The organism is Catalinimonas locisalis (genome assembly GCF_038039535.1).
Taxonomy (GTDB): domain Bacteria; phylum Bacteroidota; class Bacteroidia; order Cytophagales; family Cyclobacteriaceae; genus Catalinimonas.
In genome coordinates this window covers 1-57,671 of record NZ_JBBPHP010000043.1, presented here as the reverse complement: position 1 = coordinate 57,671, position 57,671 = coordinate 1, and the positions used below count along the sequence as shown (strand labels likewise).

Here is a 57,671-nt window from a genome sequence, read left to right as displayed (position 1 = left end):
AGAAATCTTTGATGTTATGAGTGTTTTAGATAAGATTAAAACTAATTATAGTACTTCCTTTAACGAGATGAGCGTTTCGGAGTACTTGAAAGAATGCAAGAAAGATCCTCACCTGTATGCTAAGCCTTCAGAAAGGATACTACAGGCCATTGGTGAACCTGAATTAATTGATACTAAGAAAGATCCTAAACTTAGCCGTATCTTTTCTAATAAGGTGATCAAAGTATATCCTGCTTTCAAAGAGTTTTACGGAATGGAAGATACCATTGAGCAAATTGTATCATTTTTCCGTTATTCTGCTCAGGGTTTGGAAGAAAAGAAGCAAATTCTTTATCTAATGGGCCCCGTAGGTGGAGGTAAGAGCTCGCTTGCAGAGAAGCTCAAACAATTGATTCAGGTAATGCCAATATATGCTCTGAAAGCAGGGGATCAGATCAGTCCCGTATTTGAGAGCCCGCTGGGTCTATTTGCCGATTACAAAAAAGAACTTGAAGAAGAATACAAAATACCCAGCAGATATATTCCTGCCTGCATGAGCCCCTGGGCATCCAAAAGACTAAAAGAATTTGATGGAGATGTAAATCGCTTCAAGGTTGTGAAACTATACCCCTCTGTTCAAAATCAAATAGGAGTAGCGAAAACAGAACCTGGTGATGAAAATAATCAGGATATCTCAACATTGGTAGGCAAAGTTGATATCCGTAAGCTTGCAGATTTTCAGCAGAGTGATCCTGATGCTTACTCTTATACGGGAGGTCTTTGCCTTGCTAATCAGGGAGTACTAGAGTTTGTGGAAATGTTTAAAGCACCTATTAAAGTGCTTAATCCATTATTAACTGCTACGCAGGAAAACAACTATAAAGGTACTGAACCCATTGGAGCTATTCCTTTTGATGGTATTATTCTGGCACACTCAAACGAGTCAGAATGGGCTAAATTTGCTAACGATAAGAAAAATGAGGCCTTTCTGGATAGAATTTATAAAGTTCAGGTACCTTATTGTTTGCGGGTTGATGAAGAGATTAACATTTATAAAAAACTAATCAGAGAAAGTTCATTGGATGAAGCACCATGTGCCCCAATGACGCTCTCTTTGCTGGCTCACTTTTCGGTAATGACAAGGCTTAAAGTACCCGAAAACTCAAGTCTGTACTCTAAAATGAGAGTGTATAACGGAGAAACACTTAAAGAAACTGATCCCAACGCTAAATCAATTCAAGAGTATCGTGATGATGCAGGTATTAATGAGGGGATGAAAGGCGTATCTACCCGCTTCGCTTTTAAAGTCCTTTCAAAAGTATTCAACTTTGATAATGAAGAGTTAGCCGCCAATCCCGTCCACTTGCTTTACGTACTTGAACAAGAAGTGATCAAGCTGGAAATGGATAAAGAAACGGAGGAAAAATATCTAAACATTATCAAATCTATTTTGGCTAATAAATATGCTGAATTCATCGCCGACGAAATTCAAAAGGCATACATAGAATCTTATGGTACTTATGGCCAAAATATCTTTGAAAAATATGTTATCTATGCCGATTACTGGATTCAGAATAACGATTATCGTGATCCTGACTCAGGTGAAATCCTAGATAGAAGCATGCTCAATGAAGAACTTGAGAAAATAGAAAAGCCTGCTGGTATTGCTAATCCTAAGGACTTCAGAGCGGAAGTGACCAATTTCACATTAAGGTATAAAGCAAATAACGGAGGCAAAACACCCCGATGGGATGCCTATGAAAAAATAAAGAATGTAATAGAAAAGAAAATCTTCACCAATACTGAAGATTTGCTGCCGGTGATTTCTTTCAATGCCAAGAGTAATGATGAAGACGAGAAAAAACACCGTGATTTTACAAAAAGGATGGTAGAAAGAGGATATACAGCAAAGCAGATAAGAATACTGGTTGATTGGTTTTTGAGGGTTAGAAAGACAATGGCGTAATTGTATTATGTGGTCTATTGGTTATAAATATTCACATGTATGAGTAATATTATAGATAGAAGAAAGAACACAAAAGGTAAGTCTACCAACAATCGTCAGAAGTTCTTGAAGAGGGTGGAAGACCAGATTAAAGGAGCCATACCTGATATTATCAGCCAGGAAAGTATTAAGGACAGCAATGGTGGGGGTAAGGTAAAAGTGCCTATTAAAGGTATTAATGAGCCTAACTTCAGGCATGATCCTCGTTCGGGTAAAAAACAATATATCAGGCCAGGAAATGATAAGTTTTCTGAGGGAGACAAAATTCCTAAACCGGAAGGAGATGGCAAGGGTAATGGTAGCGGAAAGGGTTCCAATAGCCCTGAAGTTACGCAAGATGATTTTGTGGTTATTCTATCTAGAGAAGAGTTCTTGAAATATTTCTTTGAAGACCTGGAACTGCCCAATATGGTCAAAAAATATATGGAAAGTACCACTAATTTTAAGAACCAGAGAGCAGGTTATACCAAAAATAGTGTTCCCTCACGTCTCAATGTCAAAACGAGCTATCAACATTCTTTAGCCAGACAAATTTCTATAGGAGGAGTTTATGACCAAAAAATCAAAAAGCTAAAGGAGCAGCTTACTAATGAAAAAGATGAAAATGTTCGCCTTACCCTGGAAAAAGAGCTTGAAAAATTAACAAAGCTAAGGAATACCATACCTTTCTTTGAAGATGTAGACTTAAGATACAACAACTTTGAAAGAGTACCCCAACCTGCAACTTCTGCCGTGATGTTTTGTATCATGGACGTTTCAGCTTCCATGGGGTATCATGAAAAAGATATCGCAAAACGTTTTTTTACTCTACTTTATCTTTTTCTGACCAAGCAATATACTAATGTAGACATAGTTTACATCCGACATCATACCGAGTCTAAGGAAGTAGATGAAGAGGAATTTTTTAATTCCCGGGAGAGTGGAGGAACAGTTGTAGCCCCTTCACTAAAATTGATGCATAAAATAATGAAAGAGCGTTATGACCCTCAGGTATGGAATGTATACTGTTGTCAGGCTTCAGATGGAGATGTGTGGTCAAATGGTGATGCAGTGGAATGTAGCCAGATATTGAAGAATGATATTCTTACAGAGATACAGTATATGGCATACATAGAGATTAAAAACCGTGGACTTGAAGGTTACCTTTGGCATGCTTATAAGAAACTGAGGAAAGAAGAAAACTTTTCAATGAGAAATATCAACGATGTCAGTCAAATCTGGCCGGTATTTAAAGCTTTATTTAAAAAGAAAAGTCTGGTGAATGAAGAAGTCTAGGCTATGCATCAGCTAAAATAACATGTTTATTTACTATGATGGATAAGGAAAAATTAAAAGAAATGTTTAGTAGTCCCAATTGGGACTTTGAAACCATAAAAGCTGCTGACGAACTTACCAATTGGGTGGGTAAAGAGTTTTTCAAACTAGATACTTACGTCAATCAGATTGAAATTGTCACATCTGAGCAAATGCTGGATGCGTACTCCCTCATTGGATTACCTACTTCTTACCCTCACTGGAAATTTGGTAAAGATTTCGTAATCAACCAAAGCAGTTATAAGAAAGGACAGATGGGCCTCTCTTACGAAATGGTTATCAATTCTAATCCTTGTATCAGCTACAACATGGAGAATAACTCTACCTGTATGATGCTCTTGGTCATTGCTCATGCTTGTCAGGGACATAATGCCTTCTTTAAAAATAACTACATGTTTAAAGATTGGACATCCGCTGATTCCATTCTTGACTATATGGTGTTTGCTAGAGATTACATTATGAATTGTGAGGAGGAATATGGAGAAGAAGAAGTAGAAAAGGTACTAGATGCCTGCCATTCTTTAATGGATCACGGAGTAGATAAGTATAAAAAGCCTCCTAAATTATCAGCAGATAAAGAAAGAGAGCGATTGAAGCGCTTGACTAGAGTAAAAAAAGAGAACTTTAATGAGTTACTAAGAACTTTGCCTAATGAGGAATTATTACTGAAGAAAGACAAATACAAAAGGCAAAAAAAATATCCGTTAGAACCAGAAGAAAACCTTTTATACTTTATTGAAAAGAATGCACCTACATTGCCGATATGGAAAAGAGAGATTGTAAGGATTGTACGTAAAGTAGCCCAATATTACTATCCTCAGACCATGACCAAGGTTATGAATGAAGGCTTTGCTACATTTATGCACTATCACATAATAAATAAGCTATTCGACCTTGGCTATTTAAGTGATGGTTTTATGTTGGAGTTTATTAAAAGTCATAGCGGCGTGATATATCAGCCAGACTATAGTAGTAAGTATTTTTCTGGACTTAATCCTTATACGCTGGGCTTTAATATTTTTATGGATATCAAACGTATTTGTCAAGATCCTACTGAAGAGGATAAAGCTTGGTTTCCTGATTTGATTGGTAAGGACTGGCTGACGGAAGTGCATTATGCTATGGAAAACTTCAGGGATGATAGCTTCATTGCACAGTATCTTTCACCCAAAGTCATCCGGGATATGAAGCTTTTTGGGATCTTTGATGATGAGGATAATGATTTTTACGAAATTAAAGCGATACATAATGAAAGGGGGTATCGTAAAATTCGTGAGATGCTGAGTAATCAATATGATAGATCCAACCGGGTGCCGGACATACAGGTTGATCAAGTAGACCTTCATAAAACCAGTAAACTCACATTAATTCACAATATTCATGATGAAAAACTCCTTGATGAAGATGAAGCAGATAGTACAGTAAGGCATGTGAGATATCTTTGGGAGTTTCCTGTAGAGTTACATTCCAGAAATAAAGCTGGAATAGATGAAGATTTCTACGAATGTTAAAGCTGTGAATTACACAGCTTTTTTTCTTTGCAACTCCCTCAGAAAATCTATTAAGGGAGGACTACTTATAGGTGATAATTGAGGGTCAAAAGTAACTCTTTCCACATTATCAATAAAAACTTGTCTGCTTTTAGCATCAGTACTTTCTACAATCCTTGAGGCCATTTTTAAAAGCGATTCTAAAGCTTCATTTTGAAGTCTCATGTCCAGAAAAATCTGCTTTAGTTTTTCCTGAAAAACAAGAGAAGTACCATCCAGTTGCCTGAGTAATTCAAGCTTTATTTCAAAGTTAGTCCAATACGATTGGTTATTCATATCAAGCATAAAATTCGGCCTTGGTATTTCCTGCTTCTTTATATTCTCTGAAAAGTTCATGCACAGCTTCAGGACCGGATAATCCACTGCATAAGATACAGACAGTGCCTCCATTACCATTGGAAGTAACTCTTGCTCCGTGTAAACCCTTTTTATCTCCTTTATTTTTGACCATCTGAACAATGAGATCGGTACTATCATTGCCCAGTCCACAGTCAGAATAACTCTGATGGGATTGATACATAAGCTCACCCATCAGTTGGAGCCTGTTAGAATAGTTTTGAAATTCAGTAGTATAATTCCTCAAAATCTGAGCAAACAATTTGATCCTGAAGTTTTCATACACCGGATGTTTAGTAATATTTTTTAACAAGTAGTTTTGGTCTCTGTCTATGAAAGATATTGGGTCAATAATCTTTTTGTACTTTTCTAAAAACTCTTGTCCGCTGATAAAGTCTGGTAAGGAGGGCAAGTGGTTTTTTTCAAAATCAGAAGGTGAAATATTTGAGAGATAACCACCGTAGGGAAGTTTGCTGAAGTCCTGAGTCTCTTTTGCTACTTCAAGGTCTCTTAGGGTAGCTCCGCTGTTTAAAGCGATCATACTATAACCCATAAAAGAGGCAGTACGTGAGTTCGCCACATTGTTGGACCTTTGAGAATCATTAGCACCACTGTTGATGCCTACAAAATATACCTGATCAGGAATATCAATCGGATGATACACCTCGTGAGGCTGACAAATGAGAGGAATTAGCTTGTTTTGTTTGCTGTTATGGGCTACTAACTGATCCATTATACCACTGGCCTTGCCAGCTACCAGATTTTCAGCTTTTTGAGCAATAATAGGAATTTCATAAGTGCTCATTGTCAGGTTTAAGCAACTTACTATGGCCTTAAGCACCGATACCTGTAGAGATGCTGATGAACCTAAGCCTTTTCCGATAGGAACTTCAGTAGTAATTAAGATATCAATACCTTCAGGCTTTAAATTACGACTATTGTTAAGAATAAGAAGACATCCCACAATGTAGACGGCCCATTCTCCGCCTTCTTTATTTAAAATTTGTTCGCGAGCAAAATCATAATTGGGTACTTTAAATTCTCCAACAATTTCCTCATACCTGGTAGAAAACGTTTGAGTCTCGCCCTGAATAATCGTTTTAATATTGATTTCCGTATCGTCGCGATAGGAAATATAAGCGGAAGTCTCCTCCATCAAAGGTTTCTGAATCAGCAATGAACCAGAAAAATTTGCTATTCCACCCATCACATCAAGTCTTCCCGGGGCTGTTCCCTGAAATACTTTTTGTTGATGACTGGCATAAAATTCTTTTAAAATACCTGCTATTTTACTCATACTAATTGATCCAGTTAATTTCTCTTAAAATATTCTGTAGTACAGGCTCCACCTGTTTATGTATACGAGAGTTTGCATAAGCCAACCAGCAAACCGGTGTTGTTAAGTCTAAAGGCACATTTAGTTTATTACCTTCAATATCCGTAATAATTATACCAGCTTCTTCACCTATCAAGGTTGCACATACATCATAAGGATGGCAGGTTAATCCTCCCGGTGTACCTTTTTTTCTTAAATGCTTATAAAGTGGTGGACGAAGGTCTGCCACAAAGCGATCATGGCCCATAAGCAACTCATACAATTGACCTCCACTGGAAATATATTGATCTTCAAATATTAAAGCCTTACCCTCATGAATATCATCTAATTGTGCGATAAGTTCTTCTTCAATTTTGGCTAATATTTCTTTTCCGGGTGGAAAAAATCTGGCAATCTGGGCAAAACCTCCGATAATGCTCTCGGCAGATGAGGGCTTAAAATTTAATTTAGCCGTGGTATGATTGATCAAATCTCTTCGCAGCCCATGTGCACCATTTCCTTTGATGGCAAAAAAGGTATCGCTTAAATAGGCCTTAGAAGTTGGAATCTCAGTCATTATAGAAACTTCTATATCTTGCAAATACTTAATTGAGCTATTGTTGGGTGCTGCGGCAGCCAAGAAAAAAGCAGATCTTTTATTATACATAATTCCTCTGGTACCATCTATGGGATCCATAATGATAAGTACTGCTGGGTTTTCGCTATGGTTTGAAGGAAAGAGGTTTTTACCATTATCTGAATCCAATCCTTCAGCAATCAGCTTGATTCCTCCCAAGGATGCAGCTTCTTCTTCAATGAGTGGTAAGATGAGGTGTTCTACATCTTTATCAATAGCGTAAATAGTGTCTTCCTCAGTTTCTTCTGCTACTATCCTTAATGTTTCATGATTATGCTGCTGTAGAGAGTGGTAGACATGATCACAAACAACATTTCCTATTTTGAGCAATAATCTTTGTACACCTTTATGATCCATGCGTAAAAGAATAATTTAGCTGAATTTTAGTCTTGAAAAACAGATTGAAAATTGTCATTAAAGCTATCCTTTGAATTTGCTCAGAACCTGCACAAACTAACTATAATAAGCAACTATTAAAGCTTATAAAATTTAAAAACTCTTAGCTTGGTAATGATTTTTGATTTAATGCGCTATTGTTACATCTTTGATCCTTATGAATCTACATAACATTCAAAATATAATATTTGACCTGGGAGGTGTAATTATTGACATAGACCCTCAGCGTTCCTTTAAGGCTATAGCAGATTTCAACCTCCAAAAAAATGATGGACAACTTCTAAACCTGGAGGTTCAGTTATTTTTAGATTATGAAAAGGGACTGATTAGTGATCAGCAATTCAGAGAGGGCATTCGCGAACTCACGGAGAACCATAAGATTAAGGATGAGGAAATTGATGGAGCCTGGAATCTAATGCTCTTACATATTCCTCAGGAACGTTTGCAAATTCTACAGAAGCTTAGACATTCCTATAAAACCTATGTGTTGAGTAATACAAATGCTATTCATGTAAATGCCTTTAACCAGATTATTTCAAAGAATAGTGGAAAAGAGGATTTGAAACATTTTTTTGATAAGGTCTATTACTCACATGAGCTTAATCTTAGAAAGCCTGAACCTGAAATATACCAACATGTCATTAATGATAGTCAACTCAATGCTGGGGCTACACTTTTTATTGATGATAGACTTGAAAATATAGAAGCTGCTTCAGCATCAGGCTTACAAACTTTTCATGTTCAGCCGGGAAAAGGCATTGTTGAATTTTTTTCTGACTTATGAATCCCAGAATCAAGCGATTAAGTATTCACATTGGGCTTTTTGTTATTACACTGATCACCTCCACGCTGGCGGGAGCTGAATGGCAGTTTGGCAGGTACTTGTTTATTGAAGAAAACCAACTCACCTGGGATTATTTCCTTAAAGGTTTTTCATACTCAATACCCTTTTTAGCTTTCCTGACTGCTCATGAATTCGGGCACTATTTTACTGCCAAAAAGCACAAAGTAAATGTCACTTTACCTTATTATCTGCCGCAATGGTTTTGGGCTTTAGGTCCGTCTTTTGGCTCTTTTGGAGCAGTGATCAGGATCAAGGATTTTGTAGACAGCAGAAAGAAGTATTTTGATATAGGAATTGCCGGTCCCTTAGCAGGTTTTGTTGTAGCGATAGGCATTTTATTTTACGGTTTCACTCACTTGCCGCCTCCTGAATATATTTTTGAAATTCATCCTGAATATAAAGAATATGGGTTAGATTATGCTAATCATGTATATGAGGACGATAGTGATTCATTTACACTAGGAACAAACTTACTTTTTGAGTTTTTCAAAGTATATGTAGCTGATCCGGAAAGGTTACCGCACGCCAACGAAATTTTCCATTATCCCTGGTTACTTGCTGGTTTTCTGGCTTTATTCTTTACAGCCATAAACCTGATACCGATTGGGCAGTTAGATGGAGGCCATATATTGTATGGGCTGATAGGAAATCGGCTCCAACGCAAAGTGTCAGCCACATTATTCATCATCTTTGTTTTTTATGCAGGTTTAGGTACCATAAATCCCTATGAGCCAACCAATGATTTGCTCTTTAGCATCCCCCTTTATCTGGGATTTTTATATATCATATTTTCCAGATTCTCACCTTCTGCTCAAACTAACTTTATGGTAGTACTGTCAATTTTCAGTGCTCAGTTTCTGGTTTCCAGTATTAATCCATTGTTGATAGGTTATCCCGGCTGGCTCGTATTTGCTTTATTATTGGGAAGATTTTTAGGGATTTATCATCCTCCTGTTATGATCAATTATCCACTGAGTACTGGAAGAAAAATTTTAGGATGGTTAGCGTTAATCATATTTATTCTCTGTTTTAGTCCTGAGCCATTTGTAATAGAATATTAAATTTTATGAAATTTTGAAATTAACTTTGGCTTAGCGGTGTAAACTTGCTAAATTAATGCGGTGTTTTATTGAAAAGGCCGTATTAAAATCGGCTCCCTTACTTACTGTACTTATGAGAATTGAAATTCCCCGTGAAGTAGAAAGATTTGGTCCTATCATGTTCCATGATGTTCAAAAAGTATACGAGCTTGATGCCGGGTTACTGTTTACCAAAAATGAAGGAAAAGAAAATTCTACCATCGTAAGGCTCTCTTACGAATCTTTGCATGAGATAGAAGAGCAAATGGTAATTGTGGTGCCTGTGATGGAAGAGCGCATCAAACTTATTGAAGGAGTTTTGTCAGGAATACCCAATGGTTGTTTGGTTGTTATCGTCTCAAATAGCCCCCGTGAGCCAATAGATCGCTTTTATATTGAGAAAGATGCCATTGAGCATGCTGCCCGTTTCATGGGCAAACAGGTAATGGTAGTACATCAGAAAGATCCGGTGCTTGCTAAAGCATGTGAGGCCTCCGGTTATAAATATATTCTGGATGAAGAAGGTAATGTAAAAAGTGGTAAGGCAGAAGGGATGATTCTCAGCACCATTATTGGTTATCTTACTGGTAGAAAATACATTGGCTTCATTGATTCTGATAATTTCTTCCCTGGTGCGGTGCTGGAATATGTAAAGGAATATTGCGCAGGCTTTATTCTTACAAAATCCAAGTATGCCATGGTCAGAATATCATGGCATAGCAAGCCCAAAATTGTTGAGTCCAACCTTTTCTTTGCAAAACGAGGTCGTGCCTCCGAGCACACCAACAGGGTTTTAAATTCACTGGTAAGTAATTATACCGGCTATGGTACCGAGATCATTAAAACTGGCAATGCAGGTGAACATGCAATGACCATGGATCTGGCGGCTAAACTGGATTTCTCTTCAGGATATTCCATTGAACCTTATCATTATATCAATATGCTGGAGCGATTTGGAGGAATCATCGGTAATCCTGAAAAGGATGTTCTGAAGAATAGGATAGAGGTATTCCAGATTGAATCCAGAAACCCACATTTGCACGAGGTAAAAGGTGATGAACACGTAAAGGACATGAGTCGTGCCGCGATGGAAGTAATTTATCGTTCTCCTATTTGTCCTGAGCCGCTGAAGCAGGAGATTATGGATGATCTTTATAACCGGAAATTACTAAAAAGAGGGGACAAATTATCTGAGACTTTATCCTATTATCCTGCAATAGTAAATGCAGACTTAAAGAAATTTTTGAAGGCGGTAGAGAATCAGCCATATGCGAAATTCCTGAAAGCTGACCTAAGTAAAAAAATAAAAAATGCGCAGCCTGGATTAATCAGAGACAAGGCCAATCAGCAGGGAGATCATCTTCCTGATCAGGGAAAGGTATTAGAAATGAAGTAATGGGTATACTTATATAGACAATATTTCAATTTTCACCAATAGATCATTCCAGCAGTGAAGTGGATAGTATATACGGATTTGGATGGGACTCTTCTGGATTTTCGTAATTATTCCTATAAAACAACTCAAAATTCGGTTGAGCTACTTTTGAAAAAAGAGATTCCTGTGATTTTCTGTTCTTCCAAAACAAGAGTAGAACAGGAAGTTTATCGTAAAGCTTTACAGCTGGATTTTCCTTTTATCGTGGAAAATGGTAGTGCCATCATCATTCCCAAATACTTTTTTGATTTTGAGCTTGACAATCAGGATTTTCTTAAACCTTATAAAATCTCTCAATTAGGTGGGTACACCACTATTGTTTTGGGTGAGAGTTTTGAGAAGATCAGGTCAATTATTGCATTCTCAAGAGCTGAAACTGAAGCACAAGTGTGTGGTTATCAAGACCTTTCAATACAAGAAATTATGGATTTGACTGGTCTTGATGAGGCTTTTGCCAAACGAGCAGCCAGTCGCGATTTTTCTGAGACATTGTTGAAAGGCGTAAACGGCTCTTCAAGTTGTATTGCATTTCTACAAAAACTAGAAGATCATAATTTACAATGCGTTTCAGGAGGCAAGTTTCACACAGTCATGGGGAAGGGAAGTGATAAAGGTCTGGCAGTGAACATTTTAAATAAGCTACTTGAACTTAAATATGGTAAAATTACAACGGTGGGCTTGGGAGATTCTGCCAATGATTTACCATTGCTCAAAGCTGTTGATCATCCATTTTTAGTACAGAAACCTTCCGGAAAATGGCAGGAAATTGCTGATTTATACGTTCAAAAAGTAAATGCAATCGGACCTGAAGGGTGGAACCTTGCCATTCAGTCTATCTTTGCTTAATTATCCTCCGTATACATTAAGTAATGCTTTTAGCTCTTCCAGAGAGTTTGCATCTTCAGCTTTTTTGTCATGTCTCCATCTCAACATACGAGGAAACCTTAACGCTACACCGGATTTATGCCGGTTAGACTGCTGAATTCCCTCAAATGCAATTTCAAAAACGAGTTCAGGTTTTACAGAGCGCACAGGGCCAAACCTTTCCCGGGTATTTTTTTTAATGAAGTTGTCCACCTGACGAAATTCTGCATCTGTTAAACCAGAATAAGCTTTGGTAAAAGGGACAAGCTTAGCTTCATCCTCTGTAAAGTCCCAGACTGCAAAGGTATAATCTGTATATAAGCCTGCTCTGCGACCTGCGCCCCGTTGCGCATTGATCAGCACTCCATCTATGGTAAGAGGATCAACTTTCCATTTCCACCAATCCCCTTTTTTTCTCCCTACCTGGTAGGTTGAATGCCTATGTTTAAGCATAAAACCTTCGGCAAAATAATCGCGAGATTGCTCTCTCAGAGATTTAAGTTGAGCTTTATCATTGGTTTCTACAAGTGGGGAGAGTTGAAAAAACTTTAAGGTATCCCTGAGTTTATGGTGAAGATCTTCTAAAATGGCTCTTCTTTCAGCTAGAGGTTTTTCCCTTATGTCTTTCCCTTCCCATTCTAGCAGGTCATAGGATCTGATAATTACCGGTGCATTCTTTAAAATAGCTTTACTGAGGTTTTTTCTACTTATGCGGGTCTGTAAAGCAGCAAAATTTAAGAGTTCGCCATTTTTATACGGAAGTATTTCTCCATCAATGACAGTACCGTCAGGCAAGAAATCCTTAAAAGAGTGCAGTTCAGGAAATTTCTCGGTTAATAGTTCTTCACCTCTGGACCAGATGAACAGTTTGCCTTTTCTGACGATACATTGAGAACGGATGCCATCCCATTTCCATTCTATTTGCCAGTCATTGATATCTTTTATCTCTTCAAAATCTTTTGTTTCCAGCGCATGAGCCAAAAAAAAGGGATAGGGTCTGGAAAGGAAATCTTCTTTGTTTTCCTCAACGATCAAACTATTGTAGCTGGTAGTGTTTGGATTCCAGTTACCCATCAAACGATGGGCGACTACGGTTTTATCAATATCTTGAACTTCTGAGATTGCACGAATTACATTGTTTTGAGACACACCTATTCGGAATCCACTGGTCATAAGTTTGTTAAAAACAAATTTCTCAGCTTTGGTCATTTTTTTCCAGGCAGAAGTGATTAGTGCTTTCTTTTCTTCGTCGCTAGCGCTTTCCAGGTTTTGTAAGTATTCAATCCAGTAAGAAAGACCTTTATCCTGCTGCTGCTGAGCTTCGGGTAATAATAGAGACATAGTCTCTGCCAAATCACCTACATTGGAATAAGACTCCTCAAACAACCAGTATGGGATATTTGCCAGTTCGGTTGTCCATTCTTTTAAAAAGGAGGTTCTGACCTGTTTTTTTGGGCGTTTGTGAGTAAATAGGGCAATGGTCCAAAGTTTATCTTTATCAGGCGCTTGTTCAAAGTATTGCTTGAGCAGTGCTATCTTGTTATTGTTCTTATTTGTCTGGTCTAAGGCGGTGAATAGTTCAGCAAAATCTTTCAAGCTTATAAAATTTGGTTATTTCTACCTCAACCTTGAAACTACAATATGGTTATGTAATTGTGCATCAAGCATTCTTCAAACTTTGCATTCTCATCTTGATGGCAGAGATCATTAATACTTAAGCTAATATCATTTTGACTTGAAGTAAACTTCAAACTTTTAAAAATCTATCCTACATGGTCCTAGAAAACTCAACATTATTACAGATTAGCAAAATAATTATTTGGAATTGCTCAAAAGATGACTTTACGAACAAATTTACAAAATTGGAGTATAGTGATATTTTAGCCTGACAAAACGAAGTGCTAATCTCAATAAAATTGCTATGCTTAATATATTGTATATGAAGGGATTATATAAACTCTTTTAATTGTTCTCTTTAAGAAATAACCAGTAGGAAAGAAGCATATATCTTGGAATACTTATAAATTTGATAGAAATAAAAACTTATCACATTGTATCAAAATCAACTGTATGTAATAAAATTCATAAAATAAAAAGGTAATGTACAATTGATTTGCTGAATATTTGTGCTGTATGCATGGTATACATTCATAGCCATATAGGCCCAGGTACCTTTTAAAATTGCTGATGAAAATATTCGGCTCAACCATAAAGTACATTATTTTAATCAGTTTGATTTCATCTGCTTGCAATCGGGGGATGATCTGTCCTGCATTTCAGAGCAGCTTCATACTGAATGATAGTATTCGTGACATTACTTTCTCTGTATTGGGGCCTGATTCGCTTCCTAAAGAATATCTGACGGCAAAAAACCGCTTTGGCATGATTGAAAGTGTTTCTTATCGCCAAAAGAAAGGTGAACTGAAAACCATAGAGATGGTCACCATTTACGACCCCATGTTTCCGGTGGACAGTGCCCTCTCAATACCAAAATATCAAGAAGATTCTCTAAAATTCGCTGATCCTCAGCTCAGTAGTGCAGCTAGTAAATAGAATTTAGGTCAACGAAGTTTAATTCATTATTTTCACAGAGTGAATTGTGAAAAAAAAAGCCACTCAATTTGAGTGGCTTTGATTTTGATCCTAAATCCTTGCTTTTCAGTGCTTTAGGAGTGTGGGCCCTGCTGGGCTCGAACCAGCGGCCACCTGATTATGAGTCAGGTGCTCTAACCAACTGAGCTAAGGGCCCTACCGAGATTTATATGCCTCTCGGCGTATTGGAACGCAAAAATAGATATTCTCTTTAATAACACAAATTTTTGACTTCAAAGTTTATTCTCATCATACTGAGTAATCAAACTTTTAGTATTGATAGCACCCTTTCTCAATATTTACACTTCTTCCTTTTTTTATTAGCTTTAGCTTTTTCTACTATGTTCTCTACCTAATCTAAATTGTTAATGAAAAAGCATCCTGATAAAGCCTCTCGCAGAAAATTCATCAAAAAGCTGGGAAGCTCTGCGGCTCTTGTAGCAGGTGGATCGTCTGTATTTGCAGCTGATCATTCTTTTCAAATTCTAAAGCGAAGAAAGGCTACGCCCGCAAACGATCGTATTAATATTGCCTGCATAGGTATGGGCTTGATGGGTTTTGGAGATGTGAATACCGCTTTGACCCAAAACGGAGTAGAATTTATTGCGGCAGCCGATTGCTATCAGGGGCATATCACCAAAATTAAAGAAGTGTATGGTAATCAGGTGAAGACTACCATGAACTATCATGAAATTTTGGATAATCCTGATGTTGATGCAGTGATTATTGCCACTCCTGACCATTGGCATGACCGTATGTCTATTGAAGCAATGAAAAAAGGTAAAGCAGTATACTGTGAAAAACCCATGGTGCAGGAAATCAATGAAGGTCATGAAGTAATCAAAGTACATCAGCAAACTAAAGTGCCTTTTCAGGTAGGAAGTCAATGGGCCAATTCTATTGTGATGCAAAAAGCTAAAGAACTGTTTGAGGCAGGTGAAATTGGCGAACTTAATTTTGTGGAAGTATACACTGACAGGTTTGATGTCCGGGGTGCCTGGCAATACTCTATTCCTCCTGACGCTTCTACCCAAACCTGTGATTGGGATATGTTTGAAGGAGATGCTACCGACATACCATTTGATCCGGTGCGATTTTTCCGATGGAGAAATTATCAGGCGTATGGGACTGGTATGGCAGGAGATCTTTTTGTACACCTATTTACCCGCCTGCATACAATTACTGGTTCACATGGTCCGAACAGAATCTACGCTACTGGCGGGCTCAGGTACTGGGAAGATGGCAGAGACGTTGCTGACGTTATGCTGGGATTATTTGATTATCCGGAAACTAATAATCATCCTGCTTTTAATATGTCACTTCGGGTAAATTTCGTGGATGGCTCAGGAGGTGGAGATCAAACCCGATTGGTAGGGAATGAGGGTGAAATGGTCTTAGGGGGAAACAGCGTAACCATCAGAAGAAAGAAACTACCTAAAGCACCGGGATTTGGAGGCTGGGATACTTACGAAACTTTTCCTGAAGCCACCCAGGAAGCTTTCAAAAAGAAGTATTATGAGAAATATGGAAATGAAAAAGCGGAAATGATTCCTCCCGGAGAGATGACCTATCGTGCACCAGATGGTTATAATATGCGTGAAGATCATTTTGCAGACTGGTTCAATTCAATACGTAAAGGAGGTCAGCCGATTGAAGATCCGATATTCGGTTTGAGAGCTGCAGGTCCGGCACTTGCTTCAAATATCAGTTTGTATGAAAACAAGATCGTAAACTGGGACCCGGAGAAGATGCAAATTGTTTCAGCATAACATATAGTACCTCAATTAATCTCTTCAAAAAGTATAATCATAGATAATTATGAAATCAAAATATCTAGCAAGCATTGCGCTTTCATGTTCAATGCTATATGCATGCCAGCAATCAAGCCAGGAGAATGCTGAATCCAATGAGGTAAATTCTGAGCCTGTTGCGCAGGAAAGTACTGAACAATGGATCATGTTGTTTGATGGAAATGATGTTAGCCACTGGAGAAATTACAATGAAGATGGGTTTAACTGGGATGTGGTAAATGGTGAATTGACCACCGACGGTAGCAGTGGTGACATTATCACCAAAGATACTTATGAGAATTATATTCTGGAGTTTGACTGGAAAATAGAAAAAGGGGGAAACAGCGGGGTAATTTATAATGTGGTAGAAGATGAGAAGTACGGTAGCACATATGAAACCGGCCCTGAGTACCAGTTGATTGATGCAGAAAACTATAAAGAGGTGCATGATTATGAACTGGAAGATGCTCAGGTAACTGCCGCAAATTATGCACTCCATGTGCCTACCAGCCAGCCTACCAAGCCAGCCGGAGAGTACAATCATTCCAAAATTGTGGTCAATAATGGAAAAGTAGAGCACTGGCTTAATGGTGAGAAAGTTGTTGATTATGAGTTATGGACACCCGAGTGGGAAGAGAAGGTAGCGCAAACTAAGTTTAAGGATATGCCTGACTACGGAAAAGCTAAATCCGGACACATTGCATTGCAAGGTCATGGCGATGCAGTTTGGTTTAAAGAAATCAAGATTAAAAAGCTCTGATGACTAGAGTTATCTTATTACTCTTATGGGTAAGTGCGGGATTATTTTCCTGCACTTCCCAAAACGCTTCAGCTGATGAAGAGGCTATCCTTGCCATCATGGACAATCAGGTGAAATGCTGGAATGAAGGGGATCTTGACTGCTTTATGGAAGGTTACTTACAGTCTGATTCGCTGATGTTTATCGGTAAGAATGGTATCACCTATGGTTATCAAAATACCCTGGACCGTTACCACCATAGTTATCCCGACAGAGAGGCAATGGGAGAACTAAGTTTTCAGATTTTACATTTGAACCGCCTTTCCCCTGAATACTATGCTATGATCGGCCAATGGAACCTCAACCGAAGTACAGATAATCTTCAGGGATATTTCAGCTTACTTTTCCAAAAAATAAATGGCAAATGGGTAATCATCAAAGACCACTCCAGCTAATATGCCTGTCTCTGCTTTTCTTCTTCACTTATGCCTGCGCTGACTCAAGCACTAAGCGTGAAAGTAATGCTGAGCTGATAACTCAGGATTCGCTACCGGAATTGTTAAATGAAGTACTGGATGCGCACGGTGGACTTGAAAGGTGGCGTGAAATGCAGCTGCTAGAATTTGATCTGTATTCGGATACTACCTTTGTAGATCATCAGCTTGTTGATCTGGAAAACCGTAAAGTATTGATTAGTAATGATCTATACACTATTGGGTATAATGGAGATGAGGTTTGGTTTACTGGTAAGGAAAGCGAATTTCCAGGAGGATCTGCCCGTTTTTATCATAATCTCCAGTTTTATTTCTTCGCCCTGCCTTTCGTATTCGCTGATCCGGGAGTGGTACATGAAGTATTGGAACCCCGGACATTTCAGGGAAAGGCATATGAGGTTATGCGGTTTACCTATGAAAGTGAAGTTGGGGATTCTCCTGAAGATGAATATATCATTTATATAAATCCTGATAATAAACGGATGGAATTACTGCTTTATACGGTTACCTATTTTACTGGTGAAGATGCTGATGGTTATGGCGCAAGGTTATATTCACAATGGCAGCAGGTAAATGGTTTGCGGGTTCCCCTGACAAGCGAACGTTACAATTGGGAAAATGACTCACTGGGTGAATTTCGTTATGCTTCAGGTTACAAAAATGTAATATTGGAGGAAAGAGAACCTGATCAGGCAAAGTTTCTTGCTCCTACCAAAGCAAGTATCTCAGACTAAAGTTTCTGATAATCCAGTAGCCATGAGATTCCATCCAGTAACATAGGCGCTCCTGCACTGGTATGGGTTTCAGGTTCGGTAAGCTCAGTGAACTCGGGTTGCTGGCTTCCCATTCCTTCAATTGTCTCAAAAAAGCTTCTGCTATTTTCAATGGATATGACGGAATCTCGGGTAGCATGGTAAATATGCAATGGACTCTGCACTTCCCAGGGGATAATACTATTTTCGTTCAACGCTTCATTAAAATTTCCATTGGAAGATGTTCTAAGTTCTTCTAGAAAATCAGGCTGAAACAATTGTTCTAGATTACTGCTGAGCCTCCCTTTGATTTGTCCTAAAGTTAGATTGCCGTCAAAGGCTGTTGAGATAAATTCAGCATATTCCTCCTGAAAATACTGATCAAAACCTCCTTCAAAATCATAGTACTTGTGATAACTATAGACCAAAAAAGCTATGTTCTGCGGAGCATCGTACAATTGCTGTTGAAATATCTGTTCTCGCATGGCCTGTAAGTCAAAAGTAGCTCCACCTGCGGCAGTAGCTGCTACTTCCCAGCCTTCCAGAGCTTGCTCACTTTCAAAATATCTGAGCGTGGCCACTGCATTATAGCCTCCCTGTGAATAACCAATCAGGCTGATTTCTTTTCGGTAAGCCTGCTCTAGCTCAGCAAGAAGTTCCTCAACCGCTCTTACCATATCCACACTATTTTCACTTACTGCTTCGCGCACCAGAAAGGGGTGGGGAAGAGATGATGAGCTTCCGAAACCGATGTAATCAGGAATGACAGTGATATAACCTAATGCGCCAAAAAGCTCAACTCCACTTTGCAGATTACCATCAAAGCTGCTTGGCGCTTCATTCTGGCTACTGATAGAAGGGTGAAAGCCTAAGAGAAATGGAAAGTCAGTGGTTTTTGATCCCATTGGGATACAGACTATACCAGAAGTAGTCGTTGCATTATCTTTGTATTCCGACTGAAAGGTGATCTTATAAATTTCAGAATTATACGCAATGGCAGCGCGGTCAAAAGTAGGGCTGAACAGTTGAGCAAGTCCCCTTAGTGTATTAGCTTCAATGTTGCCTATCTTTTCAAAGTCAACAAGGTACTCCCTTTCATTAACTTCCGAAATAGGTTCATTCTCTTCACAGGCAAGGAGAAAGAAAACTAAGAGTAGCCAGGAAAACTGTATCCAAATTCTGTTATACGCTCTTTTTTGCCTCATTGATGATCTGAATTAAATGTTATGGGTGGACGATAAATGTACTAAAACTCAAAATAGAGAAAAAAGCTGAATAAAAGTGAAAGCTAACGGTAAGGCTAAGTAAAACAAAAAAAGAGGGTCTTATACCCTCTTAATATTCTTTATACAGCTTGCATTAATAAGCTCCGATTTCTCTGCGAAAGCCTTCCATCTCAATTTGCTGGTCTTTGATAAACGAACTTTGACGGGCAGCAACACCTGAAAAGATTCCATATTCAATAAAGTACAGGGCTTCTTTGAGTCTGGCTTCTTCAGGATCGCCCAAATCATGGGTAAGATCGTCAATCACATAAGCATCGGCCTGAATACCATCATAATATTCTCCTATGCCCTGGTCATTCAGTATTTTGAAAATGATAGGGTTGATTGCATAGCCTCCAAACTTAAAAGGAGCACTTCCAACCGGCTTACCATAAGTATCATCTCCAATTAATGTAACATCAATAAAAGGACGAAGACCGTTGATCAGCAATTCACTTGCCGAAGCAGAAGCACTGGAAGTTATAAAGATCACATGGTCAAGATCAAGGGGAATTTCAGGTGCTACAAATCCTTCCTGTTCATTATATTCATCTGCTTTGTCAGCGTTAAACTGATATTCCATAAAGTTGCGCCCAATAGCCTGACTTCCCAATATGTTGCTGGCCATCCAACTGGCAATGTTTACCCTTCCTCCGCCATTATAACGAAGGTCAATAATCATTTCATCAATATCAGCATCCTTAAACTTTTGAAAAGAGGCTCTCAACTCTTCTTCAGAGGTAGCCAGGAAGCTGTTGAAAGCCAGGTAGCCCACCTCTTTTTGGTTGAGTTGGATAATCTGGTCCTTGAGTACTGTATTGATGCCTATAGTGGTTTTGGTTACAGTCTCGGAAACTGTAGAACCATCGGTACGGATAATCTCAAAGTTATGCGAAGAGCCTTCCAAAGCCTGGTTCAGTGCACCGTCTTCCCGTAAGTCTCTTACGAGTTTTCCATTGATTTTATTGATGATCCAGGAACGTTGTACACCGGCTCTGCCAAAAGGCGAGTCATTGTACACGAATGCCACCCTCAGGTTACCGTCATCATCAAAAGCCATTCTGAAACCATAGCCTTCGTATTCACCCTGCTCAAAATAGGCATCATACTCTTCCTCTTTTTCTATGTAAGACCATTTGTCCAGGGGAGAATACTTCAAAGCATTCATCAGCTCGTTAGCTGATTCAAAATCTGCCAGATCTACGTCAGGAAGCTGATCGTTCCAGAGATACCATTCCTGCATGATATCATATACTTCCTGATTTAAAGCATTAATTTCTTCTAGTTCTTCTGCACTTTGTGCATTCTGTACTTCCCGTTCCTGCAAAGGTTCATCATCTTCACAGGCGGTGAAGAAGAGCACAGGAAAAGCAAGTAATATTAACCAATATCTATTCATACAACGATTGTTTTAAACTAACTTCTTGAACTACAATTTTTTACTCAACACAAACCTTTACATTTGGATTCACTCCTTGCATGTCAAAGAAAAAAAAATTGTTATATCCATAACGTTATTTTGACGACATATTGTTGATCATTTGCGTAACCAATGTTTAACCAATTAGGTTATCAAATTATTATATTAACCTTTTTTTTACATAGTTTATGCTCAGACTACCTTCTTACCTGAAATTTTTTGTTGTAATGCTCAGCCTGATCATGATTTTCTTTGTCTTGATCGTCGGACGAGCACTTTTTGTGCCCCTTTTGGTAGCACTGATTTTTGCTTTTATTCTCCAGCCCTTATGTGGTAAGCTGGAAAGCTGGAAGCTGCCCCGTGGGCTGAGTGCGATAGTCTCAATTATCGCAATCTTCGCAGTATTATTCTTTACTTTTTACTTCATTTCCTATCAGGTAAGGTCTATTACTGATGATTTGTCGGAAATAGGACAAAAGTTTGAAGGCTTTGTAGACCGTGGACACGACTGGCTGGAGGTTAATTTTGGCGTGGAAGAAAGTGAGCAGACCGCTTATCTGAAAGACTCTATCAATGATTTTGTGAAGAGCAGTACTTCTATCCTGAGTTCCACGCTTTCAGCTACCGCTGATTTTTTTACTTCTTTTGTACTCATCTTCATTGCTTTGTTTTTTCTCCTGTATTACCGGAGTTTCTTTGTAGAATTTTTGTACAAAGCCTTTTCCCAAAGGCATCATGAAAAGCTGAGAGTTACCATCTATAAAGTTTCTACAGTGGTACGTGCCTATGTACTTGGCTTATTTACCGTAATACTCATTCTGGCAGTGCTCAATACGACCGGCTTAATGCTCATCGGGATAGAACATGCCATGTTCTTTGGTTTACTGGCGGCTATGCTGACTATCATTCCCTACATCGGGGTATTTATTGGCTCTATACTGCCTATTCTCTTTGCCTTCCTTACCAAAGATTCTCTGATGTATCCATTGGGGGTAGCATTGATGTTCTGGGGTGTACAGTTTCTGGAAGGTAATTTTATCACGCCCAATATTGTCGGTAATAAAGTGTCTCTTAACCCTTTTGCGGTGATTGTTGCGCTATATATAGGAGGGATGGTTTGGGGGGCTATCGGTATGATCATGGCCATACCCGTTGTTGCAGCGCTTAAAGTGATTTTTGATGTGATAGATCCGCTGAAGCCCTACGGATTCCTGCTGGGTTATCCTAAAAACGAAGAAGAGGACTCGGACACTAACAAAGTAGAGGAGGTCATAGATAAGATCAAGGAGAAAGTATGAAGTAGAATGACTGTATGAGAGTAGAATAGGGGAAGAAGGTCATTAACAAAATACAATTCATGATACTGTATTTTAATCTTCTCAGACTTAGCTTCAAGCTTCTGCTAATAGGAAAAGTATGCGCTCATGCTAACGATCATCAATAACAATCAGTGTCCTCTGGCGACAGTTCCACCGCGGGTGACGTTGAAGGGGGGAGTAAGACTTGCAGAAGTAATACAGTAAATATGTATTTGGTTTTCATTATTGAAATTTTCAGGGAGTGATTTCAAATAATAAGAGGTAAGCATGCGGTGTATTGTGTTTGAAGCTTGTTCAATTAGCTTATTTGATATCGGTGATCTTCAGTACACCATTGATATCCTCAACTTTTACCTTAGGCTGATAAGAGCTTCCAAGATATTCCTTTCCGTCTCGGATGTTTAAGAACTTGAGACAAACGCTCCAATGATTATCTTTTTTCTCCACATTAAAAGCTTTGACTTTATCAGGCATCTCCTGACTTCTTAGCCAATAATAATGATAAAAGAATCCACATTTTTCATCGTATTCATAGCCTTCTGCTTTTTGAAAATCCTCCCAGTCTACTGTTGACAAAAACTGTGAACACTCTGCTACTCTTAGTCTTTCCTTTTCAATAAACTTTTGGGAAATAGTCCCTAAATCCTCCAGCTTATCTACATAGTTTTCTAGTGTAAGTCTGCTTTTCCCGTCTTTACCCTCAACCACCTGTACCAAACTTGAGGCATATGATTCTTTAGATCTGCTGTCAAAATCTTTCAGGTATTCTATGTACCAATCGTGGAAAGAGGTAGCTACTTCTTTGATTTCTTCTTCACTGAAATTTTTTTCCTGGGGATCACTGATATTGTAAATCCCTCCACAAAGTATGATAAAAGCTAAAATCATATTTCTCTAATTTAAACGCGCCCAACATTGTTACAGCAGATGGTAAGGACTTTACAAAGTATAACACCTACTGGCGGTTATGTTCAATTTTTAAGTTGTTTTTCCGGATAATTCAAGGTTAATAAATGGACTGCCATGAGAAACAATTCACTTTGTGATTCAATGTTGAACCAATCATGATATTTTAAAAGTATGCCATTCATTGCAGGGGTATATAGGCCAGTAATTTTAAAAGGCTCTCCATAATGATTTAGCTTTTCATGATGATCCTTCAGGTCAATCAGAAACTTTGCAAATCTTCCTTCAGGGTTGAGGCAAATGCTTTGAAGAAAAATAGAACTATCCTTTTTATAAAATCTTTCATATTCGCAGATTCTCCAAATGTCTTCAAAAATATCAGCATCTAAACTTTCCAACAACTGTAGTTCACCTGTTTGTGATAATGGTATTTGTGCATCTTCGTTTGCTTTTAGATCATTGAATTGGTTGAAAAACTTATTGTAACAAGCCAATTGGGTATCATCACAATTTTTGGTTATTCCCTCATTCACAAATTGAATAAGTTTATGTAATTCTAAGATCTCTTTAGGTGTGTAATAGTCTTCAAGTGCAACTGACCTGGGTTGAGCCATGCTATAAGAAAGAGCAATCCAGCATAATATCAACGTGTTAATTGTTTTTATCATGGGCAATCACCTTAAGGTTAGCGCAGACGCAGATGCTTATACAAGAGCATCAATCATCCAATTTAGGCACGTATCTGAGTTCTGTTAAGTCAATATTTCTTTTCAGATATAACGCTTCTTCACTCAATTCAAACGTAAAACCCATCCCTCCCCCAATTCCTATCCACATTTGATTGGTTGGGTCTAACGCCCTATCAATGAATTCATAATTACCTTTGAGTCCATCGGGTCCGTAAGGCTTATTGCATTCTATTTCATCATTGCAGGGAGACAAATCACTTTGATTAACCCATAAATGACCTCCATCATTGTAGAAAATTTGGGAATAAATACAGCCACAGGTATCAATCTCATAGCTTTGCTTTCTATCCTTATGGCTGATAAGGACCCACTCTTTTGATGAATCCCCTGATAACAATTTATGTACGCTGTCTTTCACATCAATCGTCAAAAAGCTTGTATCCTGATTCCCTTGGTTAGAAGCTATCAACTTAAGTACGTATACTCCTTTTTTAGCATAGGTATGCACAGATATTGAATCCGAACTCATGGTGCCATCTCCAAAATCCCATTGAATGTCAGTAGCATTGCTGGAGAGATTAACTACGGCAAAACCACCTCCAGCATAAATTCCCCCTTCGCTCTTTGAAATGTCAAAGGATGCTGAAACTTCAGGATACTCAATCGCTTCTTCACAAGCAATCAAAGCTAAGATTACTAATAACCAAACATGTTTCATTTTTATAAATAGAAGTGTATTTGTGGAACTTGAGCCAAGGATTCTACTAAATTAATTTGTTGTTTATGAGAATATGTTTTTGGTATACGGCGGAGGATTTATAGCTAATGATTGAATAGCATTGATATCCTTAAGCAGCCATGTCACTATCTGTTCATATGATTAGAAGTTAATCTTCCATTTAAGTTTTAGAAGCCAAGAGCGTGATCTCTTAAAGGAGTGCTTGCCTATAATAGAGACAAGTGTTTGCACACATAGTAAAGTAAATTATTATTTTACTATTTTTTATTCAGATGATCATTTTTATTTATTAAGTATCACCTAATACGTATTTCAGGTAATCTGAAGGGGGAATTGCAAATACCTCAAAAAGAAAAAAACTAATATGACTCATTTAACCATTCATAGACCGTCTAATAAGTGTATATACTGTTTAATGCCTGTTCTTTTTGCTTAGCCAAAAAAGAAAGCCTTGAATACCTGCTGAATAATCAATGTGTTAGATTATCCATGGCAGATACGCGTCATATAGCAAAGTCGGTATCTGCTTTTTGCGATTCCATAACACAAGGCTGAGTTGATAGAGCATTTTATCCAAGGAAAATGTACTTCAACCTCATGGTCACTACACTTTTTCATAGGGAGATGTCCCACATTCGGCTGTACACCACGCATATTCCAGAGAATATGTGCCAGCTTGTCAGTAAAATAACGTTTCTCCCTGGGTTGAAGGGCTTCAAACGCCATGATATAGCACTTCTCCCTGCGAATTAGTGAAGTGGACGTAAGGTTGTGTTATTTTTTCGTAGGGAGATGTGTAGTGTCCGGGTGAATGCATAACATCTCTCTGTTTTTTTTGCTACGTTTTCTGCCAAAGTGGCACAAAATCAGTCTTTTATGCATGCTATCGTCAAAACCTACATGCGCAAGGATAGCCGCATCTGACATTGTATTGCTCTGATGGCCTTCTCTTATCTTCGTCAGGCTTAAACCACACATAATATGAAATATAATTCCATCACAGACGTATTCGCCAAGGCGAAAACCTATCTGCAAAATGCCAATGCCCAGCCCGATATCCTTAAGTCTCTTGGTCAGCATGGGTTTACCCCCAAGCGCATGCAGGAAGGGGATACCTTACTGAACAATGCCGTACTGCTGCACACTCAGAAAATACAGAAGTATGGGGAGAAATCATCACTTGCGGCCCAACTAAAAGATAATGAGCAGCAGGCCCGGGAAATTTTTCTGGATCACGTAGCGATTGTGAAGTTTGTTTTTCGCAAAGACGCAATTACGCTGGCGCAATTCAATGTGGATAAGGTGTCTAACAGAATCAACAGCTGGCCGATGCAGGCAAACTATTTCTACACCAAAGCCGGAGAACACATAGCACAGCTGAGCCAGCACGGACTAACTGCCGAAGAGCTTGCCCAGGGGCAGGCTATGGTAGAGGCGGTGACCCATGCCCGTAACCAGCGCATACTCAGCAAGGGAGAAGCTGAAGAGACTACCCGCCTGAGAGATATGTCGGTAAAAGCACTCAAAGCCTGGATGAGTGAGTTCCGCACCATCGCCAAACTCGCCCTTAAAGACAGCCCTCAGCTACTGGAATCCCTCGGCATAGCCGTCAGGACACAGAAAGTTTGAGGAAGCAGGAAGACAGAAGCTGGAAGTCAGAAGTGGGAAGCAGGAAGTTGTCTTCGGTCTCCCGTCTCCCGACTCCGGTCTTTCATCTCCCATCATCCAACTTCCCTACTTCCCTCTTCTTCTCCCTCTAAAATTCCTCAGCACACGTGCTATTTAGGTCAAAGCTTGGTATGTTTGTTTTGCACCTAACGCTATGCACATGAATGAAGCTAAACCAGCCAAGCCAACTACTTCAGATGACAACAAGCCTTATATAGGAGCCGAGCAAAAACTTCCCGAATTAACCATCAAAGCCGTCTTACTCGGCGCGGGTCTATCAATAATCTTATCAGCAGCCAATGCTTATTTCGGTTTATTTGCCGGACTCACCGTTTCGGCCTCCATACCTGCCGCAGTGATCTCCATGGCAGTGCTGCGCCTGTTTAAGAACTCTAACATTCTGGAAAATAACCTGGTGCAAACCGCCGCTTCCGCTGGTGAATCCATCGCAGCTGGGGTTATTTTTACCATTCCTGCCCTCATCATCATGGGCTATTGGGAAGAATTTAACTATTGGGAGACTACCCTCATCGCCATGACCGGTGGTATACTGGGTGTCCTCTTTACCATCCCCCTCCGCCAGGCCTTGATTGTAAAAGAAGGCCTGAAATTTCCCGAAGGGGTGGCTACCTCTGAGGTATTGAAAACCGGTGAGACTGGTGGACAGTCAGTGAAGTACCTGGTTTGGGGAGCGCTGGTTGGAGGCATCTTCAAATTGAGCGAATCTGCCCTGAATCTGTGGAACGGCCTTTTTGAGCAGGCAGCACTGCTTAACAACCGCATTTATCTCTATATGGGAATTAATCTTTCTCCCGCATTGGTAGCCGTAGGCTATATTGTAGGGTTGAACATTGCCTTCCTGGTCTTCCTTGGCGGAGCCATAAGCTGGTACATTGCCATCCCTGCCTACATCGCTACCCTGGGACCGCCCGAAGGAGCCACTGATCCCGAGCAAATGGGCATCATGGTCTGGAGTAGCCAGATACGTTACCTCGGTGTAGGCGCGATGATCGTAGGAGGCTTATGGGCGTTGATCAGTCTTAAAGACTCACTGGGCACTGCTTTCAAGTCAGGCATTGAAGCCTTCAAGCAGGGGAGCAGTAATTTCAAGGATCAGTTGCGTACTGAGATGGACACGCCCATGTCGTGGGTGATTATTGCCATAGGAGTGATGATTGTTCCGGTTTTTGCCATCTACCTGCGTGAAATACATGACGTGGGCATCACCGGACTCATGGCCCTGATCATGGTGGTGGCTGGTTTTCTCTTCTCAGCGGTTGCCGGCTATATGGCGGGCTTGGTGGGTAGCTCCAATAATCCGATTTCAGGTGTTACCATTGCTACTATACTGGCTTCGGCTTTGCTCTTGCTCTTTTTGATGGGCGCCAGCGAACCTGCCCGGGGCGCTGCAGCGGCTATCCTGATAGGCGCAGTGGTCTGTTGTGCTGCCGCCATCGCAGGAGATAATATGCAGGACTTAAAAGCAGGCTATATCCTGGGAGCAACGCCCTATAAGCAGCAGATTATGCAGGTGGTGGGCGTAGTTGCAGGAGCATTGGTCATTGCACCGGTACTCAATTACCTTTTGATCGGCTATGGTATAGGAGCACCTACGCCCGAACAGCCGGAGGCGCTGGCAGCACCACAGGCGACCCTGATGCAGAGTGTGGCATCGGGTATTTTTGGAGGCGGATTGCCCTGGGATATGGTTTCTATAGGGGCTGTCATCGCCGTAGCCATCATCATCTTTGATCAGTACCTGAAAAGAAACAATTCAGAGTTCAGAATGCCGGTGCTGGCGGTGGCAGTAGGCTTATACCTTCCTTTGGAACTGGATACCTCCATCTTTATCGGCGGACTGATTGCCTGGGCGGTAAATCGCTATATGGCAAAGCAGGGTAATGCTGATACAAAACATGCTGAAGCCAGAGATAAAGCCTCCAATGCCGGTTTATTGCTGGCTTCCGGGCTCATTACCGGAGAAGCACTCATGGGAATTTTTATCGCCATTGGCATAGTGGCTATTGATCTTTCTTCACTCAGAGTATTTGAGAACCCTCCCGGAGGAAGTTATACCGGTCTGGCGATTTTTCTTATTGTGGTAGCTGGCTTATATTACCTGATCAGGAAAGTGTACCAGGAAAATATCAGAAAATAGAGGTCGTACATGTATGATCAGGGGTTTTAAATAATTTTGGATGCTGAAAAGAACCATTTTTGTTTGTTCATTTTTGTCTTGACACAAAAACGAACAGCGCGGCTGCCGCCAAAAAAGTCAATCTGGCTTTCAAAAAACTGGAAAATGCATATGAATATACTTTTATTAAAAAGTCTTGTATGGATGATATGCTGAAAGACTATGTAGAAGAGAAGCTCAGGGAAAAAATTGGGCAGGAGACAGAGATACAGGCGGTCAAAACCCTGGGGGGAGGCTGTATTAACCATGCCAGTCAGTTGCGAACCAATGAAGGTAACTTCTTTTTTAAGTGGAACGCACAGGGACCGGAGGATATGTTCCTGAGAGAAGCGGAATGTCTGGAGGCTTTGGCTGAAGCGAAGTCTGAACTGCGGATTCCTGAAGTATTTTTTGCCAGCGCACCCCAGGAAGGATTGCCCGCCATGCTGCTCACGGAATTTTTGGAGCCTTCCCAGAGTTCATCAACAGAGCAGGACGAGGTTTTGGGACGTGGTATCGCGCAGATTCATCAGTTTCAGCAGGATAAATATGGTTTTGCCCACGATAATTACTGTGGCGCTACTCCTCAGCATAATGACTGGCAGTCGGACTGGGTGATTTTCTTCCGTGACCAAAGGATAGGCGCATTACTGAAGATGATTGCGCGGAGCAGGGGACTTAGCGGTGAAGAAAACAAAGTGTATGATCAGCTTTTGCAAAACATGGAGCAGTGGATCAGCCATCAACCTGCGGCTTCCCTGAATCACGGGGATTTATGGTCGGGTAACTATATGTACTCCGCAGAGGGACCGGCACTGATTGATCCTGCCTGCTATTTTGCCGATCGTGAATTTGACCTTGCGATGATGGGCATGTTTGGTGGCTTTTCCTCTACCGTATGGGAGGCTTATCAGGAGGAATATCCGCTGCCTGCTGAATGGAAGGAAAGGTATGATCTATATATGCTGTATCATTATCTCAACCATTACCATCTCTTTGGCGGACATTACGGAAGTCAGGCGCTGGCGATAGCCCGAAGATATACCTAACAGACTATGAAAGCAGTAGCATTATTCATTATTATACTATTAATCAATATGGCTTGTCAACCTGCTAAAGACCGTGACAGCGCAAGTGTGGAGGATGTAAAAGAGATCGTCAACACTTTCGGTTACGATAAGGAGTTTCTGGAAAATAATCTGGATGATGTTATCATTCTCAAAGGAGAAAATGACAGTGCACAGATAATCATTGCCCCTCAATATCAGGGAAGGGTAATGAGCAGTACCTCAGGCGGTGAGGGTGGTCCAAGTTACGGCTGGATCAATTACGAGCTGATCTCCAGCGGAGAGTTGGTGGAACATATGAACCCCTTTGGTGGTGAAGATCGCTTCTGGATGGGCCCGGAAGGCGGACAGTACGCCATTTTCTTTCAGGAAGGGGATGATTTTGTCTTTGAAGACTGGCAAACGCCGGCCGCGATAGACACCGATGCTTTTGAAGTGTTGGAAAGCAGTCAGCGAAGGGCAGTTTTTAGCCATCAATTCGGCCTGAAGAACTACAGCGGGACAACTTTTAATGTCAAAGTGGATAGAGTCATCAGCTTACTCACAGCTAGTGAAGTGGAAAACGGTTTGGGAATCACTTTACCTTCCGGAGACCTGGAATATGTAGCCTTTTCCAGTGACAATAGTATCAGCAATCAGGGAGAAGAAGCCTGGACTAAGGAAGGAGGGCTGTTATCCATATGGATTTTGGGTATGTTCAAGCATTCCGCCACTACTACGATTGTGGTTCCCTACGATACAGCCAAGGGAGAAGAGGTACCCATCCTCAATGACAGCTATTTTGGTAAAGTACCCGAAGATAGGTTGAAGGTGGAAGATGGTTTTATCTTCTTCAAAGGTGATGGTGCCTATCGCAGTAAAATAGGCGTGTCGCCCCAGAGGGCAAAGCCCATAGTAGGCAGCTATGATGCTAAAAATAATGTGCTGACTATTGTAAAATTCAGTCTACCAGAAGGAGCAGAGGATTATGTGAACTCCATGTGGGAGGTACAAAACTTACCTTACGGAGGAGATGCGGTAAATGCTTACAACGATGGCCCGCTTCAAGGGGAAGAAGAGCAGCTGGGCCCCTTTTATGAGCTGGAAAGTTCCTCTCCGGCGGCGGCACTGGAGCCGGGAGCCTCCATGCAACATGTGCATTCAACCTTTCATTTCAGCGGTTCGGCTGCAACCTTAGAACAGGTGGCACGTGAAGTTTTAGGGATAAGCCTGGAAGAAATTAAAACAGCATTTTCTCGTCCCTGATGGATAATCTCAGAAAGAAGCATGAAGAAAATCTGGATTAGAATATACTCTACTTACGGATTGTTGATATTTGCAGGCGTTTTGATCTGCCTGTATCCGTTTTTTCTACTGATGATGATCAGAAAGTCCTGGCTGAAGTACGCTTTGTTCCTGAATCAGATCTGGGCAAGAGCATTTCTTACCCTTTCTTTCATTCCCCCTATACAGGAGTGGAGAACAAAGCTGAAACCGGGACAGAATTACCTGCTGGTGGGTAACCATAGCTCTTTTCTGGACATCGTGTTGATGGGCTATGTGCCCAAACCCTGTGTATTTGTAGGTAAGGTCTCGCTGGCAAAGGTGCCGATCTTCGGATATATGTTCAAAAAGCTACACATTACGGTGGATAGAAGAAATCCACGAAGCCGGTATCAGGTTTTGAAAAGAGGGGCGGAGGTATTGGAAAAAGGCTATAGCCTGGTGATGTTTCCCGAAGGAGGAATACGTTCTGATAATCCTCCCGAGCTGGCTACCTTTCGCAATGGGGCTTTTAAACTGGCGATTGAGAAAGGAGTACCGATCGTACCCGTAACCTATCCGCACAACTGGAAGATACAACCGGGCAATCATAAGATGCTGATGTATCCGCAGAGGCCAAGGATGATCATACACGAAGCCATTGAGACCAAGGATATGGACGTCAAAGACGCGAATGCCTTGAGAGATAGAGTTTTTCACACCATTCAGGAGGAACTTTCCAAATATTATCCGAATTTAGCACTTAAGCATGCCGAATCTTTTCATGAAAAGAATGCGGCTTCAAGAATATGATTTTTAGATTTGCGAAAACAAAAATAAAAAGTCTCCATGAAGATTGATCGTTCTACTGTACAGAAGATAGCCCACCTTGCCCGCCTGGAATTTGAACACGACGCCGAAGAAGAAATGATCAAGAGTATGAGCGAAATTCTGGACTGGGTAGACAAACTTAAAGAAGTGGATACCGAAGGGGTGGAGCCGCTTACCAGCATGTCGCACGAAGTGAATGTATGGCGGGAAGACGAAGTGAAAGACACCCTTTCACATGATAGAGGCTTGTCTCAGGCACCCAAACGTGATGAGGATTACATACGTGTCCCTAAGGTAATTGAGTAAATCATCACAATGTAATATTTTCTCCTTCTTTCCTTGTTTACTGAAGCAGCAATACTACAACTTAGCAGCCGGCGTTATTCCTATACTTTACCTTAAACAAATTTTCCTGACCATATGAACAGGTGGTATTTCTGGAAATCCTGGCATCCACATACTAAGTCTATTTACTGGGGCTTAATAGTAATTCTGGGCCTCTTTTTACTTTATTTTACTTACAATTTTTTCGTAAGTCCCGATCAGCTGATTGACTGGCAGAAAATTTCTAACATAGAGAAGGTGAAAGTCCCTACCGAATCATTCAGAGTAGGGCTCTTTGACTTATCCTATGAGTTTGACAATTATGTCATCACCGAAGTGTACCGGGGCAGTGACATACAGATCAGTCAGGCAACCTTTATCATACAGTTGCTTGCTGTCAGCCTGAGTCTAATTCTACTTTTAGTGGTCATCTCCGCGCTGGAAGGGTTCTGGTTCTATTTTGGCGCTTTGGTCTTTACCGGAATTCTGATCAGCTTCAAACTGGAACAGTTACTGCTCTTCGGGCAGGCCGATAAAACGGGGCTGATTATCAGTCTGGCGTTCTATTTACCTTCCTTATATTATTTCAATCAACTTAAGCCTGACTATGGTATCCTGAACAGGTTTCTGAGCTTCGCGCTAATTACATTATTATTTGGTTTGTTGATATTTCTTTTTGCTGAAGTCAGTTCTCCCTTGATGAATCTGGTTAACTATGGACTGGTAGCTCCCCTGATACTCAGCCTGGTTTTCATTCTGCTGCTGGGAAATGTAATGATCAGTTTCTTCCTAAAGATAGTTACACAGGGCAATGCGGTGGGCAACAAAAATTCTTTGTGGCACTTTCTCACCATTTCCATTATTTACCTGGTCAATGTAGGATTGCTTTACGCCAAAAATGCCGGTTATGTCAACTGGGATATATTATATCTCAATGCTTTCCTAATCCTTATCGTGGTAACAATCCTGGGCATCTGGGATTTTAAGGATAGAGAGGTGCAGTATCAGGGTATGATGAGCTTCGCTCCGGTGGGTGCATTGCTTTATATCACATTGGCGATCATTTGTTTCTCAACCCTGGCTTATATCTACGGCACAGCCAACGACCCCCTGCTTGAAACTTTTGAAGATGCGGTGGTCTTTAGCCAGTTGAGTTTTGGTACGCTTTTCATGCTGTATATCATTGCCAATTTCATCAATCCCATGATGCAAAACATGCAGGTATACAAGATCATGTACAAACCTCCTACTTTTCCCTATGGTACTGTCCAGATCGTTGGCCTGATTGGGGTAGTAGCCTTTTTCCTTAATGCCAATATGTTTCCACTTAATCAGGCGATAGCCGGTTATTATAATGGAATAGGGGATGTATATCAGGAACGAGATGATACTTTTGTAGCCGAGCAGTACTACAAACTGGGAGATCAGTATGGTTTCAATAATCACCGCTCAAATTACAGTCTGGGTACTTTGGCAAGGGCTCAAGGGGATCAGTCATTAGCACCTTTTTACTTCAGTGAAGCCCTCAAGAAGAAACCAACCCCTTATGCACAGGTAAATCTGGGTTATGAACTATTGAATAGCGATCAGTTTTTTGATGCGCTCTTCAGTTTTCATCAGGGGCTCAGAAAATTTGAAGCTGATCCCTATCTCTACAACAATCTGGCAGTAACTTATGGTAAGACTTCTCTCCTGGATTCAGCCCTCTACTTTCTTACCCTGGCAGATGAAGCAGCAGTAACCCGTCAGGCGGCAGAAACCAACATCTTAGGACTGATTGCTAAGAATGAATCTTTGCTTTCGTTTGATCTGGATTCACTATTTGAAGAAGTAGTGAGCGACAAATCGTATATGCCCAGTCTGGTCAACACTTTTTTGCTGGCTAATAAGTATGCGGTGGGGAAACAACCGCTGGGTGAGCAGGATTTTCAGTGGGTAGAAGCCCAGGACAGTTTGCTCAACAGTTTTGAGTTTGCCTACCTATTCAACTACGCTTATAACAGACCCCATCAACTTGATAGTTTGCAGCTTAATCAGTTAGAGCGCTTTACTGAGATAGCCAACAACGGAAATTTTTACGAAGCATTATTACTCATTCGTGCCTATGTGCTCTATCAGCAGAACCAGGTGGATGATGCGATGAGGATACTGGACAATTTACAGGCATTGAATCCTTTTCAGCGCGGCTATTACAATAATGTATTAGGCATCTGGGCATTAGAGCAACATGCGCCTCAGGTTGCCAGTCAGTATTTTGATAAAGCAGAGCAATCTCGCTATGAAGATGCGATGTTCAGAAAAGCAATTAGTCTTACCGAGGCTATGCCTATGGAAAGCGGACTTAAAGATAATGCGTTAAAAGTCTGGGATTCTTTGTACCGCTTATCAGAAGAGGGGATAACCGAGCGGAATCCTGTGGTGGAAGATATGAGACAGATCGTAAGCACCACCAGCATGAGCTGGGAAGGAAAAAGTGATGCTTATAAATATAATCTGCTCCGGTATAATTTTCCTGAAGTTAGTGAAGGAGAATTTCGGGAGATATTTTTATCACTTGAAGACCCAAATTATAAAGTATTGATGCTGCATGACTTGTGGATTAAATATCCTGATCATTTACATGATGAGTTGGCAGCGCGAATCAGCACTTTGCTTTCGCAAAATTTGCAGTTAAGTGAACTCGGAGCGCAATATCATCGCTGGCTGAAGGCTTTTGAACAGGAATATGCGCAGGATTGGAAAAACCTTTCTACAATCCTGGATCAATTGCCGGAAATCAGCCGCTGGCATGAGCAACTGAAATGGTATTATCAGGCCAAAATTGCAGCAGTGAATAATCAGACGCTTGCATCTTGGAATGAAAAATTGCTTGGCAATCCATTCTTTGTTAAAGGTTTCCTCTTTGCCATCAGCCAAATGCAATATGAGGATGCACTGGATAAATACAATCTACTGCTGGAAGCGCTGGAATCCAATCCTTATGCTCCTTCACTTCATATGGCATACATTGAAAGTAGCCTGGAGGCAGGTTTAGATAACTATGCGGAGAGTGGCCTGGATGATCTTCGTCCGTTGATGTCATCTTTAGCCTTTCAGGAATATTTGAATAGATATGATTCACTGAAAACTAAGTATACGCCTACCTTTTAAGTTAGGATTGTGTATCTTCCCGCTTTTGATAGCAAATTTACCTTCGTATGAAAATATACACCAAAACCGGTGATCAGGGAGATACTTCATTAATAGGGGGAATACGTGTACCCAAATCTCATGAGCGGGTAGAAGCTTATGGCACAGTAGATGAGTTAAACTCGTTTATAGGGGTGGTAAGGGATATGCCGATCAATCAGAAGCGAAAGAATATTTTTCAGCATATACAGGAAAATCTGTTTGTCATAGGTTCTCTACTGGCAGCTGATCCCGGCAAAAAGCCTAGCTTTTTACCTGATATGCAGGAAAATGATGTTTTAGCCCTGGAACAACAGATTGATGAGATGCAGAGTGAGCTTCCCGAGATGAAACATTTCATCCTTCCCGGAGGTCATCCGGATGTATCCAATTGCCATCTGGCCAGAGCCGTTTGCCGTCGTGCCGAGAGGGGAGTGGTACGGCTAAATGAAAAAGAGGCAATAGATTCGCGTATTATCGTTTATCTGAATCGTCTTTCTGATTATCTCTTCGTTCTGGCCCGTATGATCGGTAAAGAACATCAGGTGGAGGAAATCCCCTGGAAACCCCGAGAAAAATAAACGGCTTACTTGATTTGTGCTTTTCCGTATACTGCATCACGGAACTTCTTATGAAGACTTCCTTGAAAGGGGACTATCTGGACGAAAAACACAGCGGTCAGTTCGTTTTCAGGGTCAACCCAAAATAAAGTACTGGCTGCTCCGTCCCAGAAAAACTCGCCCACTTTACCATGATTTTCTTCAGCGGATTGAGGAGGGCTATGTCGTACCGCGAAGTCAATGCCAAAGCCTACACTTCCTTTGCTGGGCAGCCAGGAGCGATCGGTTACACTATCCGCTAAGTAGTTGGTTGCCATCAGTTGCACAGTTTCAGCTTTGAGAACTCTATTGCCATTAAGTTCACCTTCATTCACCAGCATACGGGCAAAACGCATATAATCATCCAGGGTAGAAGTCAGGCCATATCCACCCGGTGTCAGCGGCCAGGCTTGCGTATTGAAGGCACGGGCTCTTTCATCTGGCACACGATTGACGGTTCCGTCTTCTGCATGTTGATAAAGCGCCGCAAATCTTTCAAGATCATTTTCAGGGACCACATATCGGGTTTCTGCCATGTCCAGCGGGTTGAAAATATGCTCCTCTATGTATTCATCAAATGGCTGACCTGAGATTCGCTCAACCAAAAACGCCTGCACATCCACGGAAGGTCCGTAGGCCCAGCGAGTACCCGGTTGAAACCACAAGGGAATACTCCCAAACTTCTCTGCCATTTGCGATAAAGTATTTTCTCTTTTCATAGGTTCGGCTTCCGCTAATAAAGGACCAACACCAGGATTGTCAGGACTAGTTGCCAGACCTGAAGTATGGCGTGTAAGATCACGAATCGTTAGCTCACGGTCTAACGGCTCCAGCATCATTTCACCGGAGGCGTCTTCACCCGCATACACCTGAAGATTGGCAAACTCGGTAGCGTATTTAGAAACCGGATCATCCAGTTGGAAAGCACCCTCATCGTAAAGTGTCATCAGTGCTACTCCAGTGATGGGTTTGGTCATGGAAAATATCTGTACAATCGTATTGCGCGTCATTGGTGTACCTGCTTCTCGGTCTGACATTCCAATAGCATTGAAGTAAACTTCTTCTCCTTTTTCATAGATCAAGGCAGAAACCCCGGCAATGTTTCCGGTATCAATAAAACTTTGTAGGGTGGAGTCAATACGTGCTTTAGCCACTTCATCTACTATAAAAGATTCCTGAACATCTGATGCACTTTCTTGACTTTCAGGTGTGGAGCAAGTGTAAAAGGCGAGCAATAAGCTACTAAGCAGGTACGTCAGGTATCTATTCATGGAAAGAAGGTATTAATGTTGTTGTGAAAGATAGGAATTTTCAATCAAGAATACATGCAGGGTAAATATATGTTGTAATCGCGTTTATGCTGTGTTTATCTAAACTATATCAACAAGTGTAAAGATTTATTAAGGAAATTAACACATTTTTTACAACTTCGCTGCATGAGCTACCTATCCCTCACTGAGCTAAATAAACTCATCAAGAATGCACTTTCTCAACAGCTGGAACCTTCTTACTGGCTGGTAGCGGAGATAGGAGAAATCCGCCTTACCCAAAAGGGTCACTGCTATCTGGAATTGATAGAGAAAGATGATCAGTATTTATTATCCAAGACCAGGGCTACGATCTGGAGCTATACCTATCGCAACCTGAGTGGCTGGTTTGAGGCAATTACCGGTGAATCACTAAAAGCAGGAATGAATATCCTCTGTCAGGTTGAAGTTTCCTACCATGAACTCTATGGTTTAAGTCTGAATATCAAGGATATAGACGCAAAGTTTACTTTGGGAGAAAGAGCAAGGAAGAAACAGGAAGTAATTGACCGTCTGGCAGAAGAAGGAGTGCTGGAGATGAACAAAAGCTTGCCGCTTCCATTAGTGCCGCAAAAGATTGCTGTGATTAGTTCACCTACTGCAGCTGGCCTGGGTGACTTTCTTGATCAGCTGGCTAAGAATCGTTATCATTATCGCTTTGACATCAGGCTATTCAAAGCATTGATGCAGGGTAATCAGGCCGAAGAAAGTATTGTAAGTGCAATGATGGAAGTTTTTCAAAAGTTAGAAGATGATGCGCATGCCTTTGATGTGCTGGTCATCATCAGGGGAGGAGGCGCTCAGGTGGATCTGGATTGCTTTGATACCTACAGCATAGCTGCCCATATTGCTCAGTTTCCTTTGCCAGTCATTACCGGCATAGGTCACGAACGAGATGAGACAGTAGCTGATCTGGTATCCCACACCCGCATGAAAACGCCAACTGCGGTAGCAGAATTTCTGATCAACGGAGCCCTTAGCTTTGATGAAAAGCTAGAGACTCATTGGTACAACATTTCACAAAAGGCACAGTATAGTCTGAAAGAAAATGGTCATACCCTTGATTATCTAGCTAATGCTTTAAAGTTTGCTGCGAACCGAATAATGCAAAACGAACATCATCAGTTGAAACAGGCTGAGCAAAGCCTGAAATACTACAGTAAGCAACAGATGAAACAAGAACACGAAAAACTTAAAATTCTGCGAAAAAGTCTTCAATCAAGTTCACAAAAGAGATTGGAACGCATTGGTGAAAAGTTAAACCATTACCAAAAATTTCTCAGTGCCTCCGATCCTGAATATATCTTCAAGAGGGGCTTCACTTATACCTCAGTAAATGGTAAGCCCCTGACAAAGACCAAAGAACTGAAAGAGGGAGATCATTTGGAAACCATAAGTTATCAGCACATTTTGCAAAGCCGAGTTGAAAGTATTAAGACCAGAAAAAATAATGAGTCCCAAAAAGAAAAGTAAAGAACTGACTTATCAGGAAGCCCTTGATGAATTAGAAACTATAGTGAATGAAGTGGAAAGTGATGGTATGGATGTAGACGTCCTCTCGGAAAGGATAGAGCGCGCCTTATCCCTGATTAACTATTGCCGCTCCAGGCTTCATGATACTGAGAATAAAATTCAAAAGGCATTTGAAAATGATGACACTGATGATAATGAAGTATGAATGCGCAGCAGTTTCTGGGGCTTGAATTTATCTACTGGACAATTATCTGCTGCATTGTAGCTGTGATTTATTTTTTTATGTGGCCCAGACCACCCCATCATGGGAGCAGAAGTAAATGGCAACACATTGTACTGCGGTATTTTCATGCTTTAGTCTGGCTTTTTTTGATGCTTTCCAGTTTGCTAAGAGCGATTTCCGTTGAAAGAGCTATGTTGATCACTTCAAGTATTTTGGTATACATCGCATTGGTTACCTATCTTATATTTATCAGCACTTTTTTAGCAGAAAAATTCAGGTTATCTAAAGATGGAAACTAGTTCTTAATTCAGGTCTTGCTTAGAAATAACTTCCGAGGCCAACCAAAACATTCCTAAAAAGTTAAGAAGGAGTAAACCAATCATTTTTTAATCAAAAACAAAATTCATGAAACTTAGCTATTATGGACATTCCTGCTTCTCAGTAGAAATTAAGGGAAAAAAAATTCTCTTTGATCCCTTCATTACGCCTAACGAACTGGCCAAAGATATAAATGTAGAAGCAGTGGAAGCCGATTACATTTTAGTGAGTCACGGACACCAGGATCACCTGGCTGATGCTTTAGATATCGCCAAGCGGACCCAGGCATCAATTGTCTCAAACTTTGAAATCGTGACCTGGTTTGGAGGGCAGGGCATTGAAAATACCATCCCCATGAATCATGGGGGAGTGGTAGATCTTGAAGTATGCAAAGTGAAATACGTAAATGCAATTCACTCATCCTCTTTTCCGGATGGTTCATACGCTGGTAATCCCGGTGGTTATGTCGTGATGTCTGATGAGATCAATTTCTACTATGCCGGTGATACCGCACTGACTTTGGATATGCAGCTAATTCCCCGCTATACCAAATTAGACCTGGCTATATTACCTATAGGTGACTGCCTTACGATGGGCATTGAGGATGCCATCACCTGCTGTGATTTTATCCAATGTGATAAAGTGATGGGCGTACACTACGATACTTTCCCCAATATCAAAATTGATCATCAGGGAGCCATAGAAATCTTCAAAAAGGCTGGAAAAGAACTGCATCTGCCTGATATAGGTAAGTCAGTTGATTTTTAAGCAGCTTAGCGTGTCATTAAACAATAAAGAAGAACGGCTTTAGCTGAAGCCGTTCTTTATTGTATCAGTACTATGAAGAAAAAAAGCCATAAAGTATACGATATTTACGGACAGGCCCTCTACGACTATTTTCAGCATGGCGAAGCTGACAAGTTAATTCTCCACACCAGTTATGAAAGGGTAGAAGAAATGCCGGTAGATTGGTTTTTCCGTGATGAAGAAGACTTTCCCCCTTTGGAAATGAAAGCATTGGAGGCTTGCCAGGGCAAAATACTGGATATAGGCGCTGGAGTGGGTAGTCATGCCGTTTATCTTCATGAGATGGGTAAAGAAGTGCATTGCCTGGATCAATCGCCTTTGTGCGTAGCAATTATGAAAGCTCGGGGGTTGAAGCCTGTTTATCAGCAATCCCTCTGGGAGTCTCTTCCTCATCGCTATGATACGCTGCTTATGCTCATGAACGGTATCGGTATCGTAGGAAAAATTGAGGGTTTGCGTAAGTTTCTACAAATGGCAAATTCCCTATTGTTATCCGATGGTCAAATCATTTTTGATTCCAGCGATTTATCTTATCTGTATACGGATATCAGGCAATCCTATAATCCCTATAAAGGAGAGATCAGCTATCAATACGAATACAAAGGGATGAAAGATCAGTGGTTTTCCTGGTTATATGTAGATCCTGTCACTATGCAAAAAATAGCTGAAGAAGAAGGCTGGAGTATGCGCATTTTGGCTGAAGACCATAATGATCAATACTTAGGAAAACTCAAGAAATTATAAGTAATATTTGTTGAGCAAAGAAAATCTTACTTCCTGCAAATTTACCCTTCCCTATTCCCCTGAATTATTTAAAGTATATTTTCCTGACATAAGCAAGCCTGCTGAATTTGAGCATATAATCAAGCATGTATTCATACTTTATCTGATTCAAAGGAGTATATGATTAATTCAAATAAATTATTAGGAGAACCTCAAAGGTTAGAAGCTGTTAAAAGGTATAAAATCCTTGATACCCCACCGGAGAAAGAGTTTGATGAATTGGTTAAATTGGCTTCAATGATCTGCAATGCGCCTATTTCACTGATATCCCTGCTAGAAAAAGAAAGACAGTGGTTTAAGGCTAAGGTAGGCGTACATATCACTGAAACTCCTATAGAGCTTTCTTTCTGCTCTCATGCTATTCAATCTGATGATGTACTGATTGTCAACGATGCACGTGAGGACGTACGTTTTGCAAACAATCCGTTTGTAGTTAATAAACCTAATATTCGTTTTTATGCCGGCATGCCTTTGATTACTCCTGATGGCTTTCGCCTCGGTACATTGTGTGTTATTGATACCGTTCCTCGTACATTAAGTGAGGACCAGATATTTAGTTTACAGGTGCTCGGTCGTCAGGTGATACAGCAACTTGAACTTAAACTTCATGTGCGGGATTTGACAAAATCAATAGGAAAAATACATAGGCAAAACAAAGAGCTTAATAGACTAAATCAGGTAAGTAATAAGTTAATATCTATCATCTCTCATGATCTCCGGAGTCCCCTAACCAGCCTGAAAGGTTTCCTGGAGCTATTCAATGAAAAGCAAATCAGCCCTAAGGAAAGTATTGACTTTAGCAGGGGTATATCAAAACTACTGGATTCTTCCTTGAATCTGATGGAAAACCTGATCCAATGGGGAGTGACGCAGATAGAGGAAAATAGAATGATCGTCCAGCCATTGAGGCTGGATACCATTTTAAATGAAACGATCCACCATCAGGAGTATAATACCGCCCAGAAAAACAATAACATTATCAATCATATTTCCCAGCCTTATCAACTATTAGGCGATGCAGATATGATTCGGTTTATGATACGAAACCTTCTACAGAATGCCAACAAGTTTACCCAGAGTGGAACGATTGAGATTAGTGTTTCTCAAACTGAAGATTTTCACCAGATAAACATCAAGGATAATGGGGTAGGAATGAAAGGAGATCTATTGCACAAACTCTTTCATTGGGATGAAAGAGTAAGTCTGCCGGGCTCTAAGGGCGAGAAAGGAGCTGGCCTGGGCCTGTTGATTTGTAAAGAATTTGCCGAAAAGCATGGCGGTTCACTGAAGGTGGAAAGCACCTATCAAAAAGGTAGTATTTTTAGCTTTACCATCTATAAGTATTTGTAGTTTACCAGCCTTTGAATATTTTGTTTTTTTTAGTTTTTAGCATCTCTTTTTCTACAATTTGAGTGAATTGCCTTATATTCAGGCCTCACTAAATAAAACCTAACATTCTAATAATGATGCATAGCTACAAACCTGAATGGGGCGGAAGAGGAGTGGTTTTTTTACTTTTCCTCACGCTTATTTTTAGTACTGATCTGAGTGCTCAACGAAGAAACCGTACGCAGGCTAACACCCTTTCTTATGATACCGCACTTTATAATGGTCTTGAATGGCGATCTATAGGACCTTACAGAGGCGGACGTTCTGCTACAGTCACCGGAGTCCCCGATCATCCCAACCTTTATTACTTTGGTGCCACCGGAGGAGGAGTATGGAGAACCGAAGATGCCGGACAAACCTGGGAAAACATTACCGATGGCTATTTTGGAGGCTCTATTGGTGCCGTTGCCGTTAGTGAATACGATAACAACGTGATTTATGTAGGAGGGGGCGAAAAGACCGTCAGAGGTAACGTCTCTTTTGGTTATGGTGTATGGAAATCTACTGATGCCGGCAAGACCTGGAAGAATATCGGCCTCAACGAAACCCGACAAATCGGTAGAATCAGGATTCATCCTCAGAATCCGGACATCGTATACGTGGCGGCAATGGGAAATCTCTTCGCGCCTAATGAGCAGAGAGGGGTATTCCGCTCTACCGATGGAGGAGAAACCTGGGAAAAGGTGCTTTATGCCAATGATAATGCCGGTGCGGTTGATCTGGTATTTGATCCCAACAATCCCCGTATCATGTATGCCAGTACCTGGAGAATCAGACGTACGCCTTACAGCCTGGAGAGTGGTGGAGAAGGCTCCGCACTCTGGAAAAGTACCGATGCCGGGGATACCTGGACCGAAATCTCTGACAATGAAGGAATGCCCGAGGGTACACTGGGCATCATAGGAGTAAGCGTATCTCCGGTAAACTCCGAAAGAGTCTATGCCATCATAGAAGCCGATAATGGAGGCGTTTTTCGTTCTGATGATGCCGGTAAAACCTGGACAAAAACCAATGAAGACCGAAGCCTGCGACAGAGAGCCTGGTATTATACACGTATCTATGCCGATACCGAGGATGAAGATATTGTGTATGTACTCAATGTAAGCTACCACAAGTCCAAAGATGGGGGCAAAACCTTTGAATCCTATAACGCACCGCATGGCGACCATCATGATCTGTGGATAGCACCGGAAGATAACCAGCGGATGGTCATCGCCGATGATGGTGGGGCACAGGTGAGTAATGACGGAGGGGCTAACTGGACTACCTACCACAACCAGCCTACCGCCCAGTTCTACCGTGTCACCACCGACGATCATTTTCCTTACCGTATCTATGGTGCGCAGCAGGATAATTCTACCTTACGCATATTGCACCGTAGTGATGACTACAGCATCAACGAAAATCACTGGGAAGAAACTGCCGGAGGAGAAAGTGCCCACCTGGCCGTTGACCCTGAGAACAATGATATCGTTTACGGCGGTAGTTACGGAGGCTTTTTGTCTCGCGTTAACCATGATAATAACCAGATCAGACTGATCAATGTATGGCCCGATAACCCTATGGGCTATGGCGCCAAGACATTGAAGTACCGCTTCCAGTGGAATTATCCCATCTTCTTCTCGCCGCACAATCCCAATAAGATGTATACGGCATCCAATCATCTACATGTAACTACCGATGAAGGACAAAGCTGGGAAGAGATCAGTCCTGACCTTACCCGCAACGATACTACCAAACTTGGTTCTTCAGGTGGACCCATTACCAAGGATAATACCAGTGTGGAATACTATGCTACTATTTTTGCTGCCATAGAATCACCTTATGAGGAAGGTTTGCTCTGGACTGGATCGGATGACGGACTGATCCATATCAGCAGAGATGGAGGAGACAACTGGGAGAACGTTACCCCTCCCGGTATGCCGGAGTGGATGATGATCAACAGCATAGAGGCAGATCCTTTTACCGAAGGGGGCGCTTATGTAGCCGGTACCCGCTATAAATTAGGTGACTTTCAGCCTTATCTGTACAAGACCAAAGACTATGGCAAGAGCTGGGAGCTGATTGTGAATGGTATTGATGCTGAACATTTTACCCGGGTGGTACGAGCAGACCCTAAACGCCAGGGATTATTGTATGCCGGTACGGAAACCGGTATGTACATCTCTTTTGATGATGGTGCCAGCTGGTCTTCTTTCCAGCTTAACCTGCCCATTGTACCCATCACTGATCTGGCAGTAAAGGAAAATAACCTGATAGCGGCTACGCAGGGACGCAGCTTTTGGCTTATAGATGATCTTACGCCGCTGCATCAACTCAATGAGCAGGTTGCCAGCAGCGAAGCTTATCTTTATAAGCCGATGGACAGCTACCTGATGGATGGCGGACAGCGAGGCGACTCGCCTACTGAGGGAACCAACCATCCGGGAGGAGTAATGATCCATTATTACCTCAAAAATGAAGTAGATACCACCACTACCGTAAGTCTCAGAATCAAAGAGAACAATGGTAAGCTGATCAAAGAATATAGTACAGCCTTAAGCGAGGATGAAAAAGACCTAAGCAAAGGTAAGCTGGAAGCTGAGCAGGGTTTCAACACTTTCAATTGGGATATGCGCTATCCTGATGCCAAAAGCTTTGAGGGGATGATCCTTTGGGGTGGGGGAATGAATGGTCCCAAGGCGCTGCCCGGCACCTATCAGGTGGAATTGGCGGTGAACGATCAGGTGGTGGAACAGAATTTTAAAATTCTGGCCGATCCCCGCTGGACATCCAGCCAGGCAGACCTGCAGGCACAGTTTGATTTCCTGATGTCGGTGCGGGATAAGCTGACCGAAACCCATCAGACCATTGAAGATATCCGCAACATCAGGGAGCAGATGAATACGGTAGTAGAAAGGGTGAAAGGAAAGGAAAACATGCAGGAGATCGTGGATAAAGCCAAGGCGATAGACGAGCAGATTACACTGATAGAGAAGGAACTCTATCAGACCAAGAACAGAAGTAATCAGGACCCACTCAATTTCCCGATCAAACTGAATAATAAGCTGGCCAACGTAGGCTCACAGGTAGGTTACGGACATTTCCGTCCTACACAGCAGTCCATTGCGTTTAAGAATGAGATTACCCAGGAGATAGATGAGCAGTTACAGCAGTTCCAAAAGGTAGTCAATCAGGAAGTACCGGAGTTTAACCGCATGGTACAGGAGAAAAACGTAAGTGCGGTAAGCCTTAAAGACGAAGCCTCTCCCGTAAATCCTTAGCCATAAGGTTTCTTAGGAATATCAAATAAATCTTAACCATCGTATGGTCTGTATTCCCCAGGCAGTGCGATGGTTTTTTTATACGCTTTATCGCTTACTAAGCTTACCACAATGATCGCCCCTGAGAAGATATTTTCTTCTCCTCCGGAATTTGACTTACTCTCATCAAGCTTACGAATTGATAGCAATACGAACATCAATTATCGTTTGGTGAACCCTGATGTTCTTCCATTTTCAAATGAAAAGCACAGCCTTTATACCTCCCATCAATTAATTATTGCAGATATCAATTTATTTTGATATCATTATGATATCATTTTTCTATATTGATGATGTGCAATGCTGGAAGACGTAACCGGATGGATATTGAGCAGATGCATTTACCCATCAGCATCCCTATATGACCTTTAACAACAAATAATCAACCCATGAAACAGGAAAAAGAAGTATCAGCCCTCTCAGGTTATGTTATGGCAGTCGTAGCCTTCGTTCTGGTATGTGTAATACTACTGGCTGCGGCCATCACCAAAAATCCATTATGGATTGCGCTATCAATTGTAACTATAGCTTTCTTTCTCAGAGGCTTTTTTATGGTCAATCCCAATGAATCCAGGGTACTGGTACTCTTTGGCGACTATGTAGGAACGGTTAAAAAGAATGGATTTTTCTGGACCAACCCCTTTTATACCCGTCAGAAGATCTCATTAAGGGCGCGTAATTTTGATAGTGAAAGGGTGAAAGTGAATGATAAACTGGGTAACCCGATAATGATCAGCGTGATACTGGTGTGGAGAGTACAGGATACCTATAAAGCGGCTTTTGAAGTGGATGTTTTTGAGAATTTTGTGAAGGTGCAGTCGGATGCGGCGGTAAGGAAACTGGCTTATTCTTATCCTTATGATAACTTTAATGAGGAGGATGAGATTACTTTGGTATCGGGGGTAGATGAGGTAAATGAAGCACTTGAAAACCAACTCTCTGACCGGCTGAAAATGGCAGGTATACATGTGATTGAAGCCCGCATCGGTTATCTGGCCTACTCCTCAGAGATTGCCAGCGCCATGCTCCGTCGTCAGCAGGCTACTGCTATCGTAGCGGCAAGGGAGAAAATCGTGGAAGGTGCAGTGAGTATGGTGGAAATGGCTTTGGAAGAGTTAGCCCAGAAGCAGATCATTGAACTGGATGAAGATAAAAAGGCTTCTATGGTGAGCAATCTGATGGTAGTGCTCTGCGCGGATAAAGATGTATCCCCGGTGGTGAATACCGGAACCTTGTATCAATAATTATTAGATTTTTTTATGGCCAAGAAAAAGCCATTTGTGTTACGTGTGAGTCCGGAAATGATGGAAGCGGTAGAAAAGTGGGCCTCTGACGAGTTCAGAAGTGTAAACGGTCAGCTGGAGTGGATCATTGACCGGGCCTTGAAGGAAGCAGGCCGTAATCCGAAAAAAGAAAAGGGAGATAAAGGGGATAAATAGATCTGTCACCCCGAACAAAGCTATCCTGACGACAGGCGGTAGCCAAATGTCAGGATCTCAGGGTGGCAGATCTGCTGTGAAATAGCTACTTTACCGTTTTACCCAGGGCTTCCAGGTACTGGGGATGGTCTTTCAGGGCCAGCCTGGCGACATACATAAACTCACTCATCCATTTGTCCAGCTCGCGGGAAAACTGATCACGTCTCTGCGTAGCTTCCTGCGCGTGAGAGCGGTTTAGCGCCTGCTGCACTCTGTAGTCCTCAATGGCCTCAATCATGGCGATGGTTTGATCTACCTCACTCCGTGTGATATTGAATTGCTTGAGGATGTCGGCCGCCCTGTCATAGTGATAATAAAAGGCTTTTACCTGTCCCAGCCATTCGGGCAGCGATACCTTGCGAGGGCCTTCAATCTTGAGCAGGTCCCAAAGGTCTTTGTGAGACTCCAGCGCTACCCTGGCTACCCTCAGGTGCTTCACATAGCGACCATGCACCTCCTGACGTGCTTCTTTGATACTCTGGGTAGCTTTTTTCTGTCCGCCCAGGTGCTCCGAGTAGAGTGTATCCCACTTCTGTACCTCGCCCAGCAGATGCTCCGCTACGCCCAGTTTACCCTCATCATAGCCGTAGCCCAGCATGGATAGCTGAATGTCCGCATGCTGGCGGGCAGCTTCCAGAGTGGTCTGTACCCAGCTCTTCTTGTACTCCTTCTTGTTTCTAATCATACGATTATAGTATCTGTTTATAAAGCTGTATTGGCTTTTATGGCGGGCATAAAGGCAGGGGTAGGATACTGAAAACTGTTTGCCAGCCACCATTGCAGCATTGAGCGACCGCTCAACGAGATAAAATTAAGGAGATAAATATTATTAAAATAATAAATAATATAAATAAAATAACTTTACTCTTTTGCGTTCCTCAACTTCTTACATGATGGGCCTGGAGGATATAAACACACTTTATTATTTTGGAGGAAAGACAGATGAGTGCTTATATATTACATGTACGGCCCAATAAGTTGTAGATGAGTACTCATCTATTACATGTGCGCCCGGAAAACTTACGGATGAGTACTTATCTATTACATGAACGCCCGAATAATTAGCATATGAGTGCTTATCTATAAGTTGTAGCGTCAAACAAAGTATATATAAGCCCTTATCTATGCGTTGAACGGTCAAATAAAGTATATATCAGCACTTATCTGTTAGCTGAACCCTCATACAAACCATTGATAAGCCCTTATCCATGTTCCGAAAGATGAAACGAACTACAAATAAGCACCTATCTATTCGTCATAACGGCAAACGGACTTGTGAAAAGGCTCTTTCTGTGTGGGGAGGTGGGGGAAAAGGGGTAGGGTGTCTACAAGCGATCATTGAACACTTAGATAAGGTGTTTAGATAAAGCTATTTAATTTTACATCTATTGTTGTAAAAATATAAAAACGTTATATTAGAAACTAGTATATGGTGAGTAAGAGCACTTAAATAAATACAGTTGAAAAATAAAAATAACAGTAACAGCCAAAGTATTCAAACTCTAATCACATTGAATGAGTCAAAACAGTTATAAATTCAAAAGAAATATTGACATTGGTAGCCTTGATGCCGAAAACGATCGGTTTCTTATTGCAGCGTTCGTTGACAAGAATGATCTCACGTTGTTAAGTGACATGAGTAATCCAAAGAGTATTCTAATTGGTAGAACTGGGTCTGGAAAATCCGCTTTAATTAAATATTTAGAAAAAAATGAGCAATACATAAAAAGAATTGACCCTGAAAGTATTTCACTCCGACATTTGAGTAACTCTGATATAATTCAGTATTTTAAAAAATTAAATGTAAAACTTGATCTTTTTTATAAAGTCCTTTGGAAGCATGTTTTTATAGTTGAACTGATCAAATTATATTATGATAACAACATTGATAAGTCAAAAAGCATAATAGATTGGCTTAAAAATCAACTTCCAAACAAAGCAAAGCAGAGTTCATTAGATTATCTTGAAAAATGGGAGGACAAATTTTGGGAGAATACAGAATATCGAATAAAAGAGATGGAAACTTCCTTAGAAAATCGTTTTAAAGGAGAGTTGGGTGGCCAAGTTGATATTAAAGAGCTATTTAAAGTACTTGGTAAAGTTGACAAAGAATCTAAAGATTCCAATACTATAAAATATGAAGTAATCAATAAGGCTCAAAAGGTAGTTAACGAATCTCAGATTGAACATATCAATAATATTTTGGACATTATGGAAACCAAAATGTTCATTAAATCTCAGAAGAAATTTTTCATTATTATTGATGATTTGGATAAGGAATGGGTCTCTAATACAATTGTTTATGATTTGCTGAAAGCACTCATTGAGACTATAAAAGATTTAAGTCGTATTAGCAATTTCAAGATTGTAATAGCACTAAGAACGAACATTCATAAAAAAATATTAAAGTCAAACTTGGTTAGAGGTGTCCAACGCGAAAAGTATAATCATTTGTATCTTGATATAAAATGGTCAGAATCAGAACTGATGCAACTTCTTAACAATAGATTAAGAGAACTTATGAGGGGAACATATACAAGTGATAGCCCAACCGTTGAAGATGTTTTACCTGAAGCAAAAAGTCACAGCAAAAAACAAATTTCTGGTTTCGACTATCTGGTGCAAAGAACATTTATGCGTCCAAGAGATGTAATTGACTTTTTTAATAAATGTATCAAGCATGCTGATGGTAAAACACGTATTTCTAGAGAAATATTGCGTTTAGCTGAAGATGAATACTCTCATGAAAGGTTACGTGCACTTAATGATGAGTGGATTGAAAATTATGGCAACTTATTTTGTTTATATGGTTTTTTAAAAGGAAAAAAAGATGGTTTTAAAAGAGATGAGATAGTCGTAGTAGCAGAAGAGTATTTTGTTGAAATTATTGGTAATGACGAAATCAAAAATTTAAATGATGAATTACAATCATTTTTTAACAATTATGGTAATGATTTTGAAGCAATAAAGCTTTTAAACAAGGTGCTAATCACACTTTATGAAACTGGTCTTCTAGGAATTAAAATAGGACCAGAAACCAAAACAGAATATATCTATGAATCTTATACTGCAATTGAATCAAGTGACCTTACACCTGTATCAAAATTCTACGTACACCCAATGTTTAAAAAAGCTCTAAGAATAAAATAGCAAGAAACAAATTATTATATGGTGCATGTCTCAAATTTCTTGTTTAAAAATTAACCCTCTCTAGCTTCAGTATGCTACTTAAGCTTATGGATCAAGTCAAGTTTTTAAACTTGACAGTAGCAGTAGGCTTAAGTTCACATAAACTTAAGCCAGTAACGGTATAAATTTGAAAACTTGTACTACGCTTATTAACCTTCATCAGTGTCACTCGTCAGAGGACACTGATTACTACTAGAGATCTCAGAGTTCCCGCATCGGCGGCCGCTTACAGGCAACTCTGAGGATAATTGCTTTGAAAAGCGGGGTAAAGGAAGTAACTTATATGAGGTGTATAAATTACTGCTTTATGAGGAACGCCAGAACCCTAATACTCACACTATTTTGTTTCGTTCCTGTCACTACCTATGCTCAGACGCTTCAGCCATATTCCGGTAATTTTTGGGGAGGGGAAGGTTTACCCGCTAAAAATGGAGTGGTAGACGTAAGCGAGTTTACCCATATTGACGTGGTGCGGGGTACTCCTTATCTCCACGATGAATTTATTATAGGTATCGTGTACTACAACGGTTTTACCGAAGTTTCTCAATTACCTCTCCGCTTCAATATTCTTACAGCTGAATTTGAAGTCGTGAAAAATGACTCTATTTATATATTTGCCGAACCCGAGCAGATTGACCGGATACTATTGAAGGGTGAGGTATTTACCTATATAGCAGAAAGTACAGCCCATGACCTGGGGGGATTTGTGAAAATGTGGGATTTTGAGCTTCCTACGATCGTCACCAGGATGAACAGGTACATAGAAGAACTGCCCAATATTCCAAACCCTCATAAGTTGTATGATTACAAAAATCCGGTTTATGTTCTTTCTATGCGGGATGAGCATTACGTGATGAAGTCAGACAAAGAAGTCATCCAATTAAAAGGGATCAAACGTGGCGCCGATCTAAGCCTGCTGGCGGCTGAAGTTTCATCACAGTCTGCAAAGTAAAAGTACTACCGGAAGAAAATAGCAGTTAATCCACCCTCAGTGTCACCCCCAATGGAATTGCCACAATGGAATTGCCCCGATGGAATAGTTGCCATAGGACACGGATTGTTACTATTAAGCTCAGCGTTCCCGCATCGGGAGTCGCCACTCCGGGAGTCGCCACTCCGGCGGCTGCTTGCAGGTTAGTCTGAGGAGGAGTAACAATTATAGGTAATCACCATAAGGCTTGTTTTATTTAAGCATATGAATTGAGAAAAGATGAAAGCTAAACCAGACAATCATGCAATTCACCTGATCTTTCTATTAATTGTTTTCCTGTTCAGTGTCACAGGTTTTTGGAATATTTATTTTGGTGCTGATGCAAACCCAACTGTATACCACCATCTGCATGTTGTTACAACCTTTTCCTGGTTAATCGTATTATTGGTACAATTGCGATATATTTCAGGGAAAAAGTATCATCAGCATAAAAAAATAGGGGCGTTTATCTTTGTATTAGGCCCCTTAGTTATTGCCACCCTGATATTGCTATCCGTGCACTCTGCTTCTAAAGCTGCGGCGAGGGGGGAAGCTGATCCTCTGGTCATTCAAAATATTTTTCCAGCATTGGAAGTTGGCATTCTTATCTTACTGGGGTTTTTATTTAGAAAAAACAGAAAGCTGCATGGTCATTTACTGTTGAGTAGTACGCTCTTATTTCTGGGAATCGCAATGTTCTTTACCTTGATTAGTTTTGTGCCTCAATATAAGATTGAGGGACCGGAAACCTTTTACCGTTTTGAAAGTGCAGCTATTATAGCTACAACAATATGCGTGGCTTTAGGATTACTGTTATTTTTTATGCAATGGAGGTCAGGCTGGCCGTGGCTTCTGGTAAGTGCCTTATTCTTCGTTAACGCTTTTACTACCAACCTGATTGCTGAAGCTGAGCAAACCAAGTTATTAACGGCATTTATCGGCTCAATCAATGAGTATGCAGCGTTTTTTATGACATTTACTGTGTTTTTATTGATGTTATATCTTTCATTTAAATTGAATATTCCAGATGGCAAACGCTTTAGAATTGGTCTTAGATTAAAACATAAAAACTAACAATTGTGATACCTCCCGGATGTAAAAGACTGCTATAATCGTCCTCACAGGATTGCCACAATGATGGTCGCTTAACGCTAAGTCTGCACAAGTTAAAAGGACTGTGGTAATGCTTATTCACGAGCTATGCATTGTGCTATTCATAGGAAAATATTATATTCAACACAATACATAGTAAGTATCATCCCTTAAAAATTCGGCTTGCTTTTGTAATGATGTTTTAGCCAATCCGCTCTTTATATGAAACCGCAATTGTTAGCGCTTTGCCTTCTGTTTCTTATCCTGACATCCTGCAGTGAGGATGAACCCAATCCGGAACAGCTCAAGGCGGAAGAACATCTCAATGAAGTGCTGGACATCATGCAGACCAATTCTCTCAGGAGGAATGAGATAGACTGGACAGACTTTAGAAATCAGGTGTTGACAAGAATCAACGGTATTGCATCTATGTCAGACATTTACCCGGGAATATCCACGGCGCTGACTTTACTGGAAGATAATCATAGTTCTTATGCAAAGCCTGATGGAGGTTTTATTTATGGAGAGCGGACCATTGGTTGTGAATTTCCCAACATCTCTGAACCCAGCCTTCCTCAACATATTGGGTATGTAAAAGTAAGCGGATATAGTGGTGCGTCAAATGACGCGGAAGGTCTTAGCTATGCGCAGGGCTTGCGAGATCAGATTAAAAGTGATGATAGCCCGGAGATCATGGGCTGGATCGTGGACCTCCGCAGTATGGGTGGCGGTAATATGTGGCCGATGATTGCGGGGCTAGGGCCAATTCTGGGAGAAGGCACCGCCGGCTATTTCATTGATCCTGATGGTTTGGAGTCCTCCTGGGGTTTTCAGAATAATGCTTCAGTTTATAACGGAAATAAAGTAACCAGCCTGAGTAGTTATGCCTTAGAAGTTCCTGATCCCAAAGTAGCGGTATTGCTGAACAATGGCGTATCCAGTTCGGGTGAGGTAGTCGCCATAAGCTTTATCGGAAGAGCCAATACCAGAAGTTTTGGACAGACAACCTGTGGCCTTTCTACGGCAAATTCTACTTATAACCTTAGTGACAACGCTACACTCTATCTTACTACTGCTTATCTGGCTGACAGAAACAAAAAGACTTATGGTATGCCTGTTGAACCAGACCTTATAGTTGAAGATGGTGATATTATTCAGGAAGCTATAATGTGGATTGAAAATGACTGATGATTTGTATCATTGTACAGTAGCGCTTCAGCAGGCAATATTCTTTGCGTCAGTATTGGAATGCATTTGTAAGCCTATCTTTTATAACCAAACCTTAATCAATGAAACAAAAACAAAACCTCGTGTCTTTCTTGTTCCTCGCTTTGATCGCTTTTCAATGTCGGGAAAGTGCCGAGCAGACCTATGAGGAAGGACTACCTACCGAAGTAGTAGAGAGCATAGAAAAACGTATAGCGGAAGACATTACGCCCAGCATTGCCATTGCACTCATTGACTCCTCAGGCGTGCAGTACTATAATTTTGGTAAAACCGAGGAAGCTGGTAAACCGGTAGATGAAAACTCTATCTACGAAATAGGCTCTATCTCTAAGGTATTTACCGGAATATTACTGGCGCAGCAGGTGCTGGATGGAGCAATAAACCTGGATGATGATATCAGCACATTGCTCCCCGATAGCATCAGCGTTCCTACCATGGGCGAGGATGTCATTACCTTCGGTCATCTTACTGATCACACTTCCGGTCTGCCCCGTATGCCGGATAATTTTACTCCTGCCAATCCCCAAAACCCTTTTGCTGACTACACGGTGGAGCAGATATATACGTTCATCTCTACGTATGAACCCGTACGGGCTGTTGGTGCGGAATACGAATATTCCAACTTCGCGCAGGGACTATTAGGACATCTGCTGGCAGAGAATCAAAATACTACTTATGAGGATTTGATGGTACAGACCATTGCCGAACCCCTGGAAATGAACGACACCCGAATTAATTTCACCCAAAGTATGAAAGATCATCTGGCATTAGGCCATAGTGGCAACAAGGTGGTGGAAAGTTGGGATATACCCACACTTGCCGGGGCAGGAGGGATCAGAAGTTCATCTTCAGATATGGCTAAATTTATTTCTGCTAATCTGGGTTTCGTCAATACGCCCTTGTATGAAGCCATGGAAATGACGCATAAGCCCCGGCATAGCAAAGCCAATGGCATGTCAGTAGGTATGGGATGGCATATTAAGCTGGGAGAGCAGGGGGATGTCATCTGGCATAATGGCGGCACTGGCGGATACCGGACGTTTGTGGGCTTTGTCAAGGAAACGGGCAAAGGGGTGGTCCTGCTTACCAATTCAGCTACCTCTTCAGATGATATAGGCTTTCATTTACTGGACAGCGGTTCACCATTAACAGAGGTACAAGGCAAAAGTGATGCGGTGGAAGTCCCGGAAGCTACGCTTGAAAAATATGTAGGGGTGTATGAATTGCAGCCCGAATTCAAAATCACCATTACCAGAGAAGGTGAGCAGTTGTACGGGCAGGCCACCGCGCAACAGAGGTTTGAAATGTATCCTGAGAGCGATACTGCTTTCTTTCTGACAGTAGTTGAAGCCAGGATTACTTTCAAGGTAGAACAAGACAGTGTAAAAAGCCTCACCCTCTTTCAGGCAGGGCAGGAATTGTTGGGTAAAAAGGTTGAGTAACTAATATCCTCGGTTTGTGTCTCCACAAACCGGAAATGTACCGTAAAATAAATTTAGGGGTAGATCTGCCAAGCCTGAACCGGTTTCAGGGTGGCAGATCTTCTATGTTAAAAGTGAGTCAATATATACCCTCATGACCAAGCTAAAATCAAAACAAATCCTCAGAATCGTATTGCTGCTAGGCACCATAGCCTCTATGTTCTTTGTGCCATGGCCAATATTATGGGCCTGGATACTGCCTCTACCGGATACGGTGCAGGAACAGGTCAATGAAGCCCTTGACCATGGCTTTGAAGGTGTGATTGTATACGTGGATCAGGCAGGCAAGCCCCCGGAGTTTTATGCTGCCGGCTGGCATGAGCGAGAAAATAAAATACCTGCCAATCCTAATGCCTTATTCAAGATCGCCAGCATCGGCAAATTGTACGAAGCAGTAGCCATCACCAAACTGCTTAGTGACCAACGCTTGTCGCTGGACAAAACCCTGGCTGATTACTTTCCTGAACTGGTGGGAAGGATTGAAAATGCGGAAGGCATCACCCTGCGCATGCTGGTACAGCACAGAAGTGGAATTCCTAATTTTACCAACACCCCTAACTTCTGGACAGACCCACCCAAAAACAGTCAGGAAACCCTTGCGCGTGTGCTGGATCTTCCCGCCCGCTTTGCACCCGATGATGATTATGAATATTCTAACACCAATTATCTGCTGATTTCCATGCTCGTGGAGAAGGCGAGTGGCATGAGCAATTCCCAATACATTAAAGAAGCGATTTTGAATCCTCTCGGACTGCATCATACTTTCGGTTCCATACATGAAGTAAATATGGATGATTTAATGGGTGGCTATTATGTGGGTGTGGAAGAAGATATCAAGACCACTGATTATGGCTCCATGGTCGCGAGTGCGGAAGATGTAGGTATATTCCTGCGGGCACTCAACGATGGTTCACTGTTTGAGGAAGGTGAGCAGGAAATCTACTCCTCTATCTATGTATACGAGCATACCGGCCTGATTCCCGGCTACCAAAGTATCGCCCAATATCATCAGGACATAGATACGGTGGTTATCCTATTTATGAATACCACTGATTTTGACGGATACCACTGGAACCTATCAGAGATCGTCTATAATCGGATTGTAAAAATACTGAGAAAGGGGATAAGTTAACAAGAAGACAAACATGCTACGTGCATGACCGCTTCACGACAGTTTGACAAGAAAATAATTTTTGTTTACTTAAGTTTAGTGCAATTAAAGAATGTAATAAAATGAAAATCATTCATATAGCAATTCTGATGTTATGGTCTTTTGATGCTCTGAGTTGTTCATGTGGAAATGAATTATCAGTAAAAGAAGCATTTAATACACAGGAACTCATAGTAAGGGGAGAGGTGATTGGTAAAGAATTGATTGAGATTGATTCGTCAGGAAATATTTCCATTCAAGATAATATCAACTTTAATCAATATCAATTTATCAGATATGAATTAGCCATACAGGAAGTTTATAAAGGAGAATTCAGTCAGGATACAATTAGTGTGTATTCATCAGTAACAGGCGCTTCTTGTGGATACTTTTTCCATACAGATAGGGAATACTTAATCTATGGCAGAGGAGAGGAGATGCTTTACAGGAATGACTCCCTTCAATTTCCTTCTGGTAAAAACTTAATATGGACACACATGTGTACGAAGACCAAACCTTATGAAAAAAAGGAAGCCAGAATATTGAGAAGTTTATCAAAAAAGAGGTAACTATTTTTCCTTTTTCATCACCACTCTCAGTCTAGAGCTGATGCCCTTGACTTCACCAAATCTTAGTGACATCATTCTAGTTTACTTTTATTTCGGAGGTTTATATAAAATAATGATTTGAATAAGGACCGCCATTACTACCAGAAATATAATTTCTATTTGCGTAAATAGTTCTATGGTGTCCATCGTTCTCTGGCTAAAATCCATCTGCCTTTTTCCTTCTTTGAGCTGAATTTTAGACAAATCATAGAGGTTTTCTTTCAGCGTGATGATCTGATTCATCATGCTTTCCTCATTCTCAAAACCTGAAGCCATATATTCAGCTTCAATATCAGCCAGCCTTTCTATATTCTCCTTAAAACGATCAAAGATTATACCTTCCTCCTGTGTGATTTTTGTCTCTTCGTATCTCGCAATAATCGCTTCTATCTTATTATTGATCTGCCTGCTTTGTTGCTGGAAAAATACGGAATCTGATTTCAGCAGCGCGATTTGCTTGTCTTGAATCAGCGATGTCATTTCGTATATCAAGTCATTGACAATCAGCCGGTCTTCATAAATGGTGACTATGGATTGTCTTAAGCGGTTAAAATTATCTCTATCTATCAGATTGGTGGTCAGTACAATGATAAAAACCAACAGTATACTCAAAACCCATTTAATTTTATTGTATAATTTCATCCAGATTAGTGTTGTTGTGTAATTTCATTTTCACTAAATATACAATATATAAGGATGCATGCCAGAAGTTTGGCAACAACCCATTGGCCAATGAACTTAACAATGGCTATTCCAGGCATAAAGAAATTTGATAGTACTTACTGCTCCAATCCTGGCCTAGACGATAAGCCCCTAACACGAGTTAAATGAATATTTTCAACTTTAAAAAGCGAAATCTGGCCACTGGCCCTCATTTACTAGGGTTAATTATAATCATGGCAGGGTTATTTGCGTTAGCAAGTCCGTTATTTTTTAAAATTGAAAGTTCTGAGGAGAGGGTATTAGGTGTAGGAATAGGAGCCATAAGCATCGGACTGGTTATTGTATCATCCTACAGTGGAACGCTGATAGATTTTAACAAAAAAAAATTCAAGGAATATACCTCTATTTGTGGGTTTAAGTTAGGTGAATGGACATCACTTCCTGTAATTTCTACCGTAAAGCTAATTTCAATCAGTCTTATGCGTACCAATAAACCAAATGGAATCAGTCCCACTTTGTCAGGAAAAGTAACTGATTTCAAGACAGTGTTGTATTCCAATACTTCTCAACCTGTATTATCACTTGTCTATTCAAAAAGAGATAAGAGCATGTTTAAATTTTGAAAAGAGCAGGTCAGGACGTAAACTTTGGGTCAACCAAAACTCAAAAGTTTATGC

50 protein-coding genes and 1 tRNA gene are annotated in these 57,671 nt (G+C 40.9%); 37 read left to right on the top strand and 14 right to left on the bottom strand.

Features of this window, described 5'->3' with window-relative positions:
* The first annotated feature begins 16 nt into the window (after window positions 1-16).
* The 3 genes from WJR50_RS28800 to WJR50_RS28790 are packed head-to-tail and all read left to right on the top strand — an operon-like array spanning window position 17 to window position 4,809.
* Entirely contained in the window at window positions 17-1,945 is a 1,929-nt protein-coding gene (locus tag WJR50_RS28800; RefSeq protein WP_341296788.1) for a PrkA family serine protein kinase, read from the top strand.
* 39 nt (window positions 1,946-1,984) lie between these two features.
* The gene (locus tag WJR50_RS28795) at window positions 1,985-3,259 is read left to right on the top strand and encodes a YeaH/YhbH family protein (RefSeq protein ID WP_341296787.1); all 1,275 of its coding nucleotides are present in this window, start codon (window positions 1,985-1,987) and stop codon (window positions 3,257-3,259) included.
* 35 nt (window positions 3,260-3,294) lie between these two features.
* Window positions 3,295-4,809, top strand: coding sequence for a SpoVR family protein (locus WJR50_RS28790; protein WP_341296786.1), 1,515 nt, complete (start codon window positions 3,295-3,297; stop codon window positions 4,807-4,809).
* Between the two features lie 9 nt (window positions 4,810-4,818).
* Here WJR50_RS28790 and WJR50_RS28785 read toward each other — a convergent pair whose 3' ends face one another.
* From WJR50_RS28785 to WJR50_RS28775, 3 genes are read right to left on the bottom strand one after another with little or no spacing between them, the layout of a single operon-like run.
* Window positions 4,819-5,133 carry a hypothetical protein gene (locus WJR50_RS28785; protein WP_341296785.1) on the bottom strand — a complete coding sequence of 105 codons (315 nt, stop codon included), beginning with the start codon at window positions 5,131-5,133 and terminating at the stop codon, window positions 4,819-4,821.
* The gene (locus tag WJR50_RS28780) at window positions 5,126-6,481 is read right to left on the bottom strand and encodes a GHMP family kinase ATP-binding protein (protein WP_341296784.1); all 1,356 of its coding nucleotides are present in this window, start codon (window positions 6,479-6,481) and stop codon (window positions 5,126-5,128) included. Before WJR50_RS28780 ends, WJR50_RS28785 begins: the two co-directional genes overlap by 8 nt.
* A 1-nt stretch (window position 6,482) precedes the next feature.
* Complete coding sequence (locus WJR50_RS28775) at window positions 6,483-7,493, bottom strand: FIG domain-containing protein (protein WP_341296783.1); 1,011 nt, start codon at window positions 7,491-7,493, stop codon at window positions 6,483-6,485.
* 196 nt (window positions 7,494-7,689) lie between these two features.
* Here WJR50_RS28775 and WJR50_RS28770 point away from each other — a divergent pair, with 196 nt between their 5' ends.
* The 4 genes from WJR50_RS28770 to WJR50_RS28755 all read left to right on the top strand — a co-directional run bounded on the left by WJR50_RS28770 (window position 7,690) and on the right by WJR50_RS28755 (window position 11,736).
* Complete coding sequence (locus WJR50_RS28770; protein ID WP_341296782.1) at window positions 7,690-8,316, top strand: HAD family hydrolase; 627 nt, start codon at window positions 7,690-7,692, stop codon at window positions 8,314-8,316.
* The gene (locus tag WJR50_RS28765) at window positions 8,313-9,437 is read left to right on the top strand and encodes a site-2 protease family protein (protein WP_341296781.1); all 1,125 of its coding nucleotides are present in this window, start codon (window positions 8,313-8,315) and stop codon (window positions 9,435-9,437) included. Before WJR50_RS28770 ends, WJR50_RS28765 begins: the two co-directional genes overlap by 4 nt.
* A gap of 112 nt (window positions 9,438-9,549) precedes the next feature.
* Window positions 9,550-10,851, top strand: a complete 1,302-nt coding sequence (mpgS, locus tag WJR50_RS28760; RefSeq protein ID WP_341296780.1) for a mannosyl-3-phosphoglycerate synthase — start codon at window positions 9,550-9,552, stop codon at window positions 10,849-10,851.
* 54 nt (window positions 10,852-10,905) lie between these two features.
* Complete coding sequence (locus WJR50_RS28755; RefSeq protein ID WP_341296779.1) at window positions 10,906-11,736, top strand: HAD-IIB family hydrolase; 831 nt, start codon at window positions 10,906-10,908, stop codon at window positions 11,734-11,736.
* On the opposite strand, the gene WJR50_RS28750 is transcribed toward WJR50_RS28755, so the two are convergent.
* The gene (locus WJR50_RS28750; protein ID WP_341296778.1) at window positions 11,737-13,350 is read right to left on the bottom strand and encodes an ATP-dependent DNA ligase; all 1,614 of its coding nucleotides are present in this window, start codon (window positions 13,348-13,350) and stop codon (window positions 11,737-11,739) included.
* 663 nt (window positions 13,351-14,013) lie between these two features.
* Here WJR50_RS28750 and WJR50_RS28745 point away from each other — a divergent pair.
* Window positions 14,014-14,307, top strand: coding sequence for a hypothetical protein (locus WJR50_RS28745; RefSeq protein WP_341296777.1), 294 nt, complete (start codon window positions 14,014-14,016; stop codon window positions 14,305-14,307).
* A gap of 122 nt (window positions 14,308-14,429) precedes the next feature.
* Here the strand turns inward: WJR50_RS28745 and WJR50_RS28740 are convergent.
* Window positions 14,430-14,503 (bottom strand) — tRNA-Ile (locus WJR50_RS28740).
* Window positions 14,504-14,714: 211 nt separating this feature from the next.
* Here WJR50_RS28740 and WJR50_RS28735 point away from each other — a divergent pair.
* The 4 genes from WJR50_RS28735 to WJR50_RS28720 are packed head-to-tail and all read left to right on the top strand — an operon-like array spanning window position 14,715 to window position 18,103.
* The gene (locus tag WJR50_RS28735; protein WP_341296776.1) at window positions 14,715-16,115 is read left to right on the top strand and encodes a Gfo/Idh/MocA family protein; all 1,401 of its coding nucleotides are present in this window, start codon (window positions 14,715-14,717) and stop codon (window positions 16,113-16,115) included.
* A 49-nt stretch (window positions 16,116-16,164) separates the two neighbouring features.
* Window positions 16,165-16,896 (top strand): 3-keto-disaccharide hydrolase, encoded by a 732-nt coding sequence (locus WJR50_RS28730; protein WP_341296775.1) that lies wholly within the window; start codon window positions 16,165-16,167, stop codon window positions 16,894-16,896.
* Window positions 16,896-17,330 carry a YybH family protein gene (locus tag WJR50_RS28725; protein WP_341296774.1) on the top strand — a complete coding sequence of 145 codons (435 nt, stop codon included), beginning with the start codon at window positions 16,896-16,898 and terminating at the stop codon, window positions 17,328-17,330. Before WJR50_RS28730 ends, WJR50_RS28725 begins: the two co-directional genes overlap by 1 nt.
* Window positions 17,300-18,103, top strand: coding sequence for a DUF6503 family protein (locus WJR50_RS28720; RefSeq protein WP_341296773.1), 804 nt, complete (start codon window positions 17,300-17,302; stop codon window positions 18,101-18,103). The genes WJR50_RS28725 and WJR50_RS28720 overlap by 31 nt, the downstream gene beginning before the upstream one ends.
* On the opposite strand, the gene WJR50_RS28715 is transcribed toward WJR50_RS28720, so the two are convergent.
* Together WJR50_RS28715 and WJR50_RS28710 are read right to left on the bottom strand one after the other, a co-directional pair.
* Window positions 18,100-19,326, bottom strand: coding sequence for a lipase family protein (locus tag WJR50_RS28715; protein ID WP_341296772.1), 1,227 nt, complete (start codon window positions 19,324-19,326; stop codon window positions 18,100-18,102). The two genes, WJR50_RS28720 and WJR50_RS28715, sit on opposite strands and share 4 nt — an antisense overlap.
* Before the next feature lie 154 nt (window positions 19,327-19,480).
* Window positions 19,481-20,785: a S41 family peptidase gene (locus WJR50_RS28710; protein ID WP_341296771.1), complete on the bottom strand. Its 1,305-nt coding sequence runs from the start codon at window positions 20,783-20,785 to the stop codon at window positions 19,481-19,483.
* Between the two features lie 209 nt (window positions 20,786-20,994).
* On the opposite strand from WJR50_RS28710, the gene WJR50_RS28705 reads away from it, so the two are divergent.
* Window positions 20,995-22,104: an AI-2E family transporter gene (locus WJR50_RS28705; protein WP_341296770.1), complete on the top strand. Its 1,110-nt coding sequence runs from the start codon at window positions 20,995-20,997 to the stop codon at window positions 22,102-22,104.
* A gap of 324 nt (window positions 22,105-22,428) precedes the next feature.
* On the opposite strand, the gene WJR50_RS28700 is transcribed toward WJR50_RS28705, so the two are convergent.
* The 3 genes from WJR50_RS28700 to WJR50_RS28690 all read right to left on the bottom strand — a co-directional run bounded on the left by WJR50_RS28700 (window position 22,429) and on the right by WJR50_RS28690 (window position 24,438).
* Window positions 22,429-23,013, bottom strand: coding sequence for a hypothetical protein (locus WJR50_RS28700; RefSeq protein ID WP_341296769.1), 585 nt, complete (start codon window positions 23,011-23,013; stop codon window positions 22,429-22,431).
* 83 nt (window positions 23,014-23,096) lie between these two features.
* On the bottom strand, window positions 23,097-23,699 hold the full coding sequence (locus WJR50_RS28695) for a hypothetical protein (protein WP_341296768.1): 603 nt from the start codon (window positions 23,697-23,699) through the stop codon (window positions 23,097-23,099).
* A 49-nt stretch (window positions 23,700-23,748) separates the two neighbouring features.
* Entirely contained in the window at window positions 23,749-24,438 is a 690-nt protein-coding gene (locus WJR50_RS28690; RefSeq protein WP_341296767.1) for a PKD domain-containing protein, read from the bottom strand.
* A gap of 1,002 nt (window positions 24,439-25,440) precedes the next feature.
* Here WJR50_RS28690 and WJR50_RS28685 point away from each other — a divergent pair.
* The 8 genes from WJR50_RS28685 (at window position 25,441) to WJR50_RS28650 (ending at window position 35,516) form a co-directional block, all read left to right on the top strand.
* A complete protein-coding gene (locus WJR50_RS28685) occupies window positions 25,441-26,088 on the top strand; it encodes a PQLLE family protein (protein ID WP_341296766.1) in 648 nt (215 codons plus the stop codon).
* A gap of 199 nt (window positions 26,089-26,287) precedes the next feature.
* A complete protein-coding gene (locus WJR50_RS28680; protein WP_341296765.1) occupies window positions 26,288-28,285 on the top strand; it encodes an OPT family oligopeptide transporter in 1,998 nt (665 codons plus the stop codon).
* A 179-nt stretch (window positions 28,286-28,464) separates the two neighbouring features.
* On the top strand, window positions 28,465-29,352 hold the full coding sequence (locus tag WJR50_RS28675; protein ID WP_341296764.1) for a fructosamine kinase family protein: 888 nt from the start codon (window positions 28,465-28,467) through the stop codon (window positions 29,350-29,352).
* Window positions 29,353-29,358: 6 nt separating this feature from the next.
* The gene (locus tag WJR50_RS28670) at window positions 29,359-30,615 is read left to right on the top strand and encodes a DUF6786 family protein (RefSeq protein WP_341296763.1); all 1,257 of its coding nucleotides are present in this window, start codon (window positions 29,359-29,361) and stop codon (window positions 30,613-30,615) included.
* Window positions 30,616-30,636: 21 nt separating this feature from the next.
* Window positions 30,637-31,425 carry a lysophospholipid acyltransferase family protein gene (locus WJR50_RS28665; RefSeq protein WP_341296762.1) on the top strand — a complete coding sequence of 263 codons (789 nt, stop codon included), beginning with the start codon at window positions 30,637-30,639 and terminating at the stop codon, window positions 31,423-31,425.
* A gap of 36 nt (window positions 31,426-31,461) precedes the next feature.
* Complete coding sequence (gene gatC, locus WJR50_RS28660; RefSeq protein ID WP_341296761.1) at window positions 31,462-31,749, top strand: Asp-tRNA(Asn)/Glu-tRNA(Gln) amidotransferase subunit GatC; 288 nt, start codon at window positions 31,462-31,464, stop codon at window positions 31,747-31,749.
* Window positions 31,750-31,863: 114 nt separating this feature from the next.
* Window positions 31,864-34,917 (top strand): tetratricopeptide repeat protein, encoded by a 3,054-nt coding sequence (locus WJR50_RS28655; RefSeq protein WP_341296760.1) that lies wholly within the window; start codon window positions 31,864-31,866, stop codon window positions 34,915-34,917.
* 47 nt (window positions 34,918-34,964) lie between these two features.
* Entirely contained in the window at window positions 34,965-35,516 is a 552-nt protein-coding gene (locus WJR50_RS28650) for a cob(I)yrinic acid a,c-diamide adenosyltransferase (protein ID WP_341296759.1), read from the top strand.
* 5 nt (window positions 35,517-35,521) lie between these two features.
* On the opposite strand, the gene WJR50_RS28645 is transcribed toward WJR50_RS28650, so the two are convergent.
* On the bottom strand, window positions 35,522-36,805 hold the full coding sequence (locus WJR50_RS28645) for a serine hydrolase domain-containing protein (RefSeq protein ID WP_341296758.1): 1,284 nt from the start codon (window positions 36,803-36,805) through the stop codon (window positions 35,522-35,524).
* Window positions 36,806-36,970: 165 nt separating this feature from the next.
* On the opposite strand from WJR50_RS28645, the gene xseA reads away from it, so the two are divergent.
* The 6 genes from xseA to WJR50_RS28615 all read left to right on the top strand — a co-directional run bounded on the left by xseA (window position 36,971) and on the right by WJR50_RS28615 (window position 45,097).
* On the top strand, window positions 36,971-38,314 hold the full coding sequence (gene xseA, locus WJR50_RS28640) for an exodeoxyribonuclease VII large subunit (protein WP_341296757.1): 1,344 nt from the start codon (window positions 36,971-36,973) through the stop codon (window positions 38,312-38,314).
* Window positions 38,292-38,519: an exodeoxyribonuclease VII small subunit gene (xseB, locus tag WJR50_RS28635; RefSeq protein WP_341296756.1), complete on the top strand. Its 228-nt coding sequence runs from the start codon at window positions 38,292-38,294 to the stop codon at window positions 38,517-38,519. Before xseA ends, xseB begins: the two co-directional genes overlap by 23 nt.
* 423 nt (window positions 38,520-38,942) lie before the next feature.
* On the top strand, window positions 38,943-39,623 hold the full coding sequence (locus WJR50_RS28630) for a metal-dependent hydrolase (RefSeq protein ID WP_341296755.1): 681 nt from the start codon (window positions 38,943-38,945) through the stop codon (window positions 39,621-39,623).
* A gap of 72 nt (window positions 39,624-39,695) precedes the next feature.
* Entirely contained in the window at window positions 39,696-40,406 is a 711-nt protein-coding gene (locus WJR50_RS28625) for a class I SAM-dependent methyltransferase (RefSeq protein ID WP_341296754.1), read from the top strand.
* Between the two features lie 159 nt (window positions 40,407-40,565).
* Window positions 40,566-41,795, top strand: coding sequence for a GAF domain-containing sensor histidine kinase (locus tag WJR50_RS28620; protein ID WP_341296753.1), 1,230 nt, complete (start codon window positions 40,566-40,568; stop codon window positions 41,793-41,795).
* Between the two features lie 113 nt (window positions 41,796-41,908).
* Window positions 41,909-45,097 carry a VPS10 domain-containing protein gene (locus WJR50_RS28615; RefSeq protein WP_341296752.1) on the top strand — a complete coding sequence of 1,063 codons (3,189 nt, stop codon included), beginning with the start codon at window positions 41,909-41,911 and terminating at the stop codon, window positions 45,095-45,097.
* A 32-nt stretch (window positions 45,098-45,129) separates the two neighbouring features.
* Here WJR50_RS28615 and WJR50_RS28610 read toward each other — a convergent pair whose 3' ends face one another.
* Window positions 45,130-45,294, bottom strand: coding sequence for a hypothetical protein (locus WJR50_RS28610; RefSeq protein WP_341296751.1), 165 nt, complete (start codon window positions 45,292-45,294; stop codon window positions 45,130-45,132).
* A 231-nt stretch (window positions 45,295-45,525) separates the two neighbouring features.
* Here WJR50_RS28610 and WJR50_RS28605 point away from each other — a divergent pair, with 231 nt between their 5' ends.
* Window positions 45,526-46,380: an SPFH domain-containing protein gene (locus tag WJR50_RS28605; RefSeq protein WP_341296750.1), complete on the top strand. Its 855-nt coding sequence runs from the start codon at window positions 45,526-45,528 to the stop codon at window positions 46,378-46,380.
* Between the two features lie 15 nt (window positions 46,381-46,395).
* Window positions 46,396-46,575: a type II toxin-antitoxin system antitoxin gene (locus WJR50_RS28600; protein ID WP_341296749.1), complete on the top strand. Its 180-nt coding sequence runs from the start codon at window positions 46,396-46,398 to the stop codon at window positions 46,573-46,575.
* A gap of 85 nt (window positions 46,576-46,660) precedes the next feature.
* On the opposite strand, the gene WJR50_RS28595 is transcribed toward WJR50_RS28600, so the two are convergent.
* Window positions 46,661-47,299: a PQLLE family protein gene (locus WJR50_RS28595; RefSeq protein ID WP_341296748.1), complete on the bottom strand. Its 639-nt coding sequence runs from the start codon at window positions 47,297-47,299 to the stop codon at window positions 46,661-46,663.
* Between the two features lie 830 nt (window positions 47,300-48,129).
* Between WJR50_RS28595 and WJR50_RS28590 the strand changes: the two genes are divergently transcribed.
* The 7 genes from WJR50_RS28590 (at window position 48,130) to WJR50_RS28560 (ending at window position 56,292) form a co-directional block, all read left to right on the top strand.
* Complete coding sequence (locus WJR50_RS28590) at window positions 48,130-49,764, top strand: P-loop ATPase, Sll1717 family (RefSeq protein ID WP_341296747.1); 1,635 nt, start codon at window positions 48,130-48,132, stop codon at window positions 49,762-49,764.
* 346 nt (window positions 49,765-50,110) lie between these two features.
* Entirely contained in the window at window positions 50,111-50,755 is a 645-nt protein-coding gene (locus tag WJR50_RS28585) for a hypothetical protein (RefSeq protein WP_341296746.1), read from the top strand.
* 258 nt (window positions 50,756-51,013) lie between these two features.
* Window positions 51,014-51,847 carry a hypothetical protein gene (locus WJR50_RS28580; RefSeq protein ID WP_341296745.1) on the top strand — a complete coding sequence of 278 codons (834 nt, stop codon included), beginning with the start codon at window positions 51,014-51,016 and terminating at the stop codon, window positions 51,845-51,847.
* Between the two features lie 240 nt (window positions 51,848-52,087).
* Window positions 52,088-53,053, top strand: a complete 966-nt coding sequence (locus WJR50_RS28575; protein ID WP_341296744.1) for a S41 family peptidase — start codon at window positions 52,088-52,090, stop codon at window positions 53,051-53,053.
* A gap of 101 nt (window positions 53,054-53,154) precedes the next feature.
* Complete coding sequence (locus WJR50_RS28570) at window positions 53,155-54,534, top strand: serine hydrolase (RefSeq protein WP_341296743.1); 1,380 nt, start codon at window positions 53,155-53,157, stop codon at window positions 54,532-54,534.
* A 133-nt stretch (window positions 54,535-54,667) separates the two neighbouring features.
* A complete protein-coding gene (locus tag WJR50_RS28565) occupies window positions 54,668-55,705 on the top strand; it encodes a serine hydrolase domain-containing protein (protein ID WP_341296742.1) in 1,038 nt (345 codons plus the stop codon).
* Window positions 55,706-55,806: 101 nt separating this feature from the next.
* Window positions 55,807-56,292 carry a hypothetical protein gene (locus WJR50_RS28560; RefSeq protein ID WP_341296741.1) on the top strand — a complete coding sequence of 162 codons (486 nt, stop codon included), beginning with the start codon at window positions 55,807-55,809 and terminating at the stop codon, window positions 56,290-56,292.
* Window positions 56,293-56,379: 87 nt separating this feature from the next.
* On the opposite strand, the gene WJR50_RS28555 is transcribed toward WJR50_RS28560, so the two are convergent.
* Window positions 56,380-56,943 carry an MCP four helix bundle domain-containing protein gene (locus WJR50_RS28555; protein ID WP_341296740.1) on the bottom strand — a complete coding sequence of 188 codons (564 nt, stop codon included), beginning with the start codon at window positions 56,941-56,943 and terminating at the stop codon, window positions 56,380-56,382.
* Window positions 56,944-57,158: 215 nt separating this feature from the next.
* Here WJR50_RS28555 and WJR50_RS28550 point away from each other — a divergent pair, with 215 nt between their 5' ends.
* The gene (locus WJR50_RS28550; RefSeq protein ID WP_341296739.1) at window positions 57,159-57,617 is read left to right on the top strand and encodes a hypothetical protein; all 459 of its coding nucleotides are present in this window, start codon (window positions 57,159-57,161) and stop codon (window positions 57,615-57,617) included.
* Window positions 57,618-57,671 lie beyond the last annotated feature (54 nt).

What these genes read in the sequence shown, in the direction of transcription:
- WJR50_RS28680 (WP_341296765.1), top strand. Translation starts at nt 26,288, where the DNA reads ATGAATGAAGCTAAACCAGCCAAGCCAACTACTTCAGATGACAACAAG.
- WJR50_RS28575 (WP_341296744.1), top strand. Translation starts at nt 52,088, where the DNA reads ATGAAACCGCAATTGTTAGCGCTTTGCCTTCTGTTTCTTATCCTGACA.
- WJR50_RS28710 (WP_341296771.1), bottom strand. Translation starts at nt 20,785, where the DNA reads ATGAATAGATATTGGTTAATATTACTTGCTTTTCCTGTGCTCTTCTTC.
- WJR50_RS28630 (WP_341296755.1), top strand. Translation starts at nt 38,943, where the DNA reads ATGAAACTTAGCTATTATGGACATTCCTGCTTCTCAGTAGAAATTAAG.
- WJR50_RS28590 (WP_341296747.1), top strand. Translation starts at nt 48,130, where the DNA reads ATGAGTCAAAACAGTTATAAATTCAAAAGAAATATTGACATTGGTAGC.
- WJR50_RS28665 (WP_341296762.1), top strand. Translation starts at nt 30,637, where the DNA reads ATGAAGAAAATCTGGATTAGAATATACTCTACTTACGGATTGTTGATA.
- WJR50_RS28560 (WP_341296741.1), top strand. Translation starts at nt 55,807, where the DNA reads ATGAAAATCATTCATATAGCAATTCTGATGTTATGGTCTTTTGATGCT.
- WJR50_RS28685 (WP_341296766.1), top strand. Translation starts at nt 25,441, where the DNA reads ATGAAATATAATTCCATCACAGACGTATTCGCCAAGGCGAAAACCTAT.
- WJR50_RS28770 (WP_341296782.1), top strand. Translation starts at nt 7,690, where the DNA reads ATGAATCTACATAACATTCAAAATATAATATTTGACCTGGGAGGTGTA.
- WJR50_RS28605 (WP_341296750.1), top strand. Translation starts at nt 45,526, where the DNA reads ATGAAACAGGAAAAAGAAGTATCAGCCCTCTCAGGTTATGTTATGGCA.
- WJR50_RS28690 (WP_341296767.1), bottom strand. Translation starts at nt 24,438, where the DNA reads ATGAAACATGTTTGGTTATTAGTAATCTTAGCTTTGATTGCTTGTGAA.
- WJR50_RS28695 (WP_341296768.1), bottom strand. Translation starts at nt 23,699, where the DNA reads ATGATAAAAACAATTAACACGTTGATATTATGCTGGATTGCTCTTTCT.
- WJR50_RS28745 (WP_341296777.1), top strand. Translation starts at nt 14,014, where the DNA reads ATGATCTGTCCTGCATTTCAGAGCAGCTTCATACTGAATGATAGTATT.
- WJR50_RS28650 (WP_341296759.1), top strand. Translation starts at nt 34,965, where the DNA reads ATGAAAATATACACCAAAACCGGTGATCAGGGAGATACTTCATTAATA.
- WJR50_RS28790 (WP_341296786.1), top strand. Translation starts at nt 3,295, where the DNA reads ATGATGGATAAGGAAAAATTAAAAGAAATGTTTAGTAGTCCCAATTGG.
- WJR50_RS28700 (WP_341296769.1), bottom strand. Translation starts at nt 23,013, where the DNA reads ATGATTTTAGCTTTTATCATACTTTGTGGAGGGATTTACAATATCAGT.
- WJR50_RS28730 (WP_341296775.1), top strand. Translation starts at nt 16,165, where the DNA reads ATGAAATCAAAATATCTAGCAAGCATTGCGCTTTCATGTTCAATGCTA.
- WJR50_RS28610 (WP_341296751.1), bottom strand. Translation starts at nt 45,294, where the DNA reads ATGTTCGTATTGCTATCAATTCGTAAGCTTGATGAGAGTAAGTCAAAT.
- WJR50_RS28645 (WP_341296758.1), bottom strand. Translation starts at nt 36,805, where the DNA reads ATGAATAGATACCTGACGTACCTGCTTAGTAGCTTATTGCTCGCCTTT.
- WJR50_RS28795 (WP_341296787.1), top strand. Translation starts at nt 1,985, where the DNA reads ATGAGTAATATTATAGATAGAAGAAAGAACACAAAAGGTAAGTCTACC.
- WJR50_RS28595 (WP_341296748.1), bottom strand. Translation starts at nt 47,299, where the DNA reads ATGATTAGAAACAAGAAGGAGTACAAGAAGAGCTGGGTACAGACCACT.
- WJR50_RS28800 (WP_341296788.1), top strand. Translation starts at nt 17, where the DNA reads ATGAGTGTTTTAGATAAGATTAAAACTAATTATAGTACTTCCTTTAAC.
- WJR50_RS28620 (WP_341296753.1), top strand. Translation starts at nt 40,566, where the DNA reads ATGATTAATTCAAATAAATTATTAGGAGAACCTCAAAGGTTAGAAGCT.
- WJR50_RS28600 (WP_341296749.1), top strand. Translation starts at nt 46,396, where the DNA reads ATGGCCAAGAAAAAGCCATTTGTGTTACGTGTGAGTCCGGAAATGATG.
- WJR50_RS28585 (WP_341296746.1), top strand. Translation starts at nt 50,111, where the DNA reads ATGAGGAACGCCAGAACCCTAATACTCACACTATTTTGTTTCGTTCCT.
- xseB (WP_341296756.1), top strand. Translation starts at nt 38,292, where the DNA reads ATGAGTCCCAAAAAGAAAAGTAAAGAACTGACTTATCAGGAAGCCCTT.
- WJR50_RS28565 (WP_341296742.1), top strand. Translation starts at nt 54,668, where the DNA reads ATGACCAAGCTAAAATCAAAACAAATCCTCAGAATCGTATTGCTGCTA.
- gatC (WP_341296761.1), top strand. Translation starts at nt 31,462, where the DNA reads ATGAAGATTGATCGTTCTACTGTACAGAAGATAGCCCACCTTGCCCGC.
- WJR50_RS28670 (WP_341296763.1), top strand. Translation starts at nt 29,359, where the DNA reads ATGAAAGCAGTAGCATTATTCATTATTATACTATTAATCAATATGGCT.
- WJR50_RS28765 (WP_341296781.1), top strand. Translation starts at nt 8,313, where the DNA reads ATGAATCCCAGAATCAAGCGATTAAGTATTCACATTGGGCTTTTTGTT.
- WJR50_RS28715 (WP_341296772.1), bottom strand. Translation starts at nt 19,326, where the DNA reads ATGAGGCAAAAAAGAGCGTATAACAGAATTTGGATACAGTTTTCCTGG.
- WJR50_RS28725 (WP_341296774.1), top strand. Translation starts at nt 16,896, where the DNA reads ATGACTAGAGTTATCTTATTACTCTTATGGGTAAGTGCGGGATTATTT.
- mpgS (WP_341296780.1), top strand. Translation starts at nt 9,550, where the DNA reads ATGAGAATTGAAATTCCCCGTGAAGTAGAAAGATTTGGTCCTATCATG.
- WJR50_RS28550 (WP_341296739.1), top strand. Translation starts at nt 57,159, where the DNA reads ATGAATATTTTCAACTTTAAAAAGCGAAATCTGGCCACTGGCCCTCAT.
- WJR50_RS28735 (WP_341296776.1), top strand. Translation starts at nt 14,715, where the DNA reads ATGAAAAAGCATCCTGATAAAGCCTCTCGCAGAAAATTCATCAAAAAG.
- WJR50_RS28785 (WP_341296785.1), bottom strand. Translation starts at nt 5,133, where the DNA reads ATGCTTGATATGAATAACCAATCGTATTGGACTAACTTTGAAATAAAG.
- WJR50_RS28615 (WP_341296752.1), top strand. Translation starts at nt 41,909, where the DNA reads ATGATGCATAGCTACAAACCTGAATGGGGCGGAAGAGGAGTGGTTTTT.
- WJR50_RS28720 (WP_341296773.1), top strand. Translation starts at nt 17,300, where the DNA reads ATGGGTAATCATCAAAGACCACTCCAGCTAATATGCCTGTCTCTGCTT.
- WJR50_RS28570 (WP_341296743.1), top strand. Translation starts at nt 53,155, where the DNA reads ATGAAACAAAAACAAAACCTCGTGTCTTTCTTGTTCCTCGCTTTGATC.
- WJR50_RS28625 (WP_341296754.1), top strand. Translation starts at nt 39,696, where the DNA reads ATGAAGAAAAAAAGCCATAAAGTATACGATATTTACGGACAGGCCCTC.
- WJR50_RS28580 (WP_341296745.1), top strand. Translation starts at nt 51,014, where the DNA reads ATGAAAGCTAAACCAGACAATCATGCAATTCACCTGATCTTTCTATTA.
- xseA (WP_341296757.1), top strand. Translation starts at nt 36,971, where the DNA reads ATGAGCTACCTATCCCTCACTGAGCTAAATAAACTCATCAAGAATGCA.
- WJR50_RS28655 (WP_341296760.1), top strand. Translation starts at nt 31,864, where the DNA reads ATGAACAGGTGGTATTTCTGGAAATCCTGGCATCCACATACTAAGTCT.
- WJR50_RS28705 (WP_341296770.1), top strand. Translation starts at nt 20,995, where the DNA reads ATGCTCAGACTACCTTCTTACCTGAAATTTTTTGTTGTAATGCTCAGC.
- WJR50_RS28675 (WP_341296764.1), top strand. Translation starts at nt 28,465, where the DNA reads ATGGATGATATGCTGAAAGACTATGTAGAAGAGAAGCTCAGGGAAAAA.
- WJR50_RS28780 (WP_341296784.1), bottom strand. Translation starts at nt 6,481, where the DNA reads ATGAGTAAAATAGCAGGTATTTTAAAAGAATTTTATGCCAGTCATCAA.
- WJR50_RS28775 (WP_341296783.1), bottom strand. Translation starts at nt 7,493, where the DNA reads ATGGATCATAAAGGTGTACAAAGATTATTGCTCAAAATAGGAAATGTT.